Source organism: Fictibacillus iocasae (assembly GCF_042665465.1).
Classification (GTDB): Bacteria; Bacillota; Bacilli; order Bacillales; family Fictibacillaceae; genus Fictibacillus; species Fictibacillus iocasae.
On record NZ_JBHTCP010000015.1, the window covers coordinates 1 to 57,671 of the forward strand.

Below are 57,671 nucleotides of genomic sequence, written 5' to 3' on the forward strand. Positions count from 1 at the left end.
TCAACTGAGTTGCCAACATCATGTTATTTAGCCAACAAATCGGAATAGCCACAGTATAAAGGAACCGCACCCTCAACATAAGGTGCGGTTCTTTTGACGCTTACCCTTTTTCCGCGCGGTTCCTGCCTTTTGCGCGCCGAACATGGCTTCATTCGCGCCGTTAAGCTGTTGCGCGGCGCCGCTTCACTCTACTTGCGAGCGGCTTTCAACAACTACCGTAAACTTTCGCGCCGCAACTAACAGCTTTTGCGCTAAATCTCCGACACCCCTACCAACCTCATAAGAATCCTAAGAAAAACTAAATAAAACGCTTGCATATGAAATCGATTTCATATAACATAGCAAATGCAAACGATTGCGCAAACGCATACATTTCACGAAATGTTCTACGAATGTATACGATTTCAAATAGCTCTATGGTAAACTTAAGGAGGTAATTTCTCGATGAAAAAAGGCAAACTGATTTCATTCGATTTTTGGCAAAAGCTTGGTAAAGCATTATTAGTCGTTGTGGCCGTTATGCCAGCGGCTGGACTAATGATCTCACTTGGTAAAGTAATCGGCATGAGTGCGGCAGACATCGCATTTGTGCAAGCGGTTGCTCGAGTGATGGAAGACATCGGTTGGGGTATTATTACGAACCTTCACATCCTGTTCGCGGTCGCGATTGGTGGATCGTGGGCGAAGGAACGAGCGGGCGGCGCATTCGCTGCGGTTATCGCGTTCATCCTCATTAACCGCATTACAGGCGCGATTTTTGGCGTTAACAACACGATGATGGCGGAAGAAGGCGCGAAAGTGACGTCCCTATTCGGCAGCGAGCTTGTGGTGAAGAACTATTTTACATCAGTACTTGGCGCTCCTGCCCTTAACATGGGTGTGTTCGTCGGTATTATCGCCGGTTTCCTCGGCGCCGTTTTATTTAACAAGTACTACAACTACAGCAAGCTTCCAAAGGCACTGGAGTTCTTTAACGGAAAGCGTTTCGTGCCGTTCGTCGTTATTTTCTGGTCAGTAATAACAGCGCTTGCACTCGCCATTGTATGGCCTTTCATTCAAGCAGCGCTTAACAGCTTCGGTCAGTGGATCGCGACTTCCCGCGACACAGCACCGGTTCTCGCACCATTTATTTTCGGTACATTAGAGCGTTTATTATTACCGTTCGGTTTGCACCACATGCTGACGGTTCCGATCAACTACACAGAGCTTGGCGGAACGTACACGATTCTGACTGGTTCTGGCGCAGGTTCAACGGTTGCCGGACAAGATCCATTGTGGCTGGCATGGGTTACTGATCTGAACAACCTGCTTGCTGCTGGCGATAAAGCCGGATACGAAGCACTATTAAACGAAGTCGTTCCAGCTCGCTTTAAGCTTGGACAAGTGATTCTTTCAACTGCTTCTCTTCTTGCGATCGCACTTGCGATGTACATGAACGTAGATAAAGAAAAGCGCAGCAAGTATAAGTCTATGTTCTTCTCAGCTGCACTCGCTGTTTTCTTAACAGGTGTTACTGAGCCGATCGAATTCATGTTCATGTTCGCCGCACCGCTTCTTTACGTGGTATACGCGATCACAACTGGTCTTGCGTTCGCGATGGCTGACATCATTCACCTGCGTGTTCACTCGTTCGGGTTCATCGAGTTCCTGACTCGTACACCATTGCTTGTAAAAGCAGGACTGACGAAAGACTTGATCAACTTTGCATTAACATGTATCGCATTCTTTGCGCTTAACTTCTCTGTTTTCTATGTATTAATTAAAAAGTTCAACCTGCCGACACCAGGACGTGCAGGAAACTATATCGAAACGACAGAAGCACCAGCTGACTCTGCAAAAGCGGAAGCTGCAGCTGGCAGCGACAACTCTCTTGCGTCACAGGTTATCGCGATGCTTGGCGGAGCGTCTAACATTGAAGATGTTGACGCGTGCATGACTCGCCTTCGTGTCACGGTAAAAGACCCAGCAGCGGTTGCCTCAGAAAAAACATGGAAAGAAACAGGCGCACTCGGTTTGATTTTAAAAGACCAAGGCGTTCAGGCGATCTACGGCCCGAAAGCTGACGTACTCAAGTCAGACATTCAAGACCGTTTAGGAGCTTAATCGATGAAACTTCTTACCGTGAACGTCCATGCCTGGCAAGAAGACAATCAGATGGAAAAAATTCAGGCGCTCGCTGCAGACATTGCAGCCGAGCGCTATGATGTGATCGCGATGCAGGAAGTGATGCAGTCGATCGGCGCACCGCTCGTTAGCGGCGTTTTAAAAGAAGACAACTACGGCCTTGTTGTGCTCGACGAGTTAAAAAAGCTCGGTGTGACCGGCTATGATATCGTCTGGGCACAGGCACACATCGGCTATGAAACGTATGAGGAAGGGCTCGCGATCCTCACCCGCCACCCCATCACACATTACGAAAGCTTTTTTATCACAGAAAGCACGTCGATGGACACGTGGAAAACACGTGTGATCGTGCAGGCGGATATTGATTACAACGGCCGCCCAGTCACGTTCTTCTCCGGCCACTTTGGCTGGTGGAATGATGAAGTGGAGCCGTTTGAGCGCCAATTCAATAACTTTTTGAAGCACGTACCGTCTGACCGTTTGGCGTTTTTGATGGGCGATTTGAACAATCCTTCTGTTGCGAAAGACGAAGGCTATGACCTCGCACTTCGCAGTGGATTTTACGATACGTATGAACTGGCGACTGAGAAAGACGGCGGCTTGACGATTCAAGGCTCTATCGCCGGCTGGGAAGGCAACGAAGACGGCCTCCGTATCGACTATATTTTATGCAATCAGAAGCTGGACGTCTTGTCATCACTCGTCCGCTTTAATGGAAACGAAACACCTATCATCTCGGACCATATGGGTGTGAAAGCAGAACTTAACTTATAAACGGGACGATATGGGGATCTGCAAAATGTGCAGACCCCCTGCCCTGTTATTTTGGAGGGAAACATTATGAAACGTGCTTGGTGGAAAGAAGCCATCGGCTATCAAATTTATCCGCGCAGCTTCCAGGATTCAAATGGAGACGGAATCGGCGATCTTCAAGGTATCATCCAGCGCCTCGATTACGTGAAGGATCTGGGGATCGATGTCATCTGGATCTGTCCGATGTACAAATCGCCGAACGATGATAACGGGTACGACATTTCCGACTATCAGGACATCATGGATGACTTTGGCACGATGGCTGATTTCGACCAGCTGTTGAAAGAAGTGCATGACCGCGGCATGAAGCTAATCATCGACCTCGTCCTCAACCATACGAGTGACGAGCACCAATGGTTTATCGAGTCTCGTTCTTCAAAAGACAACCCGAAACGCGACTGGTACATCTGGCGCGACGGCAAGGACGGCAAAGAGCCAAACAACTGGGAATCCATTTTCTCAGGATCCGCTTGGCAATTCGATGAGACGACTGGTCAGTACTATATGCACGTGTTCTCGACAAAGCAGCCTGACGTGAACTGGGAAAACCCAGAAGTGCGCGACGCGCTGTATGACACAGTGAACTGGTGGCTCGATAAAGGCATCGACGGCTTCCGTATCGACGCGATCAGCCACATTAAGAAGCGCCCTGGATTCCCTGACATGCCGAACCCGAAAAACGAGAAATACGTGTCTTCGTTCGACATGCACATGAACCAAGAAGGCATTCATGAGTTTTTAAAAGAGTTCAAAGACCGCACGTACGCCAACTATGACGTCATGACTGTCGGTGAAGCGAATGGCGTATCGGTTGATGAGTCTGACCTTTGGGTCGGCGAAAAAGAAGGCAAGATGGACATGATTTTCCAGTTCGAGCACCTTGGCCTTTGGGATGCAGAGGACAACCCTGATCTGGATATCGTTGAGCTAAAAACAGTGCTTTCGCGCTGGCAAAAAGGCCTTGAAAAAGAAGGCTGGAACGCATTGTTCATCGAAAACCATGACAAGCCGCGCGTTGTATCCACTTGGGGCAACGACGAGGAATTCTGGCGTGAGAGCGCGACGAGCATGGGTGCGATGTACTTCCTTATGCAAGGAACACCGTTCATCTATCAAGGTCAGGAAATCGGCATGACGAACGTTCAGTTCCCAGCGATTGAGGACTATGACGACGTGGCGGTCAAGAACATGTACCGCATCAAGCGCGAAGAAGGCGTTTCGCACGATGATATCATGGCCGTGATTTGGGCATCTTCCCGCGACAACAGCCGCACACCGATGCAATGGTCGAACGACGTGAACGCAGGCTTCACGATGGGCCGTCCGTGGATGAAGGTGAACCCGAACTACACTGACATCAACGTCGCCGTTCAGGAAAAAGACGAGAACTCGATCCTATCGTTCTATAAAAAGATGATCTCTCTGAAAAAAGAAAATGACGTGTTCACATACGGCATTTACGATCTGATTCTAGAAGACGACGCACAAATCTATGCGTACACACGCACTTCTGAAGATGACAAAGTCGTTGTGATCACGAACCTGTCCAAGACCGATGCGGAGTACAGCTTTGAAGAGCTGAAGCTTTCGTCTGAGAGCTTGCTGCTGGCGAACTATCCGGTTGAGGCGCATGAAGGATTGACGAGCTTTACGTTGAAGCCTTATGAAGCGCGTGTTTACCGCGTTGCAGAGTAATTGGTTAAAGCAATAAACAACTTGGGGTACGGTACTATTTTCAAAAAATCCTGTCTTTATGCAGATTGAACGAAAATGGTACCGTACCCCATGCCCATCAAGTTAATGTAGAACAAGAAGCCGAACGTGTCATTGTTCGGCTTTTCCAATGTCCTCGCCTTGCTTTTTTCATACTGAAATAAAACTCCATTATTTCAACTATTTAATTAGTGAATACCCATTCTTTTATGCAGCTTTTTTTTCGTTCCGTTCGTAAATGACTCCTAAAATATCGAATACAGTCATCTTCTTGTATCGATGGGATTTACGCCCGTTTTTCTTAATCATCTTAAACATTTTTTTCAGGAGTTCTTTCAAATATAAGGTTCCGTCTAATAAAGAGCTTTGTATTTGAAAAAGATATTCTCTTACGATGCCGATACTTTTATATTCACTCACTTCCTGCTTGCTTCTTCGAAGCAGGAGTTTTCGCATTCTAAAGGTGATGGATGAGCTTAATAATAGAGAGATTAAGGTTCCATAGATATGGCACTGCAGGCGTTCGGTTTTAATTTTCTTTACTTCATGAATCTTAAAAAGCGACTTCCATGTTTTAAACAGAATCTCAATCTGCCAGCGAAGAGAGTATATTCCGTGTATCGCTGTTTTCGATACACGGTCTTGTGGTATATTTGTAATATAGGTGTTGAGAGCCGTTAGTGCTTTCGCTCGGTGTGATTGGGTCATGCCGTTTTTTTTTGCCTTTTTCTCCTTGGCCCGCAGTCTTTTTTGAGCTACTTCTTTTGAATGCTTATAGAGAATGACGCGCGGTTGAAGCAACTTGTCCCCTCCGACAAATACATCGTTTAATTCCCTAGTTTCACCGACCTCCATCTCATCCATTAATTTCTTAAGATCAATTCTCTTAAATTGTGAACCGATTACTACCTTCCCATTCTTAAAATGCGTTTCCTTTTCATTTTTCACATAAATCACAGCTGTGGACCGAAGACGGGACAAATAGTAAGCATTTTTTTCATGAATTTGAAGCAGATCATGAGCAGAAAAATAACCGAGGTCTTTCAGAATCAGATCGTTCGGTTGAATCGTATCTAAGACGGTTTTATTATAAGCTGCATCATTTTCTATACTGCTTTGAACCGCCAAATGAAGGAATTGTCCCGTCAACCATTCGTATTCGAGTTGGATTTTCACTCCCGATCCGAACGGCCCAGCGAGTTTCTTTTCCTCGTAAAACAACCTAAACGCAGTAGAGTCCAGGATGCGTATTCGGTGAAAATCAAGGTTATACATTGTGGGAATACCAACGGTATTTTGTTGTTTTTGATGCATAAGAGAAGCGAATACGGCTTGTAGGAATTTGACTGCTTCTGAGTTAAACCGTTGATTTAATCCTTCCGTACTAAGAGATACATTTCGATTGGCATCCAATGTACTGCACAATTGAGTTAATGAATTCTCGGCAATATGATTGTTTAAAAAGGCACATAACGATACAAAGTCATGGGGTTTTAGCTTACCGTCTCGAAGGACGAAGCCACATTTTTTAGCGAGATCATGGAGGTGTTCTGGTGAGAAATATTGCGTGAGCTGATTGGCATACAAGTTGAATTCGTCATCGAGCGATAAGTCACGTGGACTTATCAAAAAAACATCCTCTCTCATTGTGTCTTAGAGAAAGGATAGTCCTTTTTGTCTAATAAGGGTATTCATATGTCTTAGCTTGATGGGCATGGTACCGTACCCCTTTCGTTGGATAATAATCAATAGAAACCGCCAAGCAGCTCACTGCCTGGCGGTTTCCTGTTTAAAGAGACTTCTGCTCTCCTTTAATATCATGCTTTTTCATGTATTCGATGTTGTCCGGATCGAGTCCGTTGCCGAGGCTGTTGTAGACGTTGCCTTGCGCTGGATCAATGAACTGCTTTTCGTTGTAATACAAACGCGGCGTCTTCCAAAGCGCCATCAGCGCTTTCCAATGCGGCATCGCGTGGTAGCGCTCCGGCCACATTTCCATAATGTATTTCTTCACCATCGGATAATATTTCGGGCTCATTCCCGGGAACAAGTGATGCTCCGTATGATACGAAAAGTTAAAGTGAAGTACGTCGATCCATTTGGGCACGGTTACAGACAAGCTGTTCGCGAGCGGATCGTTCACGTTCGTGATCGGGTTCAATCGGTGGTTTGTCGCGATGTAGCTCATGACGACCGTGTTAGCAATTGCAAGCGGGATGAGGATCGCAAACACCCATTTGACCGGCCCGAGCCAGAACAAAAGGCCGAACCAAGTGGCCCATGGCAGCATCATCTGAACCCAGACGATCGGACGGTTAGACGGCTTGAACTCTTTAATGAACATCTTGAACATGTTCAGCGAGTGCATGGTGAACGACATCCCTAAGAACGCGAAGCTGATGATCGAGCGGATGAACCATGGCAGCTTATACACCCATTGGAACTTGTTGTCGTCCTGGGTGAATTTTTCGAGCGTTGGCCATGCGTCCGGATCCTTCTCCTCGTGCTGTGTGTGCGCGTGGTGAGTGGCGTTGTGCCATTTGCGCCATAATTTCGGTCCGACGCTGAGCGGATAAAAGGCGATCCCGCCAAGCAAATCACGGAGCCAAGGCTTTCGTACAACCGTTCCGTGCAATATTTCGTGGCCTAAAAATCCCATTCCGGCAAAGCTGAGTCCAATGACAGCAGCCAAAATCACGGAAAGCCACCAATAAAATGAATCTATCAAACCGATGACTAATATCCCGGCAACTGTTATTGAAAGGTAGGCGAGCCCTCCCCATAGACGTGCAGGTACAGGCTTAAATGCTTTTTCTGGCAGCTTTGGCGTGATTTGCTTCGCATACCATCCGAAAGAATGCAGTTCTTTCATACTCTCCTCATCTCCTACTCTCCTGTATTCGTTTCCAACAATCCTATCGTAACTCGGTCATCTTTATAATACAACCATTTTTTATTACCAGGTATTAATAACAGCCCATTATTCACCGAAATTTCACAATTTTTCATGCTAAGGACCTACATTCACTTTCCTCTAATTCCCAATAGGTGTGTTAAACTTTTTGATGAATAGGGGGCTTATTAAATGAATGAAAAATGGAAGAAAGTTAAACTCGTTCCACATGATTTACACTATGCTCAGCGCATTTATGAGTTGGCCTCACAGCCGCCTGTACGCGATGCACTGGGACTTCGTGATTCAAGTGTAGAAGATACCTTATCATTCCTGGAATTCATTATGGAAGAAGAACAGGCAGGCCGGGTTGTCTCACGCGTTATTTTGAATGAAAATGATGAGCTCGTCGGCTTGACGGAATTGAAGAAAATTGATCTTGATCTGAAGCGCTGCCATATCGGCAGCTGGATCGGCCATGAGTATTGGGGGCTGGGGTATAACCAAGCCTCGAAGCTCGCCATATTGTCGATCGCGTTCGAGGAACTTGGCATGAAGCACGTGTTTGCCGGTGCCCGTGCCGTGAACATCAGGTCACAAAAAGCGCAGGAAAAGCTGCCTTATTTTAGTTTAAATGTGGAAGATCAATTTCCAGAGGAGCTGGCATGGCTGGAGGAACGCGAGAAACAGTCGTGCGTGCTGCATGCGGTGTTTCGGGATGACTTTTTGGCGTTTAAGAAGGAGCTTGTGAGGTTATAGCTTACGTGTCGGCGGATAGATAATTACGGAATAATAGCCGCGGTATGGTGAATGTCGCCCGCGGTTGAGATATGGCAGCCGAAGTTCATTTGATTCCAGCCGCGCGTTCGCGAAAGTCAGCCGGATTGATGTCGAACACGCCCGTGGCACAATAAATGATTAGAAAAAGAGGCTGCGCCAGTGGATGAACCGCTGGCATAGCCTCTATTACGTTACTTATTGGCGTTTAATTTTTCAGCCACGTTAACACTCTTACAATATGTAATGGATCATTCCAGGAAATATAAAGGGCAAAGGTGAAAAAGGCGGCACCAGCTAGCAGCTTCATCTTCCCCTTCTCTCCTCGAGCATAGGCAGCAAAGCTTAAGATCAAGCCAATCAATAATGCCAGAAACCCCGTGGCTAGGAGGATTTCAAGAAAGTGCGTCAGCTTGTATGAGGTAATAAGTACTATTGCTCCTAATCCAGCAAAGAGTATGGATAATTTGCTAAACATCGCTCTTCAACCCCCTCTCCATTACCTAATTATACCATTTTATACTTTGTGAGCTATTACATTAAACACTTTTCACGGCTGGGAATTGTAAAATAACGGAATTCGACCCGCGGTTTGGTGTTTTGGGCCCGCGGATGGTCGGTTTGGAACCGCGCTTTTTCATTTCGGACCCGCGCTTCTTCCATTTGGACCCGCAATTGTGTAGAACGGACCCGCGGACACCCAACCCGCTCCCGTTCGACACACAAAACAAACCTCACACAGCCATCACACAACAAAAAGAGGCCTGCACAGCAGTAAAACCTGCTATGCCAGCCTCTCTCCCCACTCATTATCGACGAGATTTTCTTCTATATTGCTCTTCTTTGTTTCCTTGGCGAGATCGCGTGCGGCCGCGTGCAAAATTACGTGGCTTTTCAGCTGAATTGGCGTCCGAATCAGCGGATTTCTTATCATGCTTATCCAAAACAAGTGGCTTCAGCTTCATTCCCGCGGCGTTTTCGATCTCGCGCAGAAATTCGTCATCCTTGCGTCCGACGAATGTCACGGCAAGACCTTCGCTTCCCGCTCGTCCTGTACGGCCGATGCGGTGGATGTAGCTTTCGGCATCGTGCGGGATGTCGTAGTTGAACACGTGCGTGATGCCGTCCACATCGATGCCGCGTGCTGCGACATCTGTTGCAATTAGGAACTGCACCTCACACTTGCGGAAGCGTTTCATCACGTCCTCGCGCTTCGCCTGGGACATGTCGCCGTGAAGCTCATCCGAGTTAAAGCCATGCTCCTGCAAGGCTTCATTCAGCTTCGACACCCTGCGTTTCGTACGGCAGAAAATAATGGCCATGAACGGGCGGAGCTGGCGGATCGCGCTCATCAAATCGCCTTGCTTCGCGCGGTCTGTTGTCTCGATAATGCGCTGGCGGATTTCTTTTACCGTCACCGTCTCGCTTTTCACTTTAATATGAAGCGGATTTTTCATAAAACGCTCAGACAGATGGCGCACTTCATCCGGCATTGTTGCTGAAAACAGCAGCGTTTGGCGCTCTACAGGTGTTTCGTCTAATATAAGCTCGATATCGGATAAAAAGCCGATATGAAGCATCTGGTCGGCCTCATCTAGCACGACCGTCTCCACCGCATTCAACGCAACCGTTTCGCGGCGCACGTGGTCGAGAAGACGGCCTGGTGTGGCAACAATCACATGGACCGTGCCTTCGAGCTTGTGCATTTGCGCGAGTACGTCTTGTCCGCCATAAACGGCAAGCGTATGTATACCGGTTCCTTCCGTCAGCTTGAGCACTTCTTCTGTGATCTGTATCGCCAGCTCTCTTGTCGGTGCGACGATCAACGCCTGGACATGCTGCTTTTCAGGGTCTAACTTTTCTACGATTGGCAGGACAAATGCCAGTGTTTTTCCAGTTCCGGTCTGTGCTTGTCCGACCACATCGCGCCCGCGCAGTATGTGCGGGATGGCATCCTGCTGTATTGGAGTGGGCGATACGATCCGCAAACTCTCCAGCTTATCTGCCCAACGTTCGTTAATACCTAAACTTCTGAAACTCATTTATTTTCCACCCAGTTCTTTCGCTCGATTTGTACAGCTTTCCATTGCCTTCAGCACCGCACTGCGCATGCCTTCTTCCTCCAAAGTCGCGACCGCGGCAATGGTCGCCCCGCCCGGAGATGTTACTTGGTCCTTCAGCTCGCCCGGATGCTTGCCCGTCTCGAGCACCATTTTCGCCGCGCCAAGAACCGCCTGTGCGGCAAGTCGGTATGACTGGCTGCGTGACAGACCTTGTCTGACACCGCCGTCCGCGAGCGCCTCAATGAACATGTAAACATAAGCCGGTGATGAACCGCTGATCGCTGGAATCGCATCAATCTGCGACTCTGGCAGCAGCTCGACCTCGCCGAAGCTCTTGAACAGTGTGATCACGTTCTGCAGCTCTTCACGGGTCACATGGCTGTTCGATGACATCGCCGTCATGCCCGCGCCGACAAGTGACGGTGTGTTCGGCATCGTGCGGACGACCTTCGCATCGAAGCTGAAGAAACTTTGCACTTTTTCCATCTTCACACCCGCCGCGATCGTCACGATCACCGCCTTATCTTTTACATGTTCGGCAATCTCTTTTAACACTTCCTCATGTCCGTATGGCTGCACCGCCAGAAACAAGACATCCGACTCACGCGCGACACTCACGTTGTTCTCGGTCGTAAGGATGTTAAATTTTTCTTTTACATACTCTAGTGTTTTGGCAGATCGCGCGCTCGCCATGATCTGCTGCGGTGCGACGAGCTTTGATGAAAGCATGCCCCCGATCATCGCCTGCGCCATTTTCCCGCATCCAATAAAGCCGATCGTCTGTTTCATTCCTCCACGCCCTTTTCTCTCTATAGTTTGAACAACACTCTAAGGTTTTTAACCTTAACTTTAGCTTGTTATCAAGAAAAAGTAAATGACTGGTTAAAGAGTACGTCCAGTATATGCCGTCCTTGTCCAGCACATTCTCATTTACATAAAATGCTAGAATGGATGTATGAATGGATAGGAAGGGAATGAAAAAGGTGCTAAAGAATGAACAAGATGTTATCACTCTTATTCTACGTGATGACGATATGATGAAAATCATCAAAGCAGCAAGCTCTCTTAATTTACCTGATTGGTGGATTTGCGCAGGATTTGTTCGTTCAAAAATATGGGACACACTGCACGGCTATCCTAGGAAAACGGAAATTCCAGATGTGGACGTGATTTATTTTGACAACACAATGATAGATGAGAATCTGGAGAAACAATTCGAGAAAAAGCTAACCCGCATCCTACCCAATGTCCCATGGTCAGTAAAAAATGAAGCGAGAATGCATCTTACAAACAATCTACCGCCTTATACTTCCTCAGAAGATGCCATTTCTAAATTTCCCGAAACGGCGACGGCTCTTGGAGTGACGCTAGACAAACAAAGAAATGTCATCTTAACGGCTCCTTGTGGCTTAGAAGACGTTCTTCAATTGATAGTAAGACCTACTCCATTTTTCAGAGCAACGAAGGAACTTTATGACCTATACGAAGAACGTATTGTAAAGAAGAATTGGACGGCAATTTGGCCAAAAGTGAGGGTATGCCATCTAGTCAATAATGGGTAGTGTCCTGCAAAGTTTATTTTCCTTTGCATCCATAATCTATTACACTAGAAAGTAGACAAAACAATAGGAGGAACGCCCATGGAACATGTGATTGCAGAGTATTTGAAAGAGCATCGTACGGAAAACCTGAATCAGCTGAAGGAATGGCTCGCTATCCCGAGCATTAGCGCGCTTCCGGAGCATAATGACGACATTCAGCGCGGCGCACAGTGGATCGCCGACCATCTAGAGAAAATCGGGATGGAAAATGTGAAAGTTTACGAGACAGACGGCCATCCTGTCGTATACGGCGACTGGCTGAAGGCGGAAGGCAAGCCGACTGCACTTATCTACGGCCACTACGACGTACAGCCGGTCGATCCGGTCGAGCTTTGGCACAGTCCGCCTTTTAAAGCGGAAGTGCGCGATGAAAAATTGTATGCACGCGGCGCGAGTGACGATAAAGGTCAGGTGTTCATGCATCTAAAAGTGCTTGAGGCGATTCTGAAAACGCGCGGTACATTGCCGATGAACTTTAAGTTCTGCATCGAGGGTGAAGAAGAAATCGGAAGTGCGAACCTGCCAAAGTTTATTGAAGAGAACACCGAGCTATTGTCAGCGGACGTGATCGTCATTTCAGACACAGGCATGCTGGACCGCGGCAAGCCGGCGATCTGCTACGGACTGCGCGGGTTAGCTGCGCTTCAGATCGACGTGAAGGGTGCGAACAGCGACTTGCACTCCGGCCTATACGGCGGTGCGGTTCAGAACGCGCTTCATGCGATCACGGAGATTCTCGCTTCGTTCCGTGACGGTGACGGACGCATTTTAGTCGACGGATTCTATGAAAATGTGCAAGAAATGACGCCGGCTGAAAAAGAAGCGTTCGCCGCGCTGAACATGAGTGAAGAAACGTTGAAACAGCAGCTTGAAGTGAACGAGCTGTTCGGTGAAAAAGGCTATACGCACGTGGAACAGACGTGGGTGCGTCCGACGCTTGAGGTGAACGGAATCTGGGGCGGTTTCCAGGGCGAAGGCATTAAAACCGTGCTGCCAAACGAAGCGCACGCGAAGATCAGCTGCCGACTCGTACCGAACCAGCAGCCTGATGAGATTGTAGAGAAATTAAAGCGCCACATCGCAGGACACACGCCTCCTGGTGTAGAAGTGAGCGTGAAGCTGTTTGATAAAGGCGCTCCATATGTGACGCCGCTCGAGCACCCTGCTATCCAAGCTGGTGCGCGTGCTTATGAAAAAGTGTACGGCGTTCCGACCGCGTTCACACGCGGCGGCGGATCGATTCCGATCGTCGCTACGTTCGACGATCTGCTGAAGCTTCCGGTCGTGTTGATGGGCTTCGGTTTATCAACCGAGAACTTCCATGCGCCAAACGAGCACTTCCACCTCGAGAACTTCGACAAAGGGATGGAAACACTCGCTCATTATTGGTATGAGCTTGAAGAAGCGCTGCAGAAGGAAGAGTTAATCAACAAATAATCCATATAACTTGAAAACGACCAGAGTGGTATCTGGTCGTTTTCATACACCTAAATTTATCGTAGGAACTCTTTTAATCTTACTGTGTTTTCTTCAAGAAACACAGTGTTCTTTTCTATTCCGCGACGTTTGCACCACCCAATGCTATTAAAAGCATCTATAAAACGATAAAAAGACAAAACAACGTCCAAATCAATTAATGGTCTAATACTGTTATAGCCTTCTTTGTATGCTTGATACAAGGTGGTATCTGCAGATAAGAAGTCTCGATACAGTTTAGTGAAGTCGACTTCTGTTGAACCAAATCGCACGCTTTCAAAATCAATAATTCCAGAAACCTTGTTGCCATCAATGATGATGTTTGCTGGCCGAAAATCCATATGTACGAAGCTTGGCCCATCTGGTGAAGGGAGCTGCTGGTTCATTTTTTTAAATTTTTCAACGGATTGATTAAACAGCCCTTCTTCTAACACCTCTTTTACATCCTCAGCAAAGCTATAAAATTGCTTTTCAATAAACGCAGACCAATTTGAAAATTCATTTTGAATCCCATTCAACCTTTTACTGCTAGGTGGTTGTATGGCATGCATTGAGGCATGTATCACGCCGACATGATAGGCGACTGTCGGTGAAACCTCTCTTGTTAACGATTGACCTTTTAATTCAGACAACAAAAAAGCACCCGGACACTCCTCATCACCAGACCAATAATCCAGCAACTCAGGTATAGAAACTCTTCCTTTTAATAACTCGTAGGCTTCTAACTCCCTGTGAAACTTTACATTTGAGTAAGGAATCTTCAAATAAACATGTTCTCCATTAAGCAAGTGGCATTTATAGACCGTTGAGCTGTGTGAGTCCTCCATTCCACTGTAGGATATTACCTGTAATCCGAATTTCTCAATTAACCGCTGTAAAATGAAAACCCCTCCTTCTCCCAAAATACTTCACGATGTGAGTGACACCATTATATCGGAATGCACTTCCATTATTTATATAAAAAAAATTATCCATCAGCTGATTACATAAGAAGGAAACCGCATTCTAGAAAAGAATTGGGTTAGATAAAGATTCTTCAACCTTTTAACAAGGCAAGGCGCTGATTGAGGTTTTATAGCTGGGTTCATTAGCGAAAAAATGGGAGGAAAACCGTTTGTCCAGTCACCGAGATGCCCTAGTAACGTCCTTAAATGAGATCGTCATACCACATTTAAGAGAGCGCGGGTTTAAAGGCTCGCTCCCTCATTTTTATAGGAAATGCGCAGACCGCACAGATTTAATCATGTTTCAATTTAGTCTGTACGGCGAAGTACTGTACGTTGAAATCTCCAAATGCTCTAAGGATGGTTATACAGAAGAAACGACAGGCAAACACATTTCACCACAGAAAGTAAAAGTCTATCAAATAGGCGGCGGCTCGCCATATAATCGAACGCGTATCGGCAAAGATTCAGATGATGAGTTTACATTCAATGAGAAGACGACAGATGAAACCGCCAGAAAAATCGTTGACGCTTTGGATGAAGCCGAGAAATGGTGGAGTTCCTATCCAAATTGGTGGAATCAAGGGTGAACGCCGTTAAAGCGATTCTCAACCACATCGAGTACATAGCGGCTCTTCTCTTTCTGTTGTTTTTTCTATCCAATAAAAAAGCACGCATAGCCTTTACGCTTTTCTTGAAACATCACAGAATACAGGTCCTTCTTTTTGTCCTATTGTTCTGCCTCCCCCTTGCAATCGTCTTCCTCATGATCGCAGTCAGATAAGGGGCATTTCTGTTTCACACCTGTTGTGTGTTATAATCAACGCATCAAACATAAGAAACGGAGATTACGATACATGCTTTCTTTTGAAGAAAAAATTGCGATTATTGAAGAGAATTTCCCGCAGCTGTCGCGCGCGGATGTGTCCCTAGGACGCGTGAACTACCACTATGAGGAAAGTGTTCAGGACAAGACGATTGTCGTGTACCACCTTCACCCGAACGGAAACGGATTCGTATACGGCGGCTACCTGCCGCAGAACCAGATCAATGACAAAGGCTATGTGAACATCCGTGAGTTTGAAAAAGACGAACTGATTGCGCAGATCGCTGAAACGATTGAATTCATGAGCAAAAAGCACGGCTGGCAGCAGGAAAAGAAGAATAAAGAAGACGATACAGACCGCAACGAATCAAAATGGCTCGGACCTGATTATGAGTACGTGACGCTCGCGTTTGAAAATGAGCTGTGGTGCTTATTTGATGATAACGACAACCTGGAAGCAGCGTTTGAAACGTATGCTGAAGCAGAAGGCTATTTAAAAGAAGAAGGCTTTAAGCCGAGAAAATAGGAGGCTTACAACATGGCTGAGGAGAAGAAAAAATTAAGCGTGCAAGAACTCGCGAAACAGCGTTTGGCACAGAAAAAGGCACAGCAGGGCGGCGGGGCATTCAGCACGAACCCTGTGAAATCCACGAAACCAATGTCGAGCCAGCAGACGAAAAAGAAAAACAACCAAACACGCCGGACAGGTGTCTAATGCACCGCCAGCGCTCGAATATTAAGCCAGGATTGAACGTGAACGTCATCTTAAAGGCGGATCAGCGTACAGGCAAGAAAACGAACGGCATCGTCAAGGATATTTTGACAAAATCGCCGAACCACCCGCACGGCATCAAAGTCCGTTTAGAGGACGGGCAAGTCGGACGGGTCATCGACATACTATAAAGAAAACTCGGCTGACGCCATGCCTTTAAGTCAGCCTTAGTTGCCCTTACACTATGTACATTAACTTTTTGCCACGTCGAGTAATCATCTTGCAAAAAAGTTATACTTTCCTATAGTGTAAAGAAAACTCGGCTGACGCCAAGCCTTTTCGTCAGCCATAGTTGCCCTTACACTTTGTTCGTTAACTTTTTGACTGCGTCGAATTCCTTCACTGTTAAAAAGTAATTTTTTTTAAAAGTATAGCAAAAGCCAGCCTGAACCTGAGGCTGGTTTTTTTAAAAAGGAGCGGTGTCCTATGGGTAGTGAAAAGATTGACCTTCCTAAAGTCGGCAAACCCGCACAGCGTGCCCTTACTCAAGCTGGCTGCAACTCTTTAGAAGACATCACCAAACATAGTGAGACCGAAATCGCGAGCCTTCATGGCGTTGGACCGAAAGCTATGAAGCAGCTGCAGCAGGCACTTCAGGACAATGGAATGAATTTTGCAGATAACAAAACGAAAGGCTGATACCTCATGATTGCACGTACAGAAGCAGATTATAAAGGATTAATGGAGATTGGAAAAATCATTGCTGGTATAAGGGATGCGATGGTGCAGGCGACAACTCCTGGCATGACGACCAAGCAGCTGGATGAGCTGGCAGGAAAGCTGTTCGCACAGCATGGCGCCGTCTCAGCTCCGATCGAGATGTACGGATTTCCAGGCTACACGTGCATCAGTGTGAACGAGGAAGTGGCGCACGGCATTCCCGGCAAGCGCGTGATTGCTGAAGGAGACCTCGTGAACATTGATGTGTCGGGCTCAAAAAACAGGTATTATGCCGATACGGGCATCTCGTTCGTGGTCGGTAAAGGTGATCAGCGTCTGTTCGATCTTTGCACTGCGACGCAGGAAATTTTTAACGAAGGATTGTCCAAATTTGTAGCCGGAACGAAGCTTAATAACGTCGGACGCGCGGTGGAAAACGCCGCAAAGAAACGCGGCTATAAAATCCTTCGCAACTTAACCGGTCACGGCATCGGCCGCTCGCTGCGCGATGCGCCTGACTTTGTGCATAACCATTACGAACCGTTCGACAACACCTTGCTCGAAGAAGGCCTCGTACTCGCTTACGAGCCGTTCGTCTCCACCAGAACCGAGATGGCGTACGAAATGGAAGACGGCTGGACACTCGCCACGACTGACGGCAGTTGGGTCGCCCAAATCGAGCATACGATCATTGTGACGAAAAATGGACCGGTGATAACGACGGAATAACGCGAAAAGCTGGCATATGCCAGCTTTTTTAATTCACTTTTCTAACTGTTCCTCTGTTCGCTTCAGACACAGCAGTTAATCCTGTTAAAGCAACAGCTGTATCAACATCTTTTATATACTGTTCGATAACATGCTTCACGCCATTCTCGCCACCTACAGCAAGTCCATAAACATATGGACGTCCAAGGAGCACAGCATCAGCGCCAAGTGCAAGAGCTTTCACTACATCGGCTCCTCGTCTTATGCCACTGTCGAGCATGACGGGAATTTTTCCTGCTACAGCCGTAACGATAGGAGATAGAGCATCCAAAGACGAAATACAGCCATCCAGCTGCCTGCCGCCGTGATTGGAAACAACAATTCCGTCAAAGCCCGCATCCACCGCTTTCCTGGCGTCTTCTTCATGAAGCACACCTTTTATTATTATAGGAAGGGATGTTATTTCTCTTAGCTTTTTAACTTTTTCCCATGTTAAAGACGGTGTGAAGAACAGTGACTGCAGATGAGCCAAAGCACCGGTCATGTCTTCAGCAGGAGGTTTACTCAACCTGCTGAGAAAAATGGGATCTTGTAGAAAATTCGCAGCACCCTTTCCGAGTGCCAGCGGAAAATATTGATGATCCAAATCTCGTTCTCTGTACCCTACGACTGGCATATCGACAGTAACTGTAATTGCTGTATAACCGGCTTTTTCAGCGCGGTGCACCAAACTTGCTGTCACTTCAAAATCAGAAGACCAGTATAGCTGAAACCATCTGGATCCAGTTCCGTTTGCTGCAGCAATCTCTTCTAATGAAAAAGTAGAGACGGTGCTCGCGATAAACGGTACACCAAAAGCAGCGGCTGCCCTTGCTGAGGCGAGCTCTCCTTCTGGGTGTAAGATGCCCTGATTGCCAATCGGCGCGAGTATGAAAGAAGCTGGTAGATGAGTGCCTAAAATATCCGTTGATAAAACGCGGCTGCTCACGTCCTTTAAAACGCGAGGAACGATTGCCCATCGATTAAAAGCTGTTTCATTTTCACACAATGTTATTTCTGCGCCTGCACCACTCTGCACATACGTAAACGGTTCTTTTGAAAGAGCCAGTTCAGCTTCTTTTTCAAGGTTAGAATAAGAAAATGGAAGCATTTTTTCACTAACCGCCATACCTTAATCCTTCCTCAATCTCGATGCCAGCACGTTCCCCGCCGTCTGCAGACCTTGCACGAGCACGACCAGTAGGAACACGGTCACGTACATGACGTCTGCCTGATAGCGCAGGTGGCCGAACCGGTAAGCGAGGTCACCAAGTCCGCCTGCGCCGACAAGGCCTGCCATTGCGGTCGCCCCGATCAGTCCGATTGTTGCGATCGTCAATCCGAGAACGATCGCCGGGCGCGATTCGCGCACAAGCACATTCCAGATGATCTTTTTCGTCGGAATGCCCATCGCCTCGTAAGCCTCGAGCACACCGCGGTCTACTTCAAGAAGCGCTGATTCCATTAAGCGCGCAATATACGGCGCCGTATAGACGACGAGCGGGACAATGACACCTTTTACCCCGATCGACGTGCCGACAATGAACTTCGTAAACGGCAGGATGAAGAATAAAAGAATGATGAACGGCACGGACCGGATCACGTTGATGAGCGTGTTCAGAAACGAGTACACATACTTGTTCTCGAGGCGCGCGCCCTGTCGCGTCAATACAAGGAACGCCGCGAGCGGCAAACCGATTACGATGGAGATGAGAAGCGCAATCGACGTCATCTGGAGCGTCTGCAGTATCGCTTCTATGATTTGGTCGCCCCATAAATCAAGAAATTCGCTTATTTTTGACGTCATTCCGATTCACTCCTTCCACCAAAACATTTTGCTGCTGCAAAAATTCTATGGCCCGGCTTATTTCATGGTCATCACCTTGCAAATGAACGATTAATCGTCCAAAAGGCACATCCTTCAGCTGTGTAATCGTGCCTGAGAGAATGTTCGGAAACACGTTGAACTTTTTACTCACGAGCGCGAGAGTCGGCTCGCCAGGCGTTGTATCAACGAACGACAAACTGACGATTGAACCGGTTTCTTTTAGTTTGGAGAGCAGCGCCTCTGGCAGCTGATGATGGAAGATGCTGTTCACGAAGCGCTTTGTTGTGTCATGCTGCGGCGCTGTGAACACATCAAGCACCGTACCGCTCTCCACCACCTCACCGTTTTCCATCACCGCAACACGATCGCATATTTTCTGAATCACTTTCATCTCGTGCGTGATCAATAAAATGGTGATGCCAAACTCTTTGTTAATTTTGAGCAGCAGATCGAGAATCGCCTCGGTTGTATCTGGATCGAGTGCACTTGTCGCTTCATCACTTAATAAAATTTCCGGCTCATGTGCGAGTGCCCGTGCGATCGCCACACGCTGTTTCTGGCCGCCAGACAGCTGAGAAGGGTACGAATCCGCTTTTCCCTCAATGCCGACGATCGACAAGTATTTTTTCACACGGTGGTCAATTTCCGCTTTCGGCAGCCCGGAAAGGCGCAGTGGAATGGAGATGTTTTCATAAACGGTCGCTGTTTTCAGCAGGTTGAATCCTTGAAAAATCATGCCGATTTTTTTGCGCGATTCACTTAGCTTGTTAGAAGGAAGCTTCGTGAGCTCGGTGCCGTTTACCGACACTGTTCCTTCTGACGGCTTTTCAAGCAAATTCACACAGCGGATGAGCGTGCTCTTACCTGCTCCGCTGTACCCGATCACGCCGTATATCTCACCCTTTTTCACGTCGAGGGAGACGTTTTTCAGCGCCTCCACACTCCCTTTTTTCGTCACAAACGTTTTGGACACGTTCTGCAGCTGAATCATACGCTCCTCCCCCCTTTTACCAAGACGGCAGAACGGCGCCGTCGAATTCATTTTCAATAAAGTCCTTCACTTCTTTCGAGCGGTACGCTTTCTCAAGCTTCTTCAACACCTTATCGTTCTTGTTCTCACCGCGCACAGCGACTAAGTTCACGTGCGGCGAATCGTCTCCTTCAATGAACAGAGAGTCTTTCTTCGGCTTCAGTCCGTGCTCGATCGCGAAGTTGGTGTTGATCGTTGCCGCTGTCAGTTCATCCAGCTGTCTTGGAATCTGTGACGCTTCTAGCTCCACAAACTTGACGTTTTTCTTGTTCTCCACAATATCTTTTTGCGTCGCTTCCATGCCAGCGCCTTTCTTTAGCTTGATCAGTCCTGCTTTTTCATAAAGATTTAGCGCTCGTGCCAAGTTGATCGGATCGTTCTGAATGCCAAGCTTGTCGCCTTCCTTGATGTCATCAATGCTCTTAATCTTGTTTGAGTAGATGCCGAGCGGGAACGTCACCGTATCGAAAACTTCTACAATATCAAGCTTGCGGTCTTTCTTGAACGTATCCAAGTACGGCTCTGTCTGGAAGCTGTTCGCGTCCAGTTCCTTTTCCGACAGCGCCACGTTCGGCATCACGTACTCGTTAAATACCTTCAGTTCAATCTCCAGGCCGTCCTTCTCCGCTACCTCTTTTACCTTTTCAAAAATCTGCTCGTGCGGTCCAGCCGTCACACCGATCAGCAGCTTATCCTCCGGCAGCGCCTCGCCTTTATCCGCCGATCCGCTCGCACACCCCGTCAACGCAAACACCAACACTAGTAAAAAAAGTCCCCATTTTTTCATCTTTCAATTTCCTCCTCTTGTTTTGTAAACATCAAAAAGCCTCTCTGAAAGTTTCAGAGAGGCATCATATACGGAACCGGACCTCTCTCATCTTTCAAAACACATAAGTGTTCTGCAGGATTTAGCACCTGAACTTACAACATGTAAGTTTGGTTGCCGGGTTTCATAGGGCCAGTCCCTCCACCACTCTGGATAAGAGTAAATATTCTCAATATTTAATTGTTTACAATCATAATGCCGAGTGCAGGTCGTTGTCAACACTATTTTTTCTAGTTGCTGATCGGCTGGCTAGCATTTGTTTGCGAATTTGAGGAGTTTATTTGCGAATCCGGCTTATTTCTTTGCAAATCTGCGCCTCTTATTTGCAGGTATGAAAATTTATTTGCACGGCGAAATTTTATTTATTCTTCGACATGTTTGTTTGCAGCACACCCTCGTTATTTGCACCCTCCAAAATCTATCATTTTCTCAAAAAACAGCACCTCTGCAAGTCCAAAACGAGACTTGCTCTAAGCGGCCATCCCCATCTACAACCAAATCCCCGCTGAGAACACCATTTTACTCATTTGGCTGCACCCGCTAATTATGTCATGATGACTTCCAAAAGGGAGGTGGATCCATTGGTCACCATTCTAAAAAAGAGGGATATCCCGCTCAAAATTTTAAAGCTTGAGGCATTGTTGAGGAGGCTTCCGGCTATGCACAAAAAGCGGGCGGACATTGAAGAAGATCTTGCGCGAAGCTTGGCGGGGTATCGCGGTGAGCAGGCGCTGCATTATGATTTTCAATTTCTCAAGCAAAACCATTATTCTGTGCTTGAAGACCTCAGGCTAGAAAATGAGAATGGCGATTTTTTTCAAATTGACTGCCTTCTGCTCTCACCATCGTATCTGCTCATTTTAGAAGCGAAGAACATGTCCGGCTCTATCCTGTTTGATCAGCACACGCGGCACATCATTCACAATAAAAATGGGCTGGAACGGAGCTACAGTGATCCTCTGCTGCAGGTCCAAAGACAGCGCATCCAGCTTGAAAAGTGGCTCAAACAGCAAAAATTTCCGTTCGTCCCCGTGATCACTCAAGTGGTCATCAGCAACTCCGACACCCGGTATGACGCTACGTCCAACCACCATTTCGTCTATCAGAACGTGACATCACGGTTAAACCTCCCCAATCGGACGGCTGAATTTGAATCTGCTCATACAGATGAAGTGTTATCTGCTAAGCTCATCAAACAAATCGCCAAATCGTTGATAAAGCGCAGCACACCATACAATCCCGATCTCATGCATTGGTACGAATTGAAGCTGAGCGACTTGATATTAGGCGTATTCTGTCCAAATGCCGACTGCCCGTCCGTCAGAGACCCGATGTTCAAAGTGAATTCCGGGTGGCGATGCCCCTTTTGTCTCGCCTTTTCGCGGGACGCTCACCTCACTGCTCTAAAAGATTATGTGCTGCTCGTCGGTGACGAGATCAGCAACTCTCATTTTAGGGATTTTGCTCGTATGGAATCCGTTTTTACAGCAAGTCGGTTGTTAAAGCAGCTGTCACTGCCCTCGTCCGGTGCAAAAAAGAACCGAAAATATAAGCTCTCACTGCCGAAGTCATAATTTATTTGCAGATTCGCGACATTTGTTTGCGAATCTGCGATAATTATTTGCAAGTTCAAACCATTTATTTGCAGATCCGAAAATTTATTTGCAGCGCCACATTTTATTTATTTTTCGACACAATTATTTGCAGCCGCAGCCTTTTCTTTGCAGCAGCGACCAAATCTCACACGTTTCAGCACCGCAAAAAAGTGCCACACTTATACTACTGAATATAAAAGGAGCTGCTCATGGACGAAATCACATTAAAACGCCGGATTGATGCCGCCGCCAAGCGCATCCCGGCGGACTTGATCATAAAGAACGGCAAAGTTATCGACGTCTTTAACCTGGAAATTATCGAAGCCGATATAGCCATCATCGACGGATACATCGCTGGCATCGGTTTTTACGACGAGGCGGACGAGATCGTGGACGCGGCCGGCCGTTATGTGAGTCCGGCTTTTATTGATGCACACGTGCACATTGAGTCGTCGATGGTTACGCCAGTAGAGTTCAGCAAGGTTTTGCTCGCGCACGGCGTGACGACTGTCATCACCGACCCGCATGAGATTGCCAACGTGTCGGGTACGAAGGGCATCTCTTACATGCTGCAGCAATCGGAAAACCTGCCGCTGGACGTGCGGGTCATGCTGCCGTCATGCGTGCCATCTACACCGTTCGAAAATGCGGGCGCGGTGCTTGAAGCCGATCGCCTTCACCCTTTTTACAAACACAACCGTGTACCCGGGCTGGCTGAAGTGATGGACTATCCGGCTGTGCTCCACGGCAAAAAAGAGATGCTCGATAAGCTTTTATCTGCCGCTAATCACAAAGCCATCATCGACGGCCACGGGGCGGGTCTCGATGCAGATGGCATCAACGTGTATGCATCTTCCGGCATCTCAACCGATCACGAATGCACGACGGCCGAGGAAGCGCGCGACCGCATCACCCGCGGGTTGTACGTCCTTATCCGTGAAGGGTCAGTGGCGAAGGATCTGGCTGCATTGCTGCCAGCTGTGACGTCTGCCAACGCCAGCCGATTCATGTTTTGTACCGATGATAAGCACCTTGATGATCTCGTCGCAGAAGGAAGTGTTGACCACAATGTTCGGCTCGCTATCAAGCAAGGCATGGATTCAATCCAAGCGATTCAGCTATGTTCATTGAACGCGGCGAAATGCTATCGTTTGAACGATAAAGGCGCCATCGCACCAGGGTATAAAGCTGACTTTCTGGTGCTGGACGATTTGGAAAATGTCGCGATTGCAAGCGTCTATGCGGAAGGAAAACTGGTCGCTAAAGACGGCAGCTACTGTGGTCCGGAGCTCAATCAACAAGCTCCGCCAAAAGCACTCACCGACTCGATCCATATTGCTCCGCTCTCAGTAGAGCACTTTGTTATCGGGCTGAAAAAAGGCGACCATGCAAACGTGATCGAGGTGATACCAAATAAGCTCGTCACGAAAAAAGTAACGGCTGCGGTTGGAGAGCATTTTCCTTCTGCAACAGACGATCTTCTTAAAATCGCCGTGATCGAACGGCATAATAAGACGGGCAACATCGGGCTCGGCATCGTAAAAGGATTGCGGCTGCAAGACGGCGCAATTGCTTCTACCGTCGCGCACGATTCTCATAACCTCGTCGTCGCCGGAACGAACGACCGTGACATGATGACAGCGTCTGCCGAGATACAGAACATGAAAGGCGGATATGTCATTGTAAAGGACGGTGAAGTGCTCGCCTCTGTTCCGCTTCCCATCTCCGGTTTGATGTCAGACCGCAGCTTCGAGCAGGTGAACGATGAGATTCTACACCTGAAGTCCAAGCTGAACGAGCTCGGATTCGATGGCGATTTCGATCCATTTTTAACATTGTCGTTCCTGACACTTCCCGTCATTCCGGAAATCAAGCTCACCGACATGGGTCTGTTTGATTTCCGCCGTTTTTCCCATATCTCGTTAAAGGCGTAAAAGTTATACTTGCTCAAAGTGTAAAGAAAAGCTAGCGGATACACACCCGCTAGCTTTCTATTTATTTTCACTTAAGTTCATCACCAGATCATTCATGTTACTGGAAAGCTGTTGCAGCTGTGTGGTCACATCGCTCAGCTGGAGCGTAGCGGCCATCTGCTGTTGGGAGTTAACGAGAATTTCCCGGCTCGTCTCATTATGCTCTTTTGACGTTACAGCCATAATCTGAAGTGAATCGGTCAGGTGTTCTGTATTCTCCTCCAGCTGTGCACAAATCGCGGAGATGTCCCTTACCTCCAGTGCCACCTTATTCGATACGTTTAAGATTTCCGCAAAAATCGATTCCGTCTCACCGACCAGCTCTAAGCCCTTCTCTGCAACCGTTACTCCATCTCTCATCGTGCCTCCTGCCACTGTGATCTCACGCTGAATGGATTCGATTAAATGGGAGATGTCGCCAGCGGCTGCATTCGACTGGGCGGCAAGCTTACGGACTTCATCGGCCACAACCGCAAACCCTTTTCCAGACTCTCCCGCTCTAGCTGCTTCTATGGCTGCATTTAGTGCCAAAAGGTTCGTCTGTCCCGCTATTTCTGAAATTACAGACAAGATTTTCCCAATCTGATTGGATTCGTTTTCAAGGTGATAGACCGTTTGGGACACATGTTGGAAATGATGATGGATATGTTCGATCTGCTGCTTCGTTTTGACCATGGAACGGTTTCCTTGCTCGACCAGCCTATTAGCCGATGATGACGATTCCAGAGCCCTGGCCGTCCGCGCCATCACAGATGACACACCACCATTTAAGTGCTGAACATCTTCCTCACTTTGCTTTGACCGTTCCAGCTGCTCATCTGATCCTGCCGCAATCTGATGGATCGAGTGGACCACATCCTTAATGGCACCACTGGATTCCTTCGCATTTTGTGTCAGCATCTGAACATGCTCCACAAGCTTAGAAGACGTATTTTGTATATGGTGGATCGCTGAATGCAGCGCTTCTGCACGATATTCATTCTCTTCTTGCAGCTGATTCGTATACTGTTTTTTCGTATGAATCTGCCACGAGATTCCGCTGGATGTCAGCACGAGATAAACGGCGTGGAGAACGAACATATACCAATTGTAATGATGAGTTCCAAAATAAAGCGCTGTATAAAAAAACATCGCCATCAAGTGAAAGAGCGCAAAAATAACCGTCATGACTAAAATGAGCTTGATGTCATCATAAAAACTCATTAATGCCACAACAAGAAAAATGGAAAAGTGAAACACTACATCTCCTTCACCACTCACAATCATCGCGTTGCTGATGAATGTGAGGATAATCGTGATCAGAACAGGCAAAACGGGATGATGATGGCTGTGATGGTACATCCTCCATGCAACAGCCAGCATGATCAGCGGTATCGCTAAAGCCGTATACAAGATCACAGAGTAGCTTTCCAGCTGTCCGTCTGTCCATGTCATCGGCCAAATCCTCGTAATCATTTGTATCAAAATCGCTAGGATCATTCCGACTGATGACAGCACTAGCATCAATTTATTTTTATTCAGACTCATTCCCATACCTCATTTCAGCTACTCAATTAACGTTACCTTTTATGTATCGCCTTACTTATACAAAAGTTTACAAAAAGTTGTATTTTTTTGTACTACGTAAAAAAAAGACCCTCATAACAGGTCTTTTCACTCGAAATAGTAGGATCCAATAACAAAGCTGATGACAATTATAAGGATGAGGAGACCAAACCCACTCCAGCCCAAACCGCCTGCTGCATCAGTAAGATTTCCCGCTTGCGCCCGGTTCAACGCATCGTTCATATTTCCCGTCGGATTACGTTTGCTCTCTTCTTGACGCAGTCTTTCGCGTTTTTGTTCAGGCGTTTCTTTGTTTTCAACCATTCTTCCATCCCCTTCTTTTTAGATGACCGTCATCTTTTTAAAAGGCCGTTTTTTCAAAAATTTTGTTGCTAATGAGATAGAAAAAGGCATAATCCATTTACGCTTTTTTTAAAATCTGATTTAAATTAGTTAATGTGATTTAACGATAGAATCTATTACTTCAACTGTTTTTGTAACGGTGTCCAGTATACGAGTACGCGTATCATTTTTAGAGAGCAGTATCACCTCTCCAGTTTCATCAAAGCAAAAAGCAATAGGAATAGAAAAACCACAGTTTCTATAAGAACCATCTGCGTGACTCGTGCCTATAACTATTGATTTCTGTTGAATGCTGATTTGTTTCGCTTCACCAGACCAGTCTGAATATTGTTCTTCACTAAACATCCCTACTCCAATTGGGTTAAAAATGATATTTATAGAGTTTTCGTTCTTTAGACCTTCCAGCCCTAGAAAAACTTCTCTGCAAAGAAGATATCCGTATTGAATCCCATTATCTTGGGTTGTAGACGGAGTATACAATGTCTTTATTTCAGGTGTTTTTGCTCTATCCAGAATCACTTTACCATTATTGTTGATTATAAGAGCTCTGTCTAAATTTTGATTATCCTTGTAACCCATTACAATTGCTGTTTTAAATTTTTCAGCTAAATAACTCACTTTTTCCAAATCCGTTTTTTGGCAATAACCCTCTGGATATATGATTAGATCTACTGAGGAATTAGTTTTTAATTCAAAACTTAGTTGTTCCAAATTTTCTTCTTTCTTAGGTTGACCGATAAGAATTTTCATTTAAAGCTCACACCTTTCTAACACACAAATCAATTTTTAATTCGCCGCTTTCTATTTATCCTGACATAAATTGTAAATTGACTATTTGAAGCAAATTACGTTATAGAACTCTCTAATTTAATAGCCGTAAGTTTTTATTGGGTTTTCTTTGTGGCAACACGATGACCTCCTATACATTTCGAACCTATAAAAGTATAATTACACAATTGACCATTCAATTCCTCTACCAAAAGAAAAGCAGCCCAGCTCAAGAAACGAGCTAGACTGCTTTTTACATCATTATTCTTTTCTCTCGCCAATAAACGGCCACCAATTCGCTTGGCCGAACGTCTTCACCATGACCGGCATGAACAGCGGCAATATGATGAAGGCGTAAAGCAGCAGTCCGCTTAGGATAATCGTTGCGATTTGAAGCAGTGACAGCACGCCTGACGGGTACATCGCGGCGAACGTTCCGCCGAGGATGACGACCGCCGAGATGATCACCGTACCCATGTTCCGCATTGCCTCAAGCATCGCCTGCTGTACACTCAGTTCTTTGTACTCGTTAAACCGGTCCATCAGGAAGATGCTGTAATCGACTCCGAGCGCCACGAGAATGACGAAGGCGAAGAACGGCACCGCCCAGTTGATGCCCGAATAGCCCATGATGTTCACGAAAATCGTTTCAGTGATTGCCATCGCTGTGTAATACGTCAGGATGAGCGATGCGATAATGTAAAGTGGCATGATGAACGAACGCAGCATAATCATTAAAATAATTCCGATACCGAGCAGCATGAGCACGACCGTCCGCGCATAATCGGATGCCGAAATTTCGTTCAGATCAGAGTAGATGCTCGTTACTCCGCTGATCGCGTAGTCGGCGTTCTCCAGATTCGTGCCCTTTGTTGCGCGCTCGACTGCTGCTTCAATATCATCGACCTTCGCCAGCGCGTCCTGTGAATAAGGATTCTCGCTCAGCACCACGTCCATCGTCATGTACTTGCGGTCCTTGGACATATAATTGTCGAACACTTGCTGAAACTCATCATTCGCAAGCGCGTCTTCCGGAATGAACCAGCCTGTCATCTCTTTGTCGCTCGTTTTAGAGAGTGTGGCTAAATAATCGTTCGCCGAGTCCAGACCATCCGACACTTGGTCGATGCCGTCCACACTTTGATCAAGTCCGTCCGTTAACTGAACGAGCTGGCCGTCCAGCTGGCCGAAACCGCTTTTCAGCTGTTCCTGACCGCCCGCGATCTTGCTCAACCCGTTCGAGAACTCCGGCATTTTTGCCGTCACCTGACCTTGGCCGTCCGCGAGTTGATCAAGTCCATTTTCCAGCTCAGAAAGTCCAGATTCAATCTGGCCGAGGCCATCTGCGAGCGCCTGCTGCCCTTGTGAAACTTGTGACAAGCTGCTGTTCATCTGCTGCAGGCCTTTTTGCGATTCTGCCAGTCCGCCGTTTAACTTCCCAACCACGCCTGCTAGTTCACTCGTTCCTGTTCTCACTTGGCTTACAGTGTTTTTAATTTTTTCGTAATCGCCGTTATCATTAATTCCTGGATAAGCTTCCTCCAGATTAGTGAAGTTGCCAGAAAGACCAGCCAGCGCCTGTGATGACCCCTGGAGATTCGCTTGAATTCCGCTGTACCCTTTTTGCAAATCACCAAGCCCTTGTTCTACCTGCTTGTATTTTTCTAAAAGAGTCGCGGTTCCTTTTGACAGCTCCTGTGTTTTCGTGCGGATCTGCTGGATGCCAGTGGTCAAATCGTCCGCTCCAGCCGAACCGTCACGTATGCCCTTCTCAATTTTGCTAAGAGCATCCGTCACATCGTTCACACCGGATTTGAGCGCGTTTGTCCCGTTGATGAGCTCTCCGATGCCATCGGTCGTCTGCTTCATTTTCGGCTGTGATTCGCTTAGCTGTGTGCTCGCCTCTGCCAATCCTCCGCTGATTTTCTTTAACCCGTCATTCCCTTTGCCGAGCCCCTCGCCGAGCGTATCCACTTGGTTCGACACATACAGGTCGCTCAATTCCTCGCCGACCGGGCGAGTGGCGCTTCGTACTTTATCGACGCCGTCCACCTTTTCCACTTCACGGCTGATTTTTTCAATCGTCGTCAGGTAGGCTGATTCGTTCATCGGCTCGTCGTTCTTCACCACGATTTTTGCCGGAAGCGATTCGCCCGGACCAAAGCTTTCTGAAATCACATTAAACGCTTTGACGGAATTGTATTTTTCCCCGATCTCGTCGAGTGAGTTGAACGAGAGGTCGCCGTCATACGTCGCTAAAAACGGAACCGTAATCGCCGCCACGACAGCGAGCGATGCGAGCGGACGCTTCAATGAAAACGTGCCCGCAGCCGCCCATAACCGGCTTTGCTTATGCTCCATCGAACCCTTCGCCGGCCAGAAAATCTTCTTGCCGAGCACGATCATGAAAAAAGGAACGAGTGTGAGCAGGGCGATTAACAGGACAGCCACACCAATCGCCACCGCTGCGGCCGACTGATACAGCTTGAACTGTGAAAAGCCGATCGCCGCAAACCCGATCATCACCGCCAGACCGCTGTAAATCACCGTTCGGCCCGCCGTTTTATATGTCGCTTTAATCGCATCCGACAACGTTTCATGATGCGCCATCTCTTCTTTAAAACGGCTCAATAGCAGGATGCAATAATCCGTCCCGATGCCGAACAGGACGGCAACGAGGAAGATCTGCGTGAACGTCGACAGCGGGAAATTATACTGATCGACTAAAAAAGCCACGATCGATTGCGCCGTAATATAGCTCAATCCCACTGTCACGAGCGGGATAAGTGGCGCGACAAACGAACGGAACACGATGAAAAGCACAGCCAGAATGAAAACGAGCGTGATATATTCTGTCTTTTTCAGCCCTTCCTGCGAGCTCATGACCACATCTTCATCAATCATCCAGCTGCTCGTGTAATAATGGTCCACCTTTACATCGTCGATCGCACCGTACAGCGCATCCGAAATTTCGGACGCTGAGCGGTCGTTCGCCGTCACCGAAACGAGGGCGAGCACCGTCTTGCCGTCTTTTGAGACTAGCTGTTCCTTCAGATCTTTCTCGGTGAAATGCGTGACAACCGACGTGATGCCAAGCTTTTCTTTTTCGCTTTGCAGCTTATCGATGCCGCTCTGTATCGCTTCCATATCGGTGGAATTGAGCTTATCTTTTTCGTGAAAAACAAGCGCCACCTGCGAGCCGTCATCGCTTTTGTCCTGCTCACTCATCTCATCAAGCAGCTGACTCGCATAGCTGGACGAATAGCCGTCTGGCACGTTGATCTGCCCTTTTTCACGGACAAGATCGACCATATTCGGCGCCGTCGTCACAAGAACTGCGACCACCGCCACCCAAGCGGCAAACACAAACCATCTTGCTTTTAAAATGGCATTCATGTTGTTTTCTCCCCTTCTGTTCCTTGAAGCATGCCGCTCAGCTTTTCATACAGCGAAAGAAACGTTTCAATCTCGTCCTCGCTAAACTGCTGCAAATAAGAAGAGACGATTATGAACACCTTTTCTTCTGCCCATTGAAACACTCGCTGCCCTTCCGCTGTCAGCGTTAAATAAACGATACGTCGGTCTTTCCGGTCACGAACGCGCTTAATGTAATTTTTCTCCGTCATGCGCGTGATGATTGCCGTGATCGCACTCTTGTTCACGCAAAACGCATCCGCAAGCTCTGTCGTCGTGCACGGACTAAAATTCTGAAGATACCTCATCATGTTCAACTGATCCATCGTCAGTTCATCTTGAATCTGTTCCCTAATCAGCGAACTGAACCGCTTGTTCACCGTAAACGACGCCTTATCAAACCGCTGCATCACCTGCTGCATACGCACAATATCCATATCTATTCAACTCTCCATCTTGTTAGAAGTAATAGTTCTTAACGAAAACAGTTCACGATGATAACTATAATGCGTTCGGGTTGATTGGTCAAGAGGGAATGAGCCGGGGATAGGGGTCCGGTACGCTAAAGTCATCCTTTCTTTAGCTTGCGCGCCAATTTGAAAAAATGCGTGCCACACTTAGGGTTTCCGCGCGACAACTCGACAACTAGATTTTGCGCGCCATAAAGCAAGGGATTCGCGCCGTTAACCTTATTCGCGCCACTTCCTTAATCTTGCGCGCGACTTCTCCTGACATATCATAACTTGCGCGTCGATTTACAAAGCTTTCGCGCCAAGTCCACAACAGCAACAACATCAACTGGAACTTCAACCCCGAAACACCTAATCAACCTTTTAACAACCAACCCACAAAATGAGCAATCACAAAAGAAGGAGGGGTCCGGTACCATTAGTACCGGACCCCTCCTTCTTTAAGCCTTAATCAACCCCTGATTAAACGCATAGATCACAGCCTGCGTGCGGTCCTGTACATCGAGCTTGCTCAGTACGTTGCTCACGTGCACCTTCACTGTCTTCAACGCGATATACAGCTCATCGGCAATTTCCTGGTTCGACTTGCCTTGTCCCATGAGCAGCAAGATTTCCATCTCGCGGGCGGTCAGTTCCTCGTGCGGAAGCCGGACCACTTTTTGCCGCATGCGGCTCATCATCTTGCCAGTCACCTCTGGCTCGAGCACCGATTTTCCACCATATGTGTCGCGGACAGCGGCCGCTATATCGCCCGCTTTTGACGTTTTCAGCATATAACTTACCGCCCCCGCTTCAAGCGCCGGGTACACTTTTTCATCATCAAGGAAACTCGTCACCACGATAATCCGCGCTTCCGTCCAAGCAGAAGTAATCTCGCGCGTTGCCTCGATTCCGTCCATCACATCCATGACAAGGTCCATCAAGATGACATCAGGGCGCAGCTCGAGCGCCATGTCCACCGCAATCCGCCCGTTCTCCGCCTCACCGACCACTTCAATATCCGGCTGTGCGGACAGGTAAGCCGATACCCCGATCCGCACCATCTCATGATCATCTACTAACAGCACTTTAATCATCATTTTCATCTCCTGCCGCAATAATCGGTACCTTCACTTCCAATCGGGTACCCTGGCCGGGAACGCTCACCAATTTTAAGGTTCCGCCAATCTCGGCTGCGCGTTCCTGCATGTTCTGCAAACCATACGAGCCGGTTTTCTGTTCATCCATCATAAAGCCGACCCCGTCATCCTCCACTCGCAAAATAATCAGATCATCTCGCTGAATTAGCAGGATCTGTGCTTTTTTCGCTTCAGCATGCCGCAGGATGTTCGACACCGACTCCTGCAAAATGCGGAACAGGTGATCCTCGACCCCTTTATCGAGCTGTATGGTCTCGATCTTCCACTTCAGCTCGATCGGCACCTTTTGCAGCAGTTCACCGAGCAGCTCTTCCATGCCTTTTTGCAGCGACTTGCCGTTTAATGCGGCTGGCCTTAGATGCAGCAGCAGCGCCCGCATCTCGAGCTGTGTCTGATGGATCGTCTCTTCCACCATTTTCAGCTGCTTCGTTTCGCGGTCATCAGACTCTGGCCGCGTTTCGTTTACGGCCGACAGAATCATGCTCGCAGCGAACAGCTGCTGAGACACCGAATCATGCAGCTCGCGCGCGAGCCGGTGGCGTTCCTGCGAGATGATGTCTTGAATCCGCTTCTCCTGATCGACAGCCTTTTCGGTCGCCATTTTCTGCGACTGCCGGATCGTTTCGCCAAGCTGCTGCTGAATGGCGGCTACCCGTTTCATGACCGCGCGCAGCTCCAGTCCGCCCGCTTCTTTTACATTCACCTGGCGCCCGTCCTCGATCAGCTTCAACGTTCGCTCGACGATCTTCAGCTGTCGTCTTGACGAGATCCCTGTGAACATTCCAAGAAAGGCACCAACCATGATAGCAGCAAAAGGCACAAATAAGCCAAACGGCACGTCAAACACATATGTTGTCCATAGGTCGTTTTCATTCTCTAACGGAAAATACCAGTACAAACTTGCCGAAACGAGCACAAGCACCAAAAAAGCGACAACAACACCAGAAATCATATTCTTCAGCACCGTACTCATACGCGCTTCACCTCCAGTGTGCCCGCTCCGATGCTAGTTAAGATCCGCACCTTCCGCTCTGCCTGCTCGTATTCCTTTGTCCGGTAATACAGGGTCTGATTGAAGATGTTAGGTTCTGACTTTTCAAAAATGACGGTAGAACCTACGAGCACCGAATGCTGCACACTCACATCGATTTCATAAGGAAGCATGATTTTCACATTACCGATCAGGTTGCGGATAAAGATAATAGCCTCGCCGTCCGGCAGTATCGTCTGACTTAAGTCAACGACCGTATCGCCGACTCCGCACTGCACGTTAATGTCGTTCCACTCGTACACATCATCCGGCGTCGACTGCTTGCCGAACCACACGTTCTGCAGCAGAGATTTTCGCTCGTACAGCTCTTCCTCTGCCCCTTCAACCGGCCCAAGCAAGACGGGTTCAATCACAGCAGGATGTTGTTTCGATTGGTAAAACTGAACAATTATAAAAAGTAAAGCGACGATCAGCAGAAACTTGAACGCCATTAGATTAAAAATGGTCACGCCTAAAATGATCACGCCCGCCCAGAATGTAATTTTCCCGAACGTTCGATGCCACTTTTTTCTTCCAAGAAAGATCAGAGCAGCAGACAGTGCGCACACGAACACGATTCCTTCGCCGTTAAAGGATGCTTCAAGCAATAACAGCACCACTCCAATTAATAGAATCCAGCTGATCACGTCGCTTTTCTTTTTCTGCCTCATGTGCCGTCACGCTCTCTTTCTGTAGAAGGTCGGGGTCCGGTACACCCCCTCAACAAACCGCGCTGTTACCCTCATTTACTTTGAATGGTACCGGACCCCGACCTTGAATTCCACTATAGCAAGATATAGCTTTTTGCAAAGGTGATTAATCGGCGTATCTAAAAGTTAATGTCTATAGTATAAGGGCAACTAAGGCTGACTTAAAGGCTTGGCGTCAGCCAAGTTTTCTTTAAACATGAAAAGGCGCACAGCAAAGGCGCCTTTCCTTACAACACTAACCTATCCTTTAGTTCGCCGCGTTTGGCACTTCTTCCTTCACCATCTCTTTTTCCAGACGGGCGAAGCGGGCTTCCATCGAACTGCGCTCATAATTGGCAGTTACCTTTTGCTCGAGGCGCTCGATGAACTGCTCGATCTCATCGAACCGGAAAGATGGGGAGCCTCCCACTCCATCTGGCTTTAGCACTTTATCGATGCTTCGGTTGGCGCGCACCACGTTCTCGCGGCCCATGAGCTCCATGCGCTTGATGTACATATCCTTCAGCTTGTGCTTCATCTGCTCGTATTTTTGCTCGAGCTGCTCGAGATCACGCTCTGCCCTCTCACTCGTCTCACGCAGCTGCGCCGCGCGCAGTTCGTACTGCTCTTTTTCAAGCAATGCAAATTCATATAGATCGTGCTCGCCCGCTCGCTGAGCAAGATCTGCCTGGCCCGCTCGCTTAGCCGCCATTTCCTCTGCTTCCTTCCGTTCACGGGCAAATTGACCGTTCAGTGTGCGCTGGCGGTCGACCAGCTTGCTGATTTTGTGCACCTCTTGCTCAGATTGGCGTAAATAGTGGTTCAGCAGCATGATCGGATTTTTCTCTTCCTTCTGATCCATCAAATCGTGAATATCAGCCATAATCGTGTTCTTCAATCGTTCAAATGCGTTCATTTCACATCGCTCCTTTTAATTTTTCTTTAGTTCCGCCCATTGGCGTTCAAAGTTTGTAAACGGGTCATCTCCTGCAGCTGCAAGCTCAGCAGCCGGCTCACTGTTCCATTTTTTGTACACCACATACATCACGTACAGTGCGACGACACCTAGGATCGCCGGCAGGTTAGAGATCGACGCACATAACGCGATCACACCGATTACACCCCATAGCACTTTCTTTCCTGTCGTTTCTGCACCCGTAAATTTCTTGAACGCGTAATACAAGATCGCCAGGCCAATCGCGAGACCCGCCATGGGCCCTAGATTTGCCAGCAGCACAACGGCTGCGATTCCTCCAATAATAAGCAAGCCAAATTTTTTCATGTGTGGCTTCCTCCTTTCATACATTTAGCTTACCTAACTGGGAAATTTCTCATAATGGACCACAGCTATAATTTCAGATAAGACTTGAGGCTTATGCCAATATAGGAGAAAATAAGAAATGGGAATTTTTTCTTGAACAGACTAGACAAAGAGGGGATCTGAACATGCAACTGAATGTAGAGAAGAAAAAGAAGCACCAAACCACCTACAAGCCCATCGTCATTCCAATGCTTGCAGCGATTGTGCTTCTCTCGCTCGTTTTTCTGAATTACTTGCAAAAAGAGTTGAAGCTGCCGACTGACGACTGGAGCCGTTCGATTGAGCTCCCGAACAATTCAGGCAACGACACGCCATTTCTTCAGCATAAAGACGGCCATACATTCGTCTACACTGCCGGCCAAACAGGTATTCAGAAGCTGGAGCTGGATGAAGACCTTCATGTGGTGAACACGACAAAATCAAAAGCGGTACTCGATGAAAACGCCCGAGTTTGGTCCGACGGCAAGCAATTTGTCTCCACGTCGGCTCAAAAGCTCGTCCTATTAAAAGAAGGCAAAGAAAAAGTGCTGGCAGAAAACGTTTCATTCATGGCTCCTGCCAAAAATATGGTGTACTATTCAAGCGAAAACCGAGTGTTCGCCTATTTGCCTGAAAAAGAAAAGACGGTGGAGGTAAACACATACAACGCTCCTATCTCCAGCCTATCCGGCAGCCTTCACCATGATTCTGTGATGGCGACCGTCACGGCAGATGATAATCACACCGTCCATTATGCGACCAAAACAGAAGACAGCTTCCGCTTGTCCCCTGTCTTCTCGATTCAAAAAATTTCGACAGAATCGCTAATCGGCGTTAAATTTGCTGAATCAGACAAAGACCTGCACGTGATCTACACGAAATACTCTGTTGCCGGTGGAGCGCGGACGTATATCTCTTTTTACGGATCAGCGCCGGTTGAAAAGCTGGAAAATATGCCGTTTAATCGACTCAGCTTTACCAATAATCAAGATTTGGTATTAGATAAGCCCACTCAAATGGACATTTTTATGAAAGGCGAAACACCTAACCTTCTTTTCGCTTCGAGAGGCATGCTCACTTCTAAGAAGGATTCGGTTAACATTTATACCGCGCAGCCGGAAAATAGCGAGTGGAAAGCAGAACGCATCAGTTCAAGAGATACCTACAACCGCTCGCCTGCTACGCTTGATGGCAAGAACATCTTCTGGCTTGGCAGCATGAGTGCCAAAGGAAACCAGCTGTTTGCGGCTAGCAGCAGCCCGCTCGTTAAGGAAGAGAGCAAGCAAATAACCCGGACAGACTTGATAAACGCGGCTAGCAATACGATACCCGCTTTTATCATCTCGTTCTTTGCCATCTTGGTTGCCATGGTCTGGGTCCTGCCGACAGTATTGTTGTTATTGGTTGTCTATTTATTTAAAAAGCAGTCGTTTGAAGATGAAAAGCCATGGATTTTCTGGTCGTTCGCTCTTCTATTCGCTGCCGCTCAAACGATCGGCATCCAACGATTGTTTAACGATTTCTTTTACGATGCGGCGCCTAGCTATTTGACATTCACTTGCAGCTCTTACGTGATTCCCGTCGTAATCGCCGGACTAGCCTTGCTCGCACTGCGCGCAGCAGCCGGCAAAGACTGGACGCTTCTGCACAAATCATCCTTTTTCACAGGAATGAACCTGCTGATTGTCATGCTGCTGGTCGGCGTTTACGTGTACTAAACGATTGCTAAGGAAGCTGCCTGCTGTATCCATATAAACTGAACTCTTTTGAGAACAGCTCCTGCACGAGCTCTTTCGTAACAGTGTCATAAAAGCTGTGCAGCGAAGGAAGCTGGTTCGACACGAAATGATAGCGTGTGATCACTTGATCGGCAAATTCGCCGGTAACATTCATCATCTCTTGATTGTGATGAGGTGATTTGGCCAGTTCGGCGAACGGAGAGTGCTTCAGTTGATATTGGGTCTCCCAGGCAGCAATTTGATTTTTCAGCTGCTCTAGCTTTACGAAACGAGTCATAAACAGCTCCTCGCCCTCTACATACTGACCGGCAATGTGCCCGTCCACATGCGGAACCTGTGCGCCTGACTGCTTCACATAATATAAAAATTGCTTAAACGTCAGCCCGTCATGATACGGATACATGTTTTTTGCTTTCTTCCACTCTATTTTTAATGGACCTGATGAAGGATAAACAAGGTTCATGCGGGATAAATGCAAATACGAGCTGACTGCTCGTGCATACGGATTGCGAACAAGCTTGAAGACGGGCTTGCTTTTTTTCATAACGGCCGTCTCAATATTCTCAACATAGCCTGGCTGCCTGTAAAAATGGTTCACACGATACAAGTGGATGTTATTTTCTACTTTTTTTGATGATTCAAGCAGGTTCAGCTGATAAAAAAACCACTTGATCAAGGTTGTGCATCCGCCTTTTTGGCTGAAGAAAAGGATAAACGGAAATGCCGGATCATAAAGCGGCGTCCGCCATTTCAAATGGTTCGTAAGAGCACTGTTTTTGTCCATGTTTTCACCCGTTTTGTTCAATATACTGTTAAGTGTATGAAGCTTTTTGGCTGCATGATTGGACTTTTTCGCCCATGGTCAAAGCAGATTGCGTGATTGTGCTGCGCAACACCTGTACAATAAAAGAAAAAGTTTCTTTAAAGGAGAATACGTCATGACAACGGTATACGATTTTACTGCGACAAACATTAAAGGCGAAGAAGTGCCGCTCGACCAATACAGAGGCAAGGTGCTTCTGATCGTGAACACAGCGAGCAAGTGCGGGTTCACGCCGCAATACGAAGGTCTTCAGCAGCTGTATAAAGAGCTGAAGGAAGAGGGTCTGGAGATTCTTGGATTCCCTTGTAACCAATTCGGTGCACAAGAGCCTGGGTCTGAGAACGATATTCAGGAGTTCTGCCAGCTGAACTACGGCGTCAGCTTCCCGATGTTTGGCAAGGTGGACGTAAAAGGGGACAATGCCTCCCCTCTTTTCCACTACTTAAGCAAAGAAGCACCTGGCATACTCGGCTCTAAATCGATCAAGTGGAATTTCACAAAATTCCTGATCGACCGCAACGGCCGTGTTGTCAGCCGTTTCGCGCCAACCGACAAGCCAGAAGCACTAAAGAACTCAATTCAAGAGCTGCTGTCTGAAAAAACAGTCAGTTAATGAGGCTGTTAAACAGCTGTACGACTGTCCTCGGGCGAGAAATGGTTATTTTCGGGCGAGAATATAGATTTTGCGGGCAAGATTTAAGATTTACCGACGAAAAATTGAAATTTACGGCCATCGCCAAATGACAGACCAAATGAAAACGCCCGAGCCAGCTGCAGCACAGCCGGTCTCGGGCGTTTTTCATCTACTCTACACTCCATAGCTCTTAAACTTCTCAGCTAGCACCTTCATCTCATCATCCCCGAGCAGCACCGGTTCACCACACGACTTGGCGCGGTAATAGATCTCCGCGCAGAACTCGATCTCTTCAGCGACGTTAAAGGCCTGCTGGATGGACGCGCCGCCTGCGAGCATGCCGTGGTTGGCAAGCAGCACCGCGCGTCGGCCCCGCATCCCTTCAAACGCCAGTTCAGCGAGCTCTACCGTGCCGAACGTCGCGTACGGCGCGCAGCGGACGGTGCCGCCGGCAAACGCCACCAAATAGGAGATCGGCGGAATGTCCCAGTTTAATGTGGCAATCGTGCAGGCGAAGGGCGAGTGGGTGTGCACAAGCGCGTTCACATCGTCTCGATCACGGTAGAAAATCATATGCATGTCAAGCTCGCTCGATGGCTTCCGCTTTCCTTCGACCACCGTTCCATCCAGGTCAAGGACGACCACATCCTTAGGCTGCGTTTCCATATAATCCAACCCGCTCGGACTGATGGCAACAAGCCCCTGCTCCCGGTTAAAGATGCTGATATTGCCGCCGGTTCCTTTCGTCAAGCCGCTTTGAAGCATCTTTTTCCCATACAACACGACCTGTTCCCGTTCTTGCTGTAATAACATGCTGCACCTCTTTTATATGGTTTGGCCTTTCAATAGCTCGGCTAAATTCTGTTCAAACGGCGCGTGCACGATCCCTTTTTCCGTAACGATCGCCGTAATGTTCTCGTGCGGCGTCACATCGAACGCCGGGTTGTACGCTTTCACGCCAGGAGGTGCCGTCTGCACGCCGTACAGGCTCGTCACCTCTGACGAATCGCGCTCTTCGATCGGAATGCCGGCTCCGTCCGGCGTATTCCTATCGATCGTCGGTGTCGGTGCCGCCACATAGAACGGAATGCCGTAATGCTTCGCCAAAATGGACACGCCGAGCGTACCAATCTTGTTCGCCGTATCGCCGTTCGCCGCCACACGGTCACAGCCGACGATCACCGCGTCGATCTTGCCCTGAGACATGACGACTGCGGCCATGTTATCGGTAATGACCGTCACATCGATACCTGCTGAATGAAGCTCGAGCGCCGTAAGCGTAGATCCTTGCAGACGGGGACGTGTCTCGTCACTGTACACTTTAAAATTCCAGCCGCGCTCTTTCGCCAAATACATCGGCGCCGTCGCGGTGCCGTACTTAGCTGTCGCAAGTGCACCCGCATTGCAATGTGTCAGCAAGCCCATGCCGTCTTTTAAAAGGGTGAGCAGATTCTCGCCGATCGCACGGTTGATCTGTTCATCCTCCGCATGAATCGCCTCTGCTTCCCGCTTTAACAAATCCTTTACCTCTACAACGGTTAAACCGCTGTTCTGCTCTGCGACCCGTTCCATCCGCTCAAGCGCCCAAAACAGGTTAACAGCTGTTGGACGAGATGTCGCTAAATAAGCGGAGGTCTTTTTCACAGCTTCCAAAAATCCTGCGCGATCTGTGCCGCCGTGATTCTTCACGCCTAAATACAGACCGTACGCCGCAGACACACCGATCGCCGGGGCGCCGCGCACTTTCATGACCCGTATCGCGTCCCACACACTCTCGGCCGTTGTGTACGCTTCGTATTTCACCTCATTGGGTAAAACCGTCTGATCGAGCAAAATCAGTTTCTCATCTTCCCATATAATCGATATGAGATGTTTGTTCATCGTTTTCTCTCCCCGTCTTCCAGTTCACATCATGCTGTGCTTGTTTCAGCGCACCGATATAATCAGCGCCTGCCTCAAATTCGTTCCGGTTCTTGATCAACCGTTTTGCCGCGGTCAGCAGCACACGCTCCGCTGCTATTCTATCATGTTCATCCGCAATCGAGCTGATATCCTTCACTCCAGCAAGCCCCACGATCCGGCGGATAAGCTCTAGACCGGCAACGGCCGCACTGTCCGCCATCACGTTCTGCAAATAATACGCGCGAAATCCTGGCTCCTTCGCCATGACATCTTGAACAGACGCATCCCATAGCGCAGTGAATTTCGTGCGAAACAAATCCACCACATCGACGATCGTCTGCTCAAGCCACTGCACATATTCCGTTCGCGCATTAACCGCGGTCGCATGACTCCATGCGAACATCAGGTTGGCGATCACGTTGCCGATGTCATAGCCCATCGGTCCGTAGAAGGCAAACTCCGGGTCAATCACTTTTGTCTCTTTTTCGGTTACAAAAATGGAGCCTGTATGCAAGTCCCCGTGCAGAAGAGCCTGCGCATTCGTCATGAACTGAAACTTCAGCTTAGCCGCTTCCAGCCGCAGCTCATCGTCTCCGTAAATCTCTTTTTCCACAAAATGCTCGTTTGGCGCAAACACGTCGTTGCGGCTGTTATGATTTTTAAACGGCTCGCTGTACACGAGGTCCTCAGTAATCTCGCACAGCTCCGGATTCGAAAACGCTGCGGCCGCCGCCTTCTTGTCTTTATGATTCATCACCACATCGCTCGAGAGCAGCAGCGTGTTCGCCATGAATGTCGTGATGTGATCGGCGAACAACGGGAAAATGCGCTGTTCATCCGTTAATGCGGTACGTAAAATGGTATACGACGACAAATCCTCCATCACACAGCAGCTCATCACATCATCATATTGAAGCACCTTTGGCACCAGTCCTGGCGCGAGCTTATCCTGCAGCAGGAGCACCTCGGACTCGATGCGGTTCCGGTCGGTCGACAGCTTGAACTCGTCGGATATGCGCGCCGTCACGCCCGCCTGCTTCACAATAACCGATATCCCTGAATTGACGTCTCGCACCCGAAACACATAATTCAAGTTGCCGTCACCGATCTCCTCGCACTGCAGTTCACAGTTCGGGGTAAACACGTCCAGCTTGCACCTGACATATTCCTTTACATCCTCTATATCCATCAAAAAGTAGTGCGAAAATGTTTTCTCCACTATGCAGCCCCCTTAGGTAAGCGCTTACAACACCACTTTCATTTTACCCTCCTGTATCCTAAACTGCAAAAAGAAAAAGGATAGGAATACGATTTCTGGTTTAGTATGCTGTTATTACGTAGAGCGAATGTAAGGAGGGCGACTTTATGGCATACGAAGAACAACCAACAAGCCAGGTCATGGTGACAAAGCTGCAACAAGTATTAGATAGCAAGATGACAAGAGAAGCGTTTCATTTGTGGGCATATAAATGGGTCGAAAACTTTGATAGCCGAGATCATCTAACGAGTGAAGAAGACAAATTACATCAATACTTTATTGTACTATTAGCCATCGATTTAGAAGTAGATAAAGATATTTACTTTCATTCAAGAGACGAACAACACGAATGGATGAAAAAAATACAAGCCGGTGAGAGACTTTCATCGTGAGTTCACATAATTAACCTGGCTTTTATTCTAATCTTATAAACTACACAGATAAAATGTACTCTTAATGAGCAAGCAAACGACCAGTCTTTGCGTGCACTGGTCGTTTAAGATGTAGGTTTTTTTTATGACTGCTTTCGCTCTCTCCGCAGCCTGTATTGAAAATATAGGAACACTGGCAAAGGAATGGCGATCCATCCGAGCGACTGAATCAGGTTGTTTACACCTCTGTTCTTTTCCTGCTCGTTAAACGAGTTCACGCCTGCATCGTAACGCTCTTGAAGGGCAAAGTCTGACGGGATATCCATCTTTGTTTCTTTTGCTAACGTGATTTCGCTGTTTTTAAACTCCACGTAATTCATGTAATACATTTGCGGTGATGATAAATCCGCGATATTTTTGAAAATCTCAACAGATCCTTTCATGAGCATCATCAACGTCACGAACAGGACAAGATACATATACAGCTGACGAAACATGTCTTCACTTCTTTCCCGTTTGAATTGTGCAATGCATACAGCGAGAACCGTGCCTGCAACCAGCACGCCAGCCCCCGGCACGAGCCAGTCCAAATCCATCAGGTATCACCCTCCGCCATTTTCTATATATCTATTTTCCAGCAGACACGTTTATTTCCTTTTTATTTTCGTAGAATAACAGTTACACGTGAAACAACACGGCGAGTAAAAGGAAAAGGAAGATAAAAAATGTTCGGCTGCTATTACGTAAGCACGGTAAAGCAGCTTGATGAGCGGTCATCCTCCACGCACGGGTTTCGCCAAGCTTCTCCTATCACACATTAAAAAAGCCCCACAAGGTGCAGGGTTGCACCAGGTGAGGCTTTTATTCATTCTTTACTTCCCAAACGAAGATAAAAACTTGACGCGGTCGCCCATTGGCGGGACGTTGTTGTCGACAAGCGCAATTTCAAGCAGTGCCGGACCGTCGCCGGTTAGCGAACCAAGCATGCTCATCGTCAAATCGTCCAACGACTCGACACGCGCACTCCTGATGCCCATCGCTTCTGCCATTGCTGCAATACGGACTGGCTCTTGCTCAAAGCGAGCGTGTGAGCGTTTGTATTGCAGGGTGTGGCCATGATACACCATTCCAAGGCGGGCGTTGTTCATCACCACAAACAAAATGGGCAGGTTGTATTCTTTCGCGGTGAGCAGCTCCATTCCGTGCATGAAGAAGCAGCCGTCACCCGTAATCGCCGCGACCGGGCGCCCAGGCTCTGCCAACATCGAACCGATCGCTGTGCTGATGCCGCTTCCCATCGCGCCAAAATGGACATTAATATCAAATGTGTTATTCTCTTTTACCTTCATATGATGAATCACATACGACATGAATTCCCCGATATCGACCGTGTATCGAGTGGAGGATGGCAAATAATCCTGCAGCTTCAGCAGGACGTTCTTCGTGTTGTAGTCCTCACCACTACCGCTGTCCGCACGTATTTGAACCGCTGCTTCATCCTTTTCAAATCCATAGGACTCGAGCTTCTCAATCAGTGCAGACAGAAATGCAGACACATCACTTTTTACCTCCAGATCCACCTCATACTTGCGGCCAAACACGGTTTCATCGATATCAACCTGAATCACATAGCGATCTTTTGTTAGGTTATCGTTCCAGTTGTTTGTAGCTGTCTCGCCAAGGCTCGATCCAAGAACGAGCAGTGTTTCCCCCCCGGTTCCGTTCACGAGCTCTGACGCCTTTTCATGTCCGGCAAAGCCAAACACACCAGCGCTATAGGGGTGACCAGACGGAATCATGCCTTTCGCCTGCGGTGTCGTGAGCACAGGCCAGCCTAAGAGCTCAGCTAGCTTTAGCACAAGGCGCTCAGCCCCTCGAATGCCTTGTCCGGCAAAAATATAGCCGCTCTTAGAACGAAAGAGGTGCTCTGCTGCGCGTGCGACCAACGCTTCACTCGGCTCAGCTGGCGAGTGCACCGGAAACGGCGGAAGCTCAGGCACCACGGACAGCACATCTAACTGCACATTGATCGGCATCGCCACATGAACCGGTCCTGGCACGCCTTCAAGCGCGATTTCCACTGCTTTCGCTACTTCTTCCAATAGAGAGTCCGAGCTTTTGACCGAGACACTGTATTTCGTAACAGGTGCGAAAACCGGCGAGACATCCAGCTCCTGCGAGGCGTTCAGTCCTTCCGTCTTCACCGGAACAGCACCTGTCAGAAACAGCACAGGCAGATGCTCTCTCATCGCGTTCGCCGCACCCGTTACAAGGTTCGTGGCGCCAGGACCGCTGCAGGCAATGCAGACACCAAGCGACTTGGAATATTTGGCATAAGCAGCAGCCATATAAGAGGCGGCTCCCTCATGCTTTGTCACGACCGGCTTGATCTCCGGCATTTCATACAATTCATCAAAAAAGGCATTTACCGAGCCGGCAGGAATACCAAACACATACTCCACTCCGCCGCTTTTCAAATAATCCAATACTGGCCGAACAGCTTTCATAAAAAATCGCTCCCCTATTAGCATTTTTTTACTATCTGTACTGCGATTATTGCTCTGAAAAATAGTGACTCTTCAAATCCTCAGCTGCAAGCGGACGGCTGAAATGATAGCCTTGCATGTAATAGCATTCCTTAGAAAGCAGGAAATTCAGCTGCTCTTCTGTCTCGACGCCTTCCGCGATTACGTCGAGCTTTAAATTTTGCGCAAGTGTAATAATCGTATCCGTAATGGCCGCGTTATTCGGATCAACAGTCACATCTCTCACAAATGTCTGGTCAATCTTCAAGGTGTCGATCGGAAAGTTCTTTAAATACCCGAGAGACGAATACCCTGTACCGAAATCGTCGATCGCAATTTTCACACCTAATTTTTTCAGCTGTCCCATCATTTTCAGTGTGAGATCGGTATTTTGTATGATGGCATTTTCTGTCAGCTCTAGCTCGAGCAGCTCAGCTGGAACACCAGATTCGGCCAGCGCAGAATGCACGATACAAATCAAATTCTTTTGCTTAAATTGCTGCGCGGCAATATTGATAGACATCTTCAGGCTGCAGCCAAGATTGTGCCATTCCCTCAGCTGGCTGCACGCTGTCCTGATCACCCATTCGCCGATCGGTACAATGAGCCCCGTCTCTTCTGCAATGGTAATGAACTCGAGCGGCGAAATCATTCCTCTTACTGGATGATTCCAGCGAATCAGTGCTTCTACTCCAAAGATGCGGTTTGTGCGTGCATCCACTTGCGGCTGATAAAACAGTAGGAATTCTTGATTCTCGAGCGCCTTGTACAAGTCATTCTCAAGCCTGACGCTATCCAGAGTGCGCACATCCATTCCCTGCTCATAAAACTGGCAGTTCCCCCCTGAGAGCTCCTTCGCCTTATACATTGCTGTATCCGCGTTCTTGATCAGCTCTTCACTGTCACAACCGTTCTTCGGATATAAAGCGACCCCAATGCTCGTTTTAACAAAGACTTCATTGCCGTCAAGATCAAACGGGCTATTGAATGACTCTAGGATACTCTCAGAAATACGCCGTACCTCCGCCTCGTTCTTTACACTCGGAAGAATAATGGTGAACTCATCACCGCCCTGCCGTGAAACCGTGCATTCAGGAGGAAGACAGGCGACGAGCCGCTCTGCCACTTTTTTCAGCAGCAGGTCGCCATAGCTGTGACCCATCGTGTCGTTGATCGTTTTAAAGCGGTCAAGGTCCAGGAACATAACCGCCAGCTGCTCATTGTGCAGTCGCTCATACGTCAGTGCCTGGTTCAGACGGTCCTTGAACAGCACACGGTTTGGCAGGTTCGTCAAGCTGTCGTAGTACGCATGGTACCTGATTTTCTCTTCCATCTGCTTGCGGACGGTACTGTCTTTAAAAGTGACCACATATCCAACCGTGCTCTCTCCTTCCACGATAGAAGAGGCCACAAATTCCACAGGAAATTTCGTGCCGTCTTTTTTGAAGAAATGCTCGTCCGTTGTGTTTTGCGGGCTCCTAGGAATCGAGAATGGCTCGTTCTCTCCTTCTCCAAGAGACCGCGCATATATTTTGCTGAAAGGAAGACCGATCAGCTCCTCTTTTTCCCTGTAGCCAAGCATGAACACGGCCGCCGGATTACAGAACGTGAAATGACCGTCCAGATCGAGGCCAAAGATACCTTCGCCTGCCGCATTTAAGATCAATTCATTCTCACGGCTGAGCCTTTTCAGCTGTTTGACAACATGCTCGAGCTCCGCGTTTTTCTGTGTCAGCTCACTCGTCCGCTCTTGTATGATGAGCTCCTTTTTCTCAAAGAAAAGCAGGTTAGCCAGCGCAAGTGCTGTCGCATCCACGATGGATTGTGCCAGCTGCCGATCTGATTCAGAAAATTCCTCCTCGTTCTCATCCAGATGCGGGACAGGAATCGCACCGAGCACTTCACCCATTGCCACAAGGGGCATCATATACATGCCCTTTATTCCAAACTGGCGGCACACTTCATGGTTCGGCCTCGGATCAGCGAACACATCGCGTATATAGACAGGCTTTTTCGTCCGCACAACCTCCTGAATCAGCTCATCCTTGCTCGAATCATAGTTGATCTCACCATGCTTTTTCATCCAGTCGTCTTCGTTCCAATCGCTGTCCTTGCTCAAGGAATTAGGTTTAATATTTTTTTCAACGATTGGGTCGAGTACATGTGCGGCAACGTTCGTGTTGTTCAACACTTTTCCCACATAATAAAAGCACGTGTTCAGCACATCCTGCATCGTTTCACAATGTGGCAGATCACGGTTAATATCGAGCAGCAGCTGTTTTTCAGCAATCAGGTTCTCTTTCCGACTCAGATCATTTGCATTTCTAATGGCAACAGCCGCCATATTGACGTACGCCTCAACCGTTTGAATTTCGTCACGCGACAAATTCATCGGTATGCCATAATCGAATAGAAACGCGAGCCCATAAATTTCATCTTCATAATAGATGGGCACACATAGCAGTGATTTAATGCTGAATGTATGTACCGCAGCAGGGTCTGGCCTTTTATCAGCCGATGTTTCCGGGATATAGATCGCCTGTTTCGTCGAAAGCACTTCTCTAGCCAACAGGTCTACCTCCGGATTAATAATCATTTTATCGAGCGTTATCCCGTTAATGACTTCAGGCTTGCCGGCATAGCCGCGAAACGTCCCGTCTCCCTGCGGCAAATAAATACCGACCGAGTCGCATTGCACGATCTCCTCCGAAATAGCCGATACGACGTATTCCAGTACATTTTTCAGTTCTAGCTTCATATTGATCAGCTTCGTAATTTCCGCGAGCCTGGAATAACGCGTTTGAACTTCAGACATAGCTCTCTCTCCTTGCAGCTTTCTATTAAGTTGTTAGCCTTCTCGTTAGGAAAATAGACTTTCACGTTTATATCGGGCATGTCTTGTCACCTTTCCAGTTCGCTGAAGCAAGTTAACAAAAACGCAACAAAAGGCCCAATAAATGGGACTATCTTTTCAGCAATAAATGGGGGTCCGGTACGTTTTCGTATAGAAGCCGCTGTAGAGCGGTTTCTGTGAATAATGTACCGGACCCCGTTATTTTGCTGATAGTGAAAAAGTGAATTGTTGTAAGAATTCGGGAAAGTGTTGTGAGAAGTTTAAAATATGCTGTAAAAAATGCTAATCTTGCTTTAAGAAACTTTGATTTTGTTGTAAACCTTGCAAAAATTGCTATAACGAGGCCATTTTGAACGCTGACAAGAGGTTGATTTTAGGACTAAAAAGAGTTTTTTGTTTTATTCCTTTAAGATGGATACGATAACGTCTCAATTTTCCTATAATAATGAAGCTTGAGCACCGATTTAACGTCGTTTTGAACTGATGATGCGGCTGCTATGCGGGGCTCGATACAACATGTTTGCACTTGCAATTGCGACAACACTTTTATCACGAAAAAAAGACCAGCCCTCTAAAGCATGGCCAGTCTTCCTCAAAAACTATCACTCTATCGACTTCAAATACTGCGTGATCTGCACGACCTCACCCTTTGACAGGTTCGGTTTGTCTTTGTACTGATGACGGGTGATCGCTTCCTCCAGCGTTTTGGCGCTGCCATCATGAAAATAGGGCGCGGTGTCATATATGCCGCGAAGTGTCGGTGTATCAAAGGACTTCGCGTCACGTGGGTTTAAATACCCCGCGCGTGCATCACCTTTTGACGCTCGGTCAACCGTATTTCCCGTTCCGATATCATGCAAAAACGAAATATTCTTTGTTGTCAGCTTCCCATCCTCATCAACAGCTTTCGTGCTGTCCGTAAACTGTGAGCCAGCGTGGCATGAGATACAGCTTGCCTTTCCTTCAAACAGTTCCTTCCCTTTTGCTGCATCCGCCGACAATTTCTTGCCATCTTCATACGGACTTTGCGGCGCCGGGAACGACTTCGGATCGTCTAAATACGCGAACATCGCATCAAACATGTGCTGCACATCGGACGGGATCGGCTTGCCTGGATCTAGTTCGCTCATGCCGCCCATCTCGCCCTGCACTGTGAGCAAGTAGTCGTTAAAGTCGTCACGGCTGCCGTCCCACATGAACAATCCGTTCTCTGTCGTCCCCACATTGCTCGGAACGTTGCGCATGCCCTTAGCCGTCATAATCGACAATCCATTAATATCACCGTCCGCATGACACGACGCACAGCTCATCCAGTTGTTTCCGGTAATCTCAGCTGCATACTCGTCGCTATTGGCACTGTAAAATATTTTCTTACCTTCTCGAACTAACGGAGTGAGCGAATCCTTCTGTATCAGCTTTTCATTTTCACCAGATAATCTTGCCTGCGAAAACGCCAATTTGCCTCCGGTCTCGACCGTCGCGACATCATGGCTCATCGCGTTATGCACATAAATTGTCTTGCCGTCCTTTGAAAGCACCATGCCTCTCGGGTTGTCGCCTTCAATGCGTCGGAGAATCTGGACCGCATTGCCGCCGCGCTTCAGATCAAACACCACAAGATCCTCGCTGCCTGACATGAGTGCGTATGCCTTGCTGCCGTCACGCTGAAACACGACATCGTACGGGTTGGACACAATCATCGCTTTATCGCTTTTATCTTTTACATTAATCGAGGTAAAAAGCTCTTTCCGCTGTTCAGTAATCTCTTCATCCTTCTTCAGATCAATCACCGAGATCGCCGGAAAAATCGTCTCTTCAAAATGAACCGGCGTGTCCACGTTCGTGAGCATGTGCGGCACCCAAGCCGTCTTACCATCGGGGCTGATTACGAACTGCTCGAGTGTGTTCGGAATGCCTTGGCTTTTCTTCACATCACTCACATCCGGAGAGTTCTCGAGCTGAATGACCTTCACGACTTTTTGCTTTTTCGTGTCAATTACGTCAATGCCTGCGTCCAAGTATTCCGGCACGTACAGCTTGCTGCCGTCTGCCGTGATCGCAAGCGTCCGCGGCCGGTTGCCAGTCTTGATTTCTTTTACCGTCTTCTCGTCCTCAAGATCGATAACCGACAACGAATCGGATCGGTAATTGGCCACATACAAAAGCTTTCCATCCTGGCTCGTTACAACGCCGTACGGCTCCACGCCTGTTTTAATGCTGTCGGTAACTTCCTGATCTTCCACTGAAATCACGTTTACTTTGTTATCGTACATGCACGTCACGTAAAGCTTTTCTTCATCCGGACTCAATGTGAGCTGGCGCGGCTCCTTGCACACCGGCACTTCCGCGGTCACCTTTTTCTTTTTCGCGTCCATAAATGTGACCGAGTTCACATCAATATTGGCGGTGAAAATCGTTTTCCCGTCATGCGTCTGTATGATGTTGTCGCTGTTCACCGCGTAATCACGCGTTACGTTCTCTGACTGGCACCCGGCCGCCGCTCCTGTCATAAGGAGCAGAAGCAGAGAAAAGATGACTCGCTTCAATGCAATCGCCTCTTTACTTTTTCTTTACTTCCACCGGCACAAGAACTGGCGATATGCCGTACTTGCCATGCCCCGCTTGGATTTGCGGTACATTGTCGCCGTCTGTGTTTTGTGTTTTATCGCCTTTTTTGTAAAAATCGCCTGTATCCCAGAACTCACTCGTCTGCATGCCTTCTTCAAGGGTCGGTCCGTCGATTACCGTATCAAAAAAGTCGGTATAGCGGCTCACGATCGTTTCCTTGTCGAGTGACTTCACCGCATCGTCGCCGCTCGCATTGCTCAAGTTGTTTAGCGCCACACGGTAAACAGCCGCAACCGCACCTGCCGTCTCCGGATCGTATTTCATCTCGCCTTTTGCAGTTTCGTACGCGTTTGCTTTTTTGTCCCACAGCTTTTCGTCCATCGCTGCATACAGCTTACGAGCTGCATCACGATACTTTTCATCTCCTGTCGCCAGGAACGCTGCATTCAAGCCGCGAATCGCGCCAAGCTGCGCCTTCAATGTCTCACTGCCTTCTTTCCCTTTGCCGATCGTATAGCTTTCAGACACCAAGCCTGATTCGTTCGTCATCTCAGTCATTATAAAATCAGCTTGCTTGCGAATCAGCTCAAGCGCCCGCTTGCCTTCCTCTGTTTCCAATCCTTTTGCAGCCTCGCCGCTCGCATAGCCGACAGGAAGTCCGTCGATCGCGCGCTGGAAAATGCGGAGTGACTCAATCGTATAGCCCGCTTCAAACACATCCACTTTATTGCCTTGCGTCACGCCGTCATGCTCGGTTACAAACGTGCCTTTATTGTTGTTAAAATGCATCGCGTCCAAGTTTTTGAAGATATGTAGCATCACATCGCGGTTAGCAGAGAACGCATCATCTGACAGCACGTCGTTTTTCGGGTCGCTGTCTGTGTTCTCTTTTGGCGCCGCTGCAAACGGCTCGCCGTCAAACAAGGCACGGAACGATGGCGGCGTGTTTTTATTGTCCGCACGCTGATCGGTCATACCGAAAAACTCAGCACTCGGCCATAGCATCATCCACTGGTCGTTCAGCACACTGCGCTTGTCCGTCACGTTCAGCGACTCCGCGTTCGGCGCGGCCTCGTTTCCGCCTTCCGTCACTTCAGTCGCGTGCGGCAGATAAACGAGTCCTTTCGCAGGATCATACTCACTGCCAAGCCCCGCTTTTCCAAGCTGTTCTTTAGCAGATTGATAGAATAATGATTGATGAATATAATTGATTTTGTTCCAGATTTCTTCTGTTAAAATCACGCCCTGCATGCCGTCCGCCGAGCTTACACCGAGCCGGATATTCTTGTCAGCATCGTCTTTCATCGTCTCACCGGCAAGCTCCTCGTCTTTATCGACGGTATGGAAGCCGCCCATAAAATCACCCGCCCAAAGCGCCTGCTTGAGGAACGTACCGCCGTATGCCGCTGGCGACAGTACCTTTTCCATACGGCTGCGATCCCAGCGAAGAGATTCAAAGTTTACTTGATATTCCGGCACATACGCACCGTCCTCACCAGGCGCGTACTCACCTGTCGCTACTTTTTGCGCATAATGCGGATCACCCGATGCATACTCGATCATCGTCGGATACATGTTCGAGAAAATTTCCTCTTGCGGGTACCCTACTGAATCCGCCAGCTTATAACAACGCTCGCCGAGCACTTCTTCTGGCTTCTTATTTTCCTTTTGCGCCATTTTTTGAATAACCGGACCGTTCATGAGGTGAAGACCAAGACCGGATTTCTCCACAACCTCATACATCGCCTCTTCTGAATACTCATACGCCTCAATCCCAGCCGTATAATCAAATTTCGCCGGCTGATCCACCTTCTTCGGATCAAGGATGTCAAGGTCTAACCCCAGCCCCTCAACAAGCGGCTCACCTGAGAGCTCAAACTCCGCATACGCAAACATATTGCCAGCCGTATCAAACGTATAGTCCGTCGGTTTCACCGAGACCGGTGAGGCTGTTTCTTTATTGTCCTTGCTGTTTCCGCCGGTATTTTCAGAGCACCCTGCAAGAAACAAGCTCATCGCAAGTGCCGCCGTAGCCATCGTGTTAAACGGTTTCATTTTCATCTATTTACGCTCCCTGTCATTGCAGTGATAATAATTCTCAATCTCAACAAGAATCATTATACAGATTGTCCTCCGCTCTAACAATCACTTATGTGTAATTACATAGAATTGACAATCCAAAGAAAAGGTCTGGGGTCCGTTGAAGGTCGGTGAAGGTCGGGGTCCGGTACTTTTTACATAAATTGCTGGAATAGCACTGTTTTCTGCAAGGGGTACCGGACCCCATATCCTGAAAAGTGAATTGTTGTAAGATTACGGCAATTTGTTGTGACATTTTGATTAGTTGTTGTGAAAAATCCAAATTTTGCTCTAACAAACTCAAGATTTGTTGTAACAAATTGAAAAAGTGGTGTGATGGTTCATATTTTCATGATTTTGAACAAGATAAAACGCTTATTTAATACACCCATATCACTTTAAATGATAAAGAATCCGAACTCTGTATAGAAAACTTGGCTGATGCCAATCCTTAATTGCATTAATACGTATTTTTTCAACTTTTAACGGCGTCGAATTCCTCCTTTGTGTTAAAAAGTTATGCTTTCATAACGTGCAAAAAAGGCGCCCTAATAACCACAGGACACCTTCATTCACTCATCTCATCGATTCAATATTGTAAAGTTACGCCACTCATCGGGAAGCAGCGCTCGGTACTGCGGCGTTATATACCGATCATCAATTAACAAAATAACGCCGGTATCCTCCTCGGACCGGATCAGACGGCCGCCTGCCTGCAGCACTTTATTCATGCCAGGATACACGTACGCATAATCGTAGCCGTTGCGGCCGCTGCGATTAAAGTACTCTCTAATAATATTCCGCTCGAGCCCAAGCTGCGGCAGCCCGACGCCCACGACCGCGACCCCGTTCAAACGGTCGCCTTTTAAATCGACGCCTTCTGAAAAGATGCCGCCCATCACGGCAAACCCGATGAACGTCCCGTCCTGATCGGCGCGAAACGCACGCAGAAACGATTCGCGCTCGTCCTCCGACATGCCAGGCTGCTGCACCATCGTCTCCGCCGCCTCATCGCGTGCCGAAAACGCCTCGTACACCTCGTTCATGTACGCATAGGAAGGAAAGAACACCAAAAAGTTGCCAGGCCGTCCCGTGAGCACCTCGGCAAGCGCCCGGGCTATGGGCTCGTACGACCGCTCCCTGTCGCGGTAGCGCGTCGATAAAGGCTGCACATACACATCCCAATTTTCTTTCGGAAAAGGAGACGATATCTTAAACACATAATCATCTGGCGCGCTGCCGAGCATCTCACGGAAATACCCTAAAGGCGACAATGTCGCTGAAAAATACACACGCGACCGGTACCGTTTGCCGGTCTCACTCACAACGTGCGACGGATCAAGGCAATATAGCTTCACTCTCACCTCGCTGCCATAGCTCTCCGTCATCGTCACAAACCGTTCATCATACAGCGACGAAATTCGATTAAAGCTGTTCGCCGCGAAATACGCTTGCAGCAGCAACTCACTATCTGAGCCAGACGCGAGCACACGCTCACTTTGCACACAAAACGCTTCGAGCAGCGACACCAGCTCCTCTGGCAGTTCAGCCTCAACACGTTCCCGCTCCGGCTCCATGCTTTTTCGCACCGACAGCAAATAATCGTTCACCGCAGACACCGTCTCCAGAACACCCTTATCACGCCCTTTAAATTCCCGCTTCAGCTGCAAAAATAAACTCTTCTCCACCTCAGCTGAAAACATCGAACGCGCCCGGTCGACGAGATTGTGCGCCTCGTCCACAAGTATCGCCGTTTTTTTCTTCTGCTCCTCAAAAAGCCGTTTCAATGACACTTTCGGATCAAATACATAATTGTAATCGCAAATGACCGCGTCAGACGCATACGCCAAATCAATTGAAAACTCGAACGGACATACGCGGTGCTTCAACGAATACCGCTGAATCACCTCGCGCGTCATGACCGTTTCATTGCTTAATATATCGAGCATTGCGCCGTTAATTCGGTCAAAATGGCCATCTGCAAACTCGCAATAATCAGGCTGACAGCGCGTTTCTTCTTTTAAACACGCTTTGTCCTTGGCGGTGATCGTCACGGTATGCAGATGAAGTCCGCGCGATTGCATGTGGTGAAACGCCTCTTCGGCCGCTGTCCGAGTGATCGTTTTCGCCGTTAAATAAAAAAAGCGCTGTAAATGCCCTTCACCGATCGCCTTTACCGCCGGAAACGTCGTACTGATGGTCTTGCCTGTTCCGGTCGGCGCGTTTGCAAACAGCGTCCGCCCGTCTGCGATCGACTTGTACACCGCGCCAGCCAGTTTTCGCTGTCCATTGCGGTAACGGTCAAACGGAAACGGCAACTCACGAATGCTTTCGTTCCGCTTCGCCTCGTGCTCCGCCAGCATACGCGCGTACGGAACAAAAGCCGCTGCCGCAGCAAAAACCGCTGTCTCCAGCTCAGCAAACGAAAATGTCCGTACAAACCGCTTCTTCTCCTCACTCACCACATGCACATACGTCAGCTGAACGTTCATATCGCACAGTTCGTGATCAAGCGAGTACATGTACGCATAGCATTTCGCCTGTGCCCAGTGAACAGGATGCGAATCTTCCTCCACAACACCCAGATCTCTTGCCGTTGATTTGATCTCATCCACCGTAACCGCACCGGCATCATCATACAGCAGTCCATCCGCCCGGCCATCAATATAAAAGGTGATACCGCCCTGCACAACCTCGCACTTCAAATACACCTCGCGCTCATCGTTCTTACCATAAGTCTTCTGTATTTTCTGATGCGCTTTCGTTCCGTCCGTCAGGCTCGCAGATGACATGAAGCCAGACGTGATGCTGCCGCTTCGGTACATGTACTCAACAAGCGACCTGACCGATATCTTAACACCTTCACTCATCCGCGTTCCCCCTTCCAATAGATACAGTGTAACAAAAAACAGCTCCCACTTCCCGAACCGTCCCATCTCCCTGTAAAATAAAGACATACATAAACCAATTGGGGGTCCGGTACTCATGATCAAAATGCGCACATTAACGGAACAAGACTTTGACGAAGCCATCAAGCTTTCTGAATATGCGTTTCAATATAAAGTTTCTAATGAGGATTATGAGAGGCGCATCAATATGCTGAAGTCGCATGAAATTTGGGGCGAGTACGAGGACGAGGCACTCATTTCCAAGCTGCACATCCTTCATATGCAAATTAACATCGGAAACAAGCTGTTTGAGATTGGCGGAGTGGCAGGTGTGGCGACTTATCCGGAACACCGCCGCAAGGGCTCTGTTTCACGCCTTTTGAGACAATCACTGCTTTCTATGAAAGAACGCGGCCAGACCATCAGCCTCCTTCATCCATTCGACATTGCCTTTTACCGCCGTTTCGGGTGGGAACTGACCGCATCGGTAAAAAAATACACGCTCGAAAAGAAAGACCTGTTCCGTTACCCAGATGGACCGGGACGGATCATGCGGTTTGGAAAAGACGAAGGCAACGACGTCCTAAACACGATATATGAGCAATGGTTCGAAAAATACAATCATATGCTCGTGCGCCGCAACGACACGTGGTGGAACCATCATGTGTTCACGGACGGCTACAACCGCGTCGTTTATTTTAACGAAAACAATGAAGCCGAGGGCTACCTTTGCTGCAAAGCCGCTGACAAGCTGCTCGACGTTCAGGAAATGGTGTACGTTACGGAAGCGGCTCGCCGAGCACTCTGGAACTTTATCGCCCAGCACGACTCGATGGTCGATAAGGTGAAGATCATCGCGCCAAATGACGACCAGCTGCCTTTCCTGCTGCAGAACCCGCGCATCACACAGGAAACACACCCGTATTTCATGGCACGTATCGTAGATGTTGAGGCGTTTCTGAAACAGTATGAATTTGAAAACATCACACGGCCCATCACCATTGCTGTCACTGACAAGCAGTGTTCATGGAACAACGCCGCATTCCAGATCGGCCCGGGCGGTGTTACACCAGGCGACAGCAGCACAGGTTTGACGATGGATGTCGGCACTTTGACTGCGGTTTTGCTGAACGCGGTACCTGCAGCCGTTCTTTACGAGACCGGACAAATCACTGGACCCCGCGAAGACCTTAACGCCCTGGTATCGGCCGCTACGAAAAAGCCGGTGTGCTTTATTGATTTCTTTTAAAAAGGAGAAAAAACGAACATGAACATCTATCGATTTGATTCTGCTTCAGGCAAACGTATTTCTAAGTTTGATTCCAATTTCATTATGTCCCGCATCGCAAAGACCGGTGTCAATGCCCATATCGGTTGCATGCATTTAGATGCTGGAGGGATTGTCGGATACCATGAGGCTGTTATACCTCAGCTCCTAGTTGTCGTGGGCGGTGAAGGTGTTGTGCGTACGGAAAATGAAGAAAAAACGGTAAAAGCTGGAGATGCGGTGTTTTGGCAAAAAGGTGAAGGCCACGAAACTCGAACAGATTCGGGGCTGACCGCAATCGTGATCGAGAGCGAAGATCTTTCACCCCTTATGCCAGAAAAATAAAAACGGTGATAGCCCCTTTTCAGTATTTATGAAAAGGGGTTTGTTAATTTCACGCAAAAGCAGCGTTATTCAAGCACGACAGCTTCCCGATGTGCTCCATTCTCCTCAAATATTAGGCAAATTCATCAGACCACCACAATTTCCAGTGAAAGCGCTATTGATGTTCTCTATAAAATTGACTATCATGAATAAGTCAGAGGTCTGACATCTTCACGTTCACAGACAAAAAGGAGGTTGTCCTGCCCGCTACACTCGGCAGGTTCACATATGGGAGCTATCGGATTATTTTTATCAGGCGCCGCGCTTTTCATTAACAGCATGATGCTTTCCGGCAAAGCAGATGCCCGCAGCGCAGCGATTTTTAACTTGTTTGTCGGCGCATTCCAGATCGCCGCGCCATTTTATCTTGTCATCACATCGGACGGCTCGAGCTGGGCCACGTTCAACAACGGAGCCATTTTCCTGTTCGGCCTCACGTACCTTTACTTAGGCGTCACGATATTGAAAGATCTGGACACAACAGGACTCGGCTGGTACTCACTATGGGTCGCGATCGTGGCACTCGTCTATGCAGCGGTATACTTCGTCCAGCAAAACGACATCGTCAACACACTGATCTGGGTCATGTGGGCGTATCTATGGTTTCTGTTCTACCTGTTATCCGCCGTTAAAAAGCCGATTGATGCGTATATCGGCAAAATCGCGTTCGTACAATCTTGGACAACGTTAACCGTGCCCGCGATGCTCATGATGCTCGGCGTCTGGAGCACACCAGCCGTTCAGCAGATCTGGCTGTTCGTTTCACTCGCATCGATCCTGTACTTCGTTATCGTCACGGCGCGTTATGTGAGCACGATGAAAAAAGAGATGAAAACACAGACTGCATAGAAAAAAGGAAGGCCCGCCGCTGCGGTGTCCTTCCTTTTTGTTATCTTCTTAAATGAGCACTTGCCCGAAAAAACTTATTTCTTGCCCGCAAATTTTGAATCTCGCCTGAAAGCGATCATATTTCGCCCGCAGAATGTAAATTTCGCCCGAA

At 48.1% G+C, this 57,671-nt stretch carries 50 protein-coding genes and 1 riboswitch; of the genes, 20 read left to right on the forward strand and 30 right to left on the reverse strand.

Annotated features, from left to right (window positions below; translation table 11 throughout):
• The first annotated feature begins 444 nt into the window (after positions 1–444).
• The 3 genes from ACFQPF_RS09170 to ACFQPF_RS09180 all read left to right on the forward strand — a co-directional run bounded on the left by ACFQPF_RS09170 (position 445) and on the right by ACFQPF_RS09180 (position 4,632).
• A complete protein-coding gene (locus ACFQPF_RS09170) occupies positions 445–2,103 on the forward strand; it encodes a PTS transporter subunit IIBC (protein ID WP_379748842.1) in 1,659 nt (552 codons plus the stop codon).
• A 3-nt stretch (positions 2,104–2,106) separates the two neighbouring features.
• On the forward strand, positions 2,107–2,898 hold the full coding sequence (locus ACFQPF_RS09175) for an endonuclease/exonuclease/phosphatase family protein (protein WP_379748844.1): 792 nt from the start codon (positions 2,107–2,109) through the stop codon (positions 2,896–2,898).
• A gap of 66 nt (positions 2,899–2,964) precedes the next feature.
• On the forward strand, positions 2,965–4,632 hold the full coding sequence (locus tag ACFQPF_RS09180) for a glycoside hydrolase family 13 protein (protein ID WP_379748846.1): 1,668 nt from the start codon (positions 2,965–2,967) through the stop codon (positions 4,630–4,632).
• 225 nt (positions 4,633–4,857) lie between these two features.
• On the opposite strand, the gene ACFQPF_RS09185 is transcribed toward ACFQPF_RS09180, so the two are convergent.
• On the reverse strand, positions 4,858–6,279 hold the full coding sequence (locus ACFQPF_RS09185) for an IS4 family transposase (protein ID WP_379748848.1): 1,422 nt from the start codon (positions 6,277–6,279) through the stop codon (positions 4,858–4,860).
• Between the two features lie 160 nt (positions 6,280–6,439).
• Positions 6,440–7,522 carry a Delta(10) desaturase DesB gene (gene desB / locus ACFQPF_RS09190; RefSeq protein ID WP_379748850.1) on the reverse strand — a complete coding sequence of 361 codons (1,083 nt, stop codon included), beginning with the start codon at positions 7,520–7,522 and terminating at the stop codon, positions 6,440–6,442.
• Between the two features lie 213 nt (positions 7,523–7,735).
• Here desB and ACFQPF_RS09195 point away from each other — a divergent pair, with 213 nt between their 5' ends.
• Positions 7,736–8,302, forward strand: a complete 567-nt coding sequence (locus ACFQPF_RS09195; protein WP_379748852.1) for a GNAT family N-acetyltransferase — start codon at positions 7,736–7,738, stop codon at positions 8,300–8,302.
• A 226-nt stretch (positions 8,303–8,528) separates the two neighbouring features.
• Here the strand turns inward: ACFQPF_RS09195 and ACFQPF_RS09200 are convergent, their stop codons facing one another.
• From ACFQPF_RS09200 to proC, 3 genes are all read right to left on the reverse strand, one after another.
• Positions 8,529–8,798, reverse strand: coding sequence for a hypothetical protein (locus ACFQPF_RS09200; protein WP_379748854.1), 270 nt, complete (start codon positions 8,796–8,798; stop codon positions 8,529–8,531).
• A 331-nt stretch (positions 8,799–9,129) separates the two neighbouring features.
• Entirely contained in the window at positions 9,130–10,362 is a 1,233-nt protein-coding gene (locus tag ACFQPF_RS09205) for a DEAD/DEAH box helicase (RefSeq protein ID WP_379748856.1), read from the reverse strand.
• Positions 10,363–11,172: a pyrroline-5-carboxylate reductase gene (proC, locus tag ACFQPF_RS09210; RefSeq protein WP_379748858.1), complete on the reverse strand. Its 810-nt coding sequence runs from the start codon at positions 11,170–11,172 to the stop codon at positions 10,363–10,365.
• A gap of 185 nt (positions 11,173–11,357) precedes the next feature.
• On the opposite strand from proC, the gene ACFQPF_RS09215 reads away from it, so the two are divergent.
• Positions 11,358–11,945: a nucleotidyltransferase family protein gene (locus ACFQPF_RS09215; protein ID WP_379748860.1), complete on the forward strand. Its 588-nt coding sequence runs from the start codon at positions 11,358–11,360 to the stop codon at positions 11,943–11,945.
• Positions 11,946–12,023: 78 nt separating this feature from the next.
• Positions 12,024–13,421, forward strand: a complete 1,398-nt coding sequence (locus tag ACFQPF_RS09220; protein WP_379748862.1) for a dipeptidase — start codon at positions 12,024–12,026, stop codon at positions 13,419–13,421.
• A 56-nt stretch (positions 13,422–13,477) separates the two neighbouring features.
• On the opposite strand, the gene ACFQPF_RS09225 is transcribed toward ACFQPF_RS09220, so the two are convergent.
• Entirely contained in the window at positions 13,478–14,287 is an 810-nt protein-coding gene (locus ACFQPF_RS09225; protein WP_379749138.1) for a phosphotransferase family protein, read from the reverse strand.
• 287 nt (positions 14,288–14,574) lie between these two features.
• Between ACFQPF_RS09225 and ACFQPF_RS09230 the strand changes: the two genes are divergently transcribed.
• From ACFQPF_RS09230 to map, 6 genes are all read left to right on the forward strand, one after another.
• A complete protein-coding gene (locus ACFQPF_RS09230; RefSeq protein WP_379748864.1) occupies positions 14,575–14,994 on the forward strand; it encodes a DUF4304 domain-containing protein in 420 nt (139 codons plus the stop codon).
• 267 nt (positions 14,995–15,261) lie between these two features.
• Positions 15,262–15,756 carry a hypothetical protein gene (locus ACFQPF_RS09235; protein ID WP_379748866.1) on the forward strand — a complete coding sequence of 165 codons (495 nt, stop codon included), beginning with the start codon at positions 15,262–15,264 and terminating at the stop codon, positions 15,754–15,756.
• 12 nt (positions 15,757–15,768) lie between these two features.
• On the forward strand, positions 15,769–15,945 hold the full coding sequence (locus ACFQPF_RS09240; protein WP_379748868.1) for a hypothetical protein: 177 nt from the start codon (positions 15,769–15,771) through the stop codon (positions 15,943–15,945).
• Positions 15,945–16,133, forward strand: a complete 189-nt coding sequence (locus ACFQPF_RS09245; protein ID WP_379748870.1) for a YwbE family protein — start codon at positions 15,945–15,947, stop codon at positions 16,131–16,133. The genes ACFQPF_RS09240 and ACFQPF_RS09245 overlap by 1 nt, the downstream gene beginning before the upstream one ends.
• A 295-nt stretch (positions 16,134–16,428) precedes the next feature.
• Entirely contained in the window at positions 16,429–16,641 is a 213-nt protein-coding gene (locus ACFQPF_RS09250; protein ID WP_379748872.1) for a helix-hairpin-helix domain-containing protein, read from the forward strand.
• 6 nt (positions 16,642–16,647) lie between these two features.
• Positions 16,648–17,391: a type I methionyl aminopeptidase gene (gene map / locus ACFQPF_RS09255; RefSeq protein ID WP_379748874.1), complete on the forward strand. Its 744-nt coding sequence runs from the start codon at positions 16,648–16,650 to the stop codon at positions 17,389–17,391.
• A 28-nt stretch (positions 17,392–17,419) separates the two neighbouring features.
• On the opposite strand, the gene ACFQPF_RS09260 is transcribed toward map, so the two are convergent.
• Genes ACFQPF_RS09260 through ACFQPF_RS09275 form a run of 4 tightly spaced genes read right to left on the reverse strand, consistent with a single transcriptional unit; the run spans position 17,420 to position 21,054 of the window.
• Positions 17,420–18,538 carry an alpha-hydroxy-acid oxidizing protein gene (locus ACFQPF_RS09260; RefSeq protein WP_379748876.1) on the reverse strand — a complete coding sequence of 373 codons (1,119 nt, stop codon included), beginning with the start codon at positions 18,536–18,538 and terminating at the stop codon, positions 17,420–17,422.
• A 3-nt stretch (positions 18,539–18,541) separates the two neighbouring features.
• A complete protein-coding gene (locus ACFQPF_RS09265; protein ID WP_379748878.1) occupies positions 18,542–19,216 on the reverse strand; it encodes a methionine ABC transporter permease in 675 nt (224 codons plus the stop codon).
• On the reverse strand, positions 19,188–20,228 hold the full coding sequence (locus tag ACFQPF_RS09270) for a methionine ABC transporter ATP-binding protein (RefSeq protein WP_379748880.1): 1,041 nt from the start codon (positions 20,226–20,228) through the stop codon (positions 19,188–19,190). Before ACFQPF_RS09270 ends, ACFQPF_RS09265 begins: the two co-directional genes overlap by 29 nt.
• 16 nt (positions 20,229–20,244) lie before the next feature.
• A complete protein-coding gene (locus ACFQPF_RS09275) occupies positions 20,245–21,054 on the reverse strand; it encodes a MetQ/NlpA family ABC transporter substrate-binding protein (protein ID WP_379748882.1) in 810 nt (269 codons plus the stop codon).
• An 84-nt stretch (positions 21,055–21,138) separates the two neighbouring features.
• Positions 21,139–21,253: riboswitch (SAM riboswitch) on the reverse strand.
• Positions 21,254–21,752: 499 nt separating this feature from the next.
• On the opposite strand from ACFQPF_RS09275, the gene ACFQPF_RS09280 reads away from it, so the two are divergent.
• Positions 21,753–22,667, forward strand: coding sequence for a nuclease-related domain-containing protein (locus tag ACFQPF_RS09280; protein ID WP_379748884.1), 915 nt, complete (start codon positions 21,753–21,755; stop codon positions 22,665–22,667).
• 230 nt (positions 22,668–22,897) lie between these two features.
• Entirely contained in the window at positions 22,898–24,622 is a 1,725-nt protein-coding gene (ade, locus tag ACFQPF_RS09285) for an adenine deaminase (protein ID WP_379748886.1), read from the forward strand.
• Between the two features lie 57 nt (positions 24,623–24,679).
• Here ade and ACFQPF_RS09290 read toward each other — a convergent pair whose 3' ends face one another.
• The 10 genes from ACFQPF_RS09290 to ACFQPF_RS09335 form a co-directional block, all read right to left on the reverse strand.
• On the reverse strand, positions 24,680–26,188 hold the full coding sequence (locus ACFQPF_RS09290; RefSeq protein ID WP_379748888.1) for a methyl-accepting chemotaxis protein: 1,509 nt from the start codon (positions 26,186–26,188) through the stop codon (positions 24,680–24,682).
• 126 nt (positions 26,189–26,314) lie between these two features.
• Positions 26,315–26,530 carry a DUF6366 family protein gene (locus tag ACFQPF_RS09295; protein WP_379748890.1) on the reverse strand — a complete coding sequence of 72 codons (216 nt, stop codon included), beginning with the start codon at positions 26,528–26,530 and terminating at the stop codon, positions 26,315–26,317.
• Between the two features lie 129 nt (positions 26,531–26,659).
• Positions 26,660–27,319 (reverse strand): carbon-nitrogen hydrolase family protein, encoded by a 660-nt coding sequence (locus ACFQPF_RS09300; protein WP_379748892.1) that lies wholly within the window; start codon positions 27,317–27,319, stop codon positions 26,660–26,662.
• 279 nt (positions 27,320–27,598) lie between these two features.
• A complete protein-coding gene (locus tag ACFQPF_RS09305; protein ID WP_379748894.1) occupies positions 27,599–30,733 on the reverse strand; it encodes an efflux RND transporter permease subunit in 3,135 nt (1,044 codons plus the stop codon).
• Complete coding sequence (locus ACFQPF_RS09310; RefSeq protein WP_379748896.1) at positions 30,730–31,188, reverse strand: MarR family winged helix-turn-helix transcriptional regulator; 459 nt, start codon at positions 31,186–31,188, stop codon at positions 30,730–30,732. The genes ACFQPF_RS09305 and ACFQPF_RS09310 overlap by 4 nt, the downstream gene beginning before the upstream one ends.
• 473 nt (positions 31,189–31,661) lie before the next feature.
• The gene (locus tag ACFQPF_RS09315; protein ID WP_379749140.1) at positions 31,662–32,297 is read right to left on the reverse strand and encodes a response regulator; all 636 of its coding nucleotides are present in this window, start codon (positions 32,295–32,297) and stop codon (positions 31,662–31,664) included.
• A complete protein-coding gene (locus ACFQPF_RS09320; RefSeq protein WP_379748898.1) occupies positions 32,290–33,333 on the reverse strand; it encodes a sensor histidine kinase in 1,044 nt (347 codons plus the stop codon). Before ACFQPF_RS09320 ends, ACFQPF_RS09315 begins: the two co-directional genes overlap by 8 nt.
• Positions 33,330–34,061 (reverse strand): cell wall-active antibiotics response protein LiaF, encoded by a 732-nt coding sequence (liaF, locus tag ACFQPF_RS09325; RefSeq protein ID WP_379748901.1) that lies wholly within the window; start codon positions 34,059–34,061, stop codon positions 33,330–33,332. Before liaF ends, ACFQPF_RS09320 begins: the two co-directional genes overlap by 4 nt.
• A 286-nt stretch (positions 34,062–34,347) precedes the next feature.
• Positions 34,348–34,995 (reverse strand): PspA/IM30 family protein, encoded by a 648-nt coding sequence (locus ACFQPF_RS09330; protein WP_379748903.1) that lies wholly within the window; start codon positions 34,993–34,995, stop codon positions 34,348–34,350.
• Positions 34,996–35,010: 15 nt separating this feature from the next.
• The gene (locus ACFQPF_RS09335; RefSeq protein ID WP_379748906.1) at positions 35,011–35,361 is read right to left on the reverse strand and encodes a lmo0954 family membrane protein; all 351 of its coding nucleotides are present in this window, start codon (positions 35,359–35,361) and stop codon (positions 35,011–35,013) included.
• 164 nt (positions 35,362–35,525) lie between these two features.
• On the opposite strand from ACFQPF_RS09335, the gene ACFQPF_RS09340 reads away from it, so the two are divergent.
• Positions 35,526–37,097 (forward strand): hypothetical protein, encoded by a 1,572-nt coding sequence (locus ACFQPF_RS09340; protein ID WP_379748908.1) that lies wholly within the window; start codon positions 35,526–35,528, stop codon positions 37,095–37,097.
• Positions 37,098–37,104: 7 nt separating this feature from the next.
• Here ACFQPF_RS09340 and ACFQPF_RS09345 read toward each other — a convergent pair whose 3' ends face one another.
• A complete protein-coding gene (locus ACFQPF_RS09345) occupies positions 37,105–37,902 on the reverse strand; it encodes a sulfotransferase family 2 domain-containing protein (RefSeq protein ID WP_379748910.1) in 798 nt (265 codons plus the stop codon).
• Positions 37,903–38,056: 154 nt separating this feature from the next.
• On the opposite strand from ACFQPF_RS09345, the gene ACFQPF_RS09350 reads away from it, so the two are divergent.
• On the forward strand, positions 38,057–38,554 hold the full coding sequence (locus tag ACFQPF_RS09350) for a glutathione peroxidase (RefSeq protein ID WP_379748912.1): 498 nt from the start codon (positions 38,057–38,059) through the stop codon (positions 38,552–38,554).
• Between the two features lie 195 nt (positions 38,555–38,749).
• On the opposite strand, the gene ACFQPF_RS09355 is transcribed toward ACFQPF_RS09350, so the two are convergent.
• The 3 genes from ACFQPF_RS09355 to mtnK are packed head-to-tail and all read right to left on the reverse strand — an operon-like array spanning position 38,750 to position 41,666.
• Positions 38,750–39,388, reverse strand: a complete 639-nt coding sequence (locus tag ACFQPF_RS09355) for an L-fuculose-phosphate aldolase (protein ID WP_379748914.1) — start codon at positions 39,386–39,388, stop codon at positions 38,750–38,752.
• Between the two features lie 12 nt (positions 39,389–39,400).
• Positions 39,401–40,456 carry an S-methyl-5-thioribose-1-phosphate isomerase gene (gene mtnA / locus ACFQPF_RS09360; protein ID WP_379748916.1) on the reverse strand — a complete coding sequence of 352 codons (1,056 nt, stop codon included), beginning with the start codon at positions 40,454–40,456 and terminating at the stop codon, positions 39,401–39,403.
• Positions 40,419–41,666 carry an S-methyl-5-thioribose kinase gene (mtnK, locus tag ACFQPF_RS09365; RefSeq protein WP_379749142.1) on the reverse strand — a complete coding sequence of 416 codons (1,248 nt, stop codon included), beginning with the start codon at positions 41,664–41,666 and terminating at the stop codon, positions 40,419–40,421. Before mtnK ends, mtnA begins: the two co-directional genes overlap by 38 nt.
• 176 nt (positions 41,667–41,842) lie before the next feature.
• Between mtnK and ACFQPF_RS09370 the strand changes: the two genes are divergently transcribed.
• The gene (locus ACFQPF_RS09370; protein WP_379748918.1) at positions 41,843–42,127 is read left to right on the forward strand and encodes a hypothetical protein; all 285 of its coding nucleotides are present in this window, start codon (positions 41,843–41,845) and stop codon (positions 42,125–42,127) included.
• A 122-nt stretch (positions 42,128–42,249) separates the two neighbouring features.
• Here ACFQPF_RS09370 and ACFQPF_RS09375 read toward each other — a convergent pair whose 3' ends face one another.
• The 6 genes from ACFQPF_RS09375 to ACFQPF_RS09400 all read right to left on the reverse strand — a co-directional run bounded on the left by ACFQPF_RS09375 (position 42,250) and on the right by ACFQPF_RS09400 (position 55,002).
• On the reverse strand, positions 42,250–42,702 hold the full coding sequence (locus tag ACFQPF_RS09375) for a hypothetical protein (RefSeq protein WP_379748920.1): 453 nt from the start codon (positions 42,700–42,702) through the stop codon (positions 42,250–42,252).
• A gap of 276 nt (positions 42,703–42,978) precedes the next feature.
• A complete protein-coding gene (locus ACFQPF_RS09380; protein WP_379748922.1) occupies positions 42,979–44,613 on the reverse strand; it encodes a thiamine pyrophosphate-binding protein in 1,635 nt (544 codons plus the stop codon).
• Positions 44,614–44,659: 46 nt separating this feature from the next.
• Positions 44,660–47,446 carry a bifunctional diguanylate cyclase/phosphodiesterase gene (locus tag ACFQPF_RS09385; protein WP_379748924.1) on the reverse strand — a complete coding sequence of 929 codons (2,787 nt, stop codon included), beginning with the start codon at positions 47,444–47,446 and terminating at the stop codon, positions 44,660–44,662.
• A gap of 641 nt (positions 47,447–48,087) precedes the next feature.
• Positions 48,088–49,995, reverse strand: coding sequence for a beta-propeller fold lactonase family protein (locus tag ACFQPF_RS09390; protein ID WP_379749144.1), 1,908 nt, complete (start codon positions 49,993–49,995; stop codon positions 48,088–48,090).
• A gap of 49 nt (positions 49,996–50,044) precedes the next feature.
• Positions 50,045–52,114 (reverse strand): hypothetical protein, encoded by a 2,070-nt coding sequence (locus tag ACFQPF_RS09395; protein WP_379748926.1) that lies wholly within the window; start codon positions 52,112–52,114, stop codon positions 50,045–50,047.
• Positions 52,115–52,713: 599 nt separating this feature from the next.
• Positions 52,714–55,002, reverse strand: a complete 2,289-nt coding sequence (locus tag ACFQPF_RS09400; RefSeq protein WP_379748928.1) for an ATP-dependent DNA helicase — start codon at positions 55,000–55,002, stop codon at positions 52,714–52,716.
• A 115-nt stretch (positions 55,003–55,117) separates the two neighbouring features.
• Between ACFQPF_RS09400 and ACFQPF_RS09405 the strand changes: the two genes are divergently transcribed.
• The 3 genes from ACFQPF_RS09405 (at position 55,118) to ACFQPF_RS09415 (ending at position 57,520) form a co-directional block, all read left to right on the forward strand.
• The gene (locus tag ACFQPF_RS09405; RefSeq protein ID WP_379748930.1) at positions 55,118–56,269 is read left to right on the forward strand and encodes a GNAT family N-acetyltransferase; all 1,152 of its coding nucleotides are present in this window, start codon (positions 55,118–55,120) and stop codon (positions 56,267–56,269) included.
• Positions 56,270–56,287: 18 nt separating this feature from the next.
• Positions 56,288–56,632 carry a cupin domain-containing protein gene (locus tag ACFQPF_RS09410; RefSeq protein ID WP_379748932.1) on the forward strand — a complete coding sequence of 115 codons (345 nt, stop codon included), beginning with the start codon at positions 56,288–56,290 and terminating at the stop codon, positions 56,630–56,632.
• A gap of 267 nt (positions 56,633–56,899) precedes the next feature.
• On the forward strand, positions 56,900–57,520 hold the full coding sequence (locus ACFQPF_RS09415) for an AmiS/UreI family transporter (protein ID WP_379748934.1): 621 nt from the start codon (positions 56,900–56,902) through the stop codon (positions 57,518–57,520).
• Positions 57,521–57,671: the final 151 nt, after the last annotated feature.

Coding starts and splice junctions, on each gene's coding strand:
- ACFQPF_RS09170 (WP_379748842.1), top strand. CDS start 445: ATGAAAAAAGGCAAACTGATTTCATTCGATTTTTGGCAAAAGCTTGGT.
- ACFQPF_RS09175 (WP_379748844.1), top strand. CDS start 2,107: ATGAAACTTCTTACCGTGAACGTCCATGCCTGGCAAGAAGACAATCAG.
- ACFQPF_RS09180 (WP_379748846.1), top strand. CDS start 2,965: ATGAAACGTGCTTGGTGGAAAGAAGCCATCGGCTATCAAATTTATCCG.
- desB (WP_379748850.1), bottom strand. CDS start 7,522: ATGAAAGAACTGCATTCTTTCGGATGGTATGCGAAGCAAATCACGCCA.
- ACFQPF_RS09195 (WP_379748852.1), top strand. CDS start 7,736: ATGAATGAAAAATGGAAGAAAGTTAAACTCGTTCCACATGATTTACAC.
- ACFQPF_RS09200 (WP_379748854.1), bottom strand. CDS start 8,798: ATGTTTAGCAAATTATCCATACTCTTTGCTGGATTAGGAGCAATAGTA.
- ACFQPF_RS09205 (WP_379748856.1), bottom strand. CDS start 10,362: ATGAGTTTCAGAAGTTTAGGTATTAACGAACGTTGGGCAGATAAGCTG.
- proC (WP_379748858.1), bottom strand. CDS start 11,172: ATGAAACAGACGATCGGCTTTATTGGATGCGGGAAAATGGCGCAGGCG.
- ACFQPF_RS09215 (WP_379748860.1), top strand. CDS start 11,358: ATGAAAAAGGTGCTAAAGAATGAACAAGATGTTATCACTCTTATTCTA.
- ACFQPF_RS09220 (WP_379748862.1), top strand. CDS start 12,024: ATGGAACATGTGATTGCAGAGTATTTGAAAGAGCATCGTACGGAAAAC.
- ACFQPF_RS09225 (WP_379749138.1), bottom strand. CDS start 14,287: ATGGAGGACTCACACAGCTCAACGGTCTATAAATGCCACTTGCTTAAT.
- ACFQPF_RS09235 (WP_379748866.1), top strand. CDS start 15,262: ATGCTTTCTTTTGAAGAAAAAATTGCGATTATTGAAGAGAATTTCCCG.
- ACFQPF_RS09240 (WP_379748868.1), top strand. CDS start 15,769: ATGGCTGAGGAGAAGAAAAAATTAAGCGTGCAAGAACTCGCGAAACAG.
- ACFQPF_RS09245 (WP_379748870.1), top strand. CDS start 15,945: ATGCACCGCCAGCGCTCGAATATTAAGCCAGGATTGAACGTGAACGTC.
- ACFQPF_RS09250 (WP_379748872.1), top strand. CDS start 16,429: ATGGGTAGTGAAAAGATTGACCTTCCTAAAGTCGGCAAACCCGCACAG.
- map (WP_379748874.1), top strand. CDS start 16,648: ATGATTGCACGTACAGAAGCAGATTATAAAGGATTAATGGAGATTGGA.
- ACFQPF_RS09260 (WP_379748876.1), bottom strand. CDS start 18,538: ATGGCGGTTAGTGAAAAAATGCTTCCATTTTCTTATTCTAACCTTGAA.
- ACFQPF_RS09265 (WP_379748878.1), bottom strand. CDS start 19,216: ATGACGTCAAAAATAAGCGAATTTCTTGATTTATGGGGCGACCAAATC.
- ACFQPF_RS09270 (WP_379748880.1), bottom strand. CDS start 20,228: ATGATTCAGCTGCAGAACGTGTCCAAAACGTTTGTGACGAAAAAAGGG.
- ACFQPF_RS09275 (WP_379748882.1), bottom strand. CDS start 21,054: ATGAAAAAATGGGGACTTTTTTTACTAGTGTTGGTGTTTGCGTTGACG.
- ACFQPF_RS09280 (WP_379748884.1), top strand. CDS start 21,753: ATGCACAAAAAGCGGGCGGACATTGAAGAAGATCTTGCGCGAAGCTTG.
- ade (WP_379748886.1), top strand. CDS start 22,898: ATGGACGAAATCACATTAAAACGCCGGATTGATGCCGCCGCCAAGCGC.
- ACFQPF_RS09290 (WP_379748888.1), bottom strand. CDS start 26,188: ATGAGTCTGAATAAAAATAAATTGATGCTAGTGCTGTCATCAGTCGGA.
- ACFQPF_RS09295 (WP_379748890.1), bottom strand. CDS start 26,530: ATGGTTGAAAACAAAGAAACGCCTGAACAAAAACGCGAAAGACTGCGT.
- ACFQPF_RS09300 (WP_379748892.1), bottom strand. CDS start 27,319: ATGAAAATTCTTATCGGTCAACCTAAGAAAGAAGAAAATTTGGAACAA.
- ACFQPF_RS09305 (WP_379748894.1), bottom strand. CDS start 30,733: ATGAATGCCATTTTAAAAGCAAGATGGTTTGTGTTTGCCGCTTGGGTG.
- ACFQPF_RS09310 (WP_379748896.1), bottom strand. CDS start 31,188: ATGGATATTGTGCGTATGCAGCAGGTGATGCAGCGGTTTGATAAGGCG.
- ACFQPF_RS09315 (WP_379749140.1), bottom strand. CDS start 32,297: ATGATTAAAGTGCTGTTAGTAGATGATCATGAGATGGTGCGGATCGGG.
- ACFQPF_RS09320 (WP_379748898.1), bottom strand. CDS start 33,333: ATGAGTACGGTGCTGAAGAATATGATTTCTGGTGTTGTTGTCGCTTTT.
- liaF (WP_379748901.1), bottom strand. CDS start 34,061: ATGAGGCAGAAAAAGAAAAGCGACGTGATCAGCTGGATTCTATTAATT.
- ACFQPF_RS09330 (WP_379748903.1), bottom strand. CDS start 34,995: ATGAACGCATTTGAACGATTGAAGAACACGATTATGGCTGATATTCAC.
- ACFQPF_RS09335 (WP_379748906.1), bottom strand. CDS start 35,361: ATGAAAAAATTTGGCTTGCTTATTATTGGAGGAATCGCAGCCGTTGTG.
- ACFQPF_RS09340 (WP_379748908.1), top strand. CDS start 35,526: ATGCAACTGAATGTAGAGAAGAAAAAGAAGCACCAAACCACCTACAAG.
- ACFQPF_RS09345 (WP_379748910.1), bottom strand. CDS start 37,902: ATGGACAAAAACAGTGCTCTTACGAACCATTTGAAATGGCGGACGCCG.
- ACFQPF_RS09350 (WP_379748912.1), top strand. CDS start 38,057: ATGACAACGGTATACGATTTTACTGCGACAAACATTAAAGGCGAAGAA.
- ACFQPF_RS09355 (WP_379748914.1), bottom strand. CDS start 39,388: ATGTTATTACAGCAAGAACGGGAACAGGTCGTGTTGTATGGGAAAAAG.
- mtnA (WP_379748916.1), bottom strand. CDS start 40,456: ATGAACAAACATCTCATATCGATTATATGGGAAGATGAGAAACTGATT.
- mtnK (WP_379749142.1), bottom strand. CDS start 41,666: ATGGATATAGAGGATGTAAAGGAATATGTCAGGTGCAAGCTGGACGTG.
- ACFQPF_RS09370 (WP_379748918.1), top strand. CDS start 41,843: ATGGCATACGAAGAACAACCAACAAGCCAGGTCATGGTGACAAAGCTG.
- ACFQPF_RS09375 (WP_379748920.1), bottom strand. CDS start 42,702: ATGGATTTGGACTGGCTCGTGCCGGGGGCTGGCGTGCTGGTTGCAGGC.
- ACFQPF_RS09380 (WP_379748922.1), bottom strand. CDS start 44,613: ATGAAAGCTGTTCGGCCAGTATTGGATTATTTGAAAAGCGGCGGAGTG.
- ACFQPF_RS09385 (WP_379748924.1), bottom strand. CDS start 47,446: ATGTCTGAAGTTCAAACGCGTTATTCCAGGCTCGCGGAAATTACGAAG.
- ACFQPF_RS09390 (WP_379749144.1), bottom strand. CDS start 49,995: ATGACAGGAGCGGCGGCCGGGTGCCAGTCAGAGAACGTAACGCGTGAT.
- ACFQPF_RS09395 (WP_379748926.1), bottom strand. CDS start 52,114: ATGAAAATGAAACCGTTTAACACGATGGCTACGGCGGCACTTGCGATG.
- ACFQPF_RS09400 (WP_379748928.1), bottom strand. CDS start 55,002: ATGAGTGAAGGTGTTAAGATATCGGTCAGGTCGCTTGTTGAGTACATG.
- ACFQPF_RS09405 (WP_379748930.1), top strand. CDS start 55,118: ATGATCAAAATGCGCACATTAACGGAACAAGACTTTGACGAAGCCATC.
- ACFQPF_RS09410 (WP_379748932.1), top strand. CDS start 56,288: ATGAACATCTATCGATTTGATTCTGCTTCAGGCAAACGTATTTCTAAG.
- ACFQPF_RS09415 (WP_379748934.1), top strand. CDS start 56,900: ATGGGAGCTATCGGATTATTTTTATCAGGCGCCGCGCTTTTCATTAAC.